This is a genomic window from Flavobacterium sp. LMO8 (assembly GCF_009495755.1).
In the GTDB taxonomy this organism is placed as follows: domain Bacteria; phylum Bacteroidota; class Bacteroidia; order Flavobacteriales; family Flavobacteriaceae; genus Flavobacterium.
On record NZ_WIBJ01000031.1, the window covers coordinates 349,440 to 407,110 of the forward strand.

Annotated in this window: 46 protein-coding genes (2 of these 46 cut by a window edge); 37 read left to right on the forward strand and 9 right to left on the reverse strand. The window is 32.1% G+C overall.

The features are described 5' to 3' along the window. Window positions 1–1,112 carry the 3' portion of a translation initiation factor IF-2 gene (gene infB, locus GFJ94_RS09555; protein WP_153201309.1) on the forward strand. 1,687 nt of this gene lie to the left of the window's left edge, so 1,112 of the gene's 2,799 nt are visible here — the last part of the coding sequence; its start codon lies beyond the left edge, outside the window; the stop codon is at window positions 1,110–1,112. Window positions 1,113–1,173: 61 nt separating this feature from the next. On the opposite strand, the gene GFJ94_RS09560 is transcribed toward infB, so the two are convergent. Beyond that, window positions 1,174–1,563, reverse strand: a complete 390-nt coding sequence (locus GFJ94_RS09560) for an SPOR domain-containing protein (RefSeq protein ID WP_153201310.1) — start codon at window positions 1,561–1,563, stop codon at window positions 1,174–1,176. A gap of 216 nt (window positions 1,564–1,779) precedes the next feature. On the opposite strand from GFJ94_RS09560, the gene GFJ94_RS09565 reads away from it, so the two are divergent. The 30 genes from GFJ94_RS09565 to GFJ94_RS09710 all read left to right on the forward strand — a co-directional run bounded on the left by GFJ94_RS09565 (window position 1,780) and on the right by GFJ94_RS09710 (window position 38,720). Beyond that, the gene (locus GFJ94_RS09565) at window positions 1,780–3,051 is read left to right on the forward strand and encodes a c-type cytochrome (protein WP_153201311.1); all 1,272 of its coding nucleotides are present in this window, start codon (window positions 1,780–1,782) and stop codon (window positions 3,049–3,051) included. 32 nt (window positions 3,052–3,083) lie between these two features. Beyond that, window positions 3,084–6,119, forward strand: coding sequence for a TAT-variant-translocated molybdopterin oxidoreductase (locus tag GFJ94_RS09570; RefSeq protein ID WP_153201312.1), 3,036 nt, complete (start codon window positions 3,084–3,086; stop codon window positions 6,117–6,119). A 30-nt stretch (window positions 6,120–6,149) separates the two neighbouring features. Then, a complete protein-coding gene (gene nrfD / locus GFJ94_RS09575; protein ID WP_153201313.1) occupies window positions 6,150–7,559 on the forward strand; it encodes an NrfD/PsrC family molybdoenzyme membrane anchor subunit in 1,410 nt (469 codons plus the stop codon). 4 nt (window positions 7,560–7,563) lie between these two features. Continuing rightward, on the forward strand, window positions 7,564–8,088 hold the full coding sequence (locus tag GFJ94_RS09580; RefSeq protein ID WP_153201314.1) for a DUF3341 domain-containing protein: 525 nt from the start codon (window positions 7,564–7,566) through the stop codon (window positions 8,086–8,088). Window positions 8,089–8,097: 9 nt separating this feature from the next. Continuing rightward, the gene (locus GFJ94_RS09585) at window positions 8,098–8,643 is read left to right on the forward strand and encodes a cytochrome c (RefSeq protein WP_153201315.1); all 546 of its coding nucleotides are present in this window, start codon (window positions 8,098–8,100) and stop codon (window positions 8,641–8,643) included. Between the two features lie 27 nt (window positions 8,644–8,670). Then, complete coding sequence (locus GFJ94_RS09590; protein WP_153201316.1) at window positions 8,671–10,179, forward strand: quinol:cytochrome C oxidoreductase; 1,509 nt, start codon at window positions 8,671–8,673, stop codon at window positions 10,177–10,179. A 19-nt stretch (window positions 10,180–10,198) separates the two neighbouring features. Then, window positions 10,199–11,356 carry a cytochrome c oxidase subunit II gene (locus GFJ94_RS09595; RefSeq protein ID WP_153201317.1) on the forward strand — a complete coding sequence of 386 codons (1,158 nt, stop codon included), beginning with the start codon at window positions 10,199–10,201 and terminating at the stop codon, window positions 11,354–11,356. Window positions 11,357–11,387: 31 nt separating this feature from the next. Continuing rightward, entirely contained in the window at window positions 11,388–13,154 is a 1,767-nt protein-coding gene (locus tag GFJ94_RS09600; protein ID WP_153201318.1) for a cbb3-type cytochrome c oxidase subunit I, read from the forward strand. A 74-nt stretch (window positions 13,155–13,228) separates the two neighbouring features. Beyond that, the gene (gene ruvB, locus GFJ94_RS09605) at window positions 13,229–14,251 is read left to right on the forward strand and encodes a Holliday junction branch migration DNA helicase RuvB (RefSeq protein ID WP_153201319.1); all 1,023 of its coding nucleotides are present in this window, start codon (window positions 13,229–13,231) and stop codon (window positions 14,249–14,251) included. A 1-nt stretch (window position 14,252) separates the two neighbouring features. Next, window positions 14,253–15,179 carry a tRNA epoxyqueuosine(34) reductase QueG gene (gene queG, locus GFJ94_RS09610; protein WP_153201320.1) on the forward strand — a complete coding sequence of 309 codons (927 nt, stop codon included), beginning with the start codon at window positions 14,253–14,255 and terminating at the stop codon, window positions 15,177–15,179. 93 nt (window positions 15,180–15,272) lie between these two features. Beyond that, window positions 15,273–16,154, forward strand: coding sequence for a DUF808 domain-containing protein (locus GFJ94_RS09615; protein WP_153201321.1), 882 nt, complete (start codon window positions 15,273–15,275; stop codon window positions 16,152–16,154). A 26-nt stretch (window positions 16,155–16,180) separates the two neighbouring features. Beyond that, a complete protein-coding gene (locus tag GFJ94_RS09620) occupies window positions 16,181–16,855 on the forward strand; it encodes a hypothetical protein (RefSeq protein WP_153201322.1) in 675 nt (224 codons plus the stop codon). A gap of 146 nt (window positions 16,856–17,001) precedes the next feature. Next, window positions 17,002–19,284, forward strand: a complete 2,283-nt coding sequence (locus tag GFJ94_RS09625) for an NADP-dependent malic enzyme (RefSeq protein ID WP_153201323.1) — start codon at window positions 17,002–17,004, stop codon at window positions 19,282–19,284. A 9-nt stretch (window positions 19,285–19,293) separates the two neighbouring features. Then, window positions 19,294–19,875: a Holliday junction branch migration protein RuvA gene (ruvA, locus tag GFJ94_RS09630; protein ID WP_153201324.1), complete on the forward strand. Its 582-nt coding sequence runs from the start codon at window positions 19,294–19,296 to the stop codon at window positions 19,873–19,875. 3 nt (window positions 19,876–19,878) lie between these two features. Further along, a complete protein-coding gene (sprA, locus tag GFJ94_RS09635) occupies window positions 19,879–27,132 on the forward strand; it encodes a cell surface protein SprA (protein ID WP_153201325.1) in 7,254 nt (2,417 codons plus the stop codon). A 140-nt stretch (window positions 27,133–27,272) separates the two neighbouring features. Then, on the forward strand, window positions 27,273–27,653 hold the full coding sequence (gene gcvH / locus GFJ94_RS09640) for a glycine cleavage system protein GcvH (RefSeq protein WP_153201326.1): 381 nt from the start codon (window positions 27,273–27,275) through the stop codon (window positions 27,651–27,653). After that, the gene (locus GFJ94_RS09645; protein ID WP_153201327.1) at window positions 27,607–28,014 is read left to right on the forward strand and encodes a VanZ family protein; all 408 of its coding nucleotides are present in this window, start codon (window positions 27,607–27,609) and stop codon (window positions 28,012–28,014) included. The genes gcvH and GFJ94_RS09645 overlap by 47 nt, the downstream gene beginning before the upstream one ends. Before the next feature lie 44 nt (window positions 28,015–28,058). Continuing rightward, a complete protein-coding gene (locus GFJ94_RS09650; protein ID WP_153201328.1) occupies window positions 28,059–28,793 on the forward strand; it encodes an energy transducer TonB in 735 nt (244 codons plus the stop codon). Window positions 28,794–28,882: 89 nt separating this feature from the next. Continuing rightward, complete coding sequence (locus GFJ94_RS09655) at window positions 28,883–29,635, forward strand: energy transducer TonB (RefSeq protein WP_153201329.1); 753 nt, start codon at window positions 28,883–28,885, stop codon at window positions 29,633–29,635. Between the two features lie 76 nt (window positions 29,636–29,711). Continuing rightward, entirely contained in the window at window positions 29,712–30,455 is a 744-nt protein-coding gene (gene deoC, locus GFJ94_RS09660; RefSeq protein WP_153201330.1) for a deoxyribose-phosphate aldolase, read from the forward strand. Between the two features lie 9 nt (window positions 30,456–30,464). Continuing rightward, window positions 30,465–32,567 (forward strand): gliding motility protein RemB, encoded by a 2,103-nt coding sequence (locus GFJ94_RS09665; protein ID WP_153201331.1) that lies wholly within the window; start codon window positions 30,465–30,467, stop codon window positions 32,565–32,567. Window positions 32,568–32,586: 19 nt separating this feature from the next. Further along, window positions 32,587–33,345 (forward strand): hypothetical protein, encoded by a 759-nt coding sequence (locus tag GFJ94_RS09670; protein WP_153201332.1) that lies wholly within the window; start codon window positions 32,587–32,589, stop codon window positions 33,343–33,345. 147 nt (window positions 33,346–33,492) lie between these two features. Next, a complete protein-coding gene (gene cyoE, locus GFJ94_RS09675) occupies window positions 33,493–34,395 on the forward strand; it encodes a heme o synthase (RefSeq protein ID WP_162523834.1) in 903 nt (300 codons plus the stop codon). Between the two features lie 2 nt (window positions 34,396–34,397). After that, a complete protein-coding gene (locus tag GFJ94_RS09680; RefSeq protein ID WP_133608397.1) occupies window positions 34,398–34,985 on the forward strand; it encodes a cytochrome c oxidase subunit 3 in 588 nt (195 codons plus the stop codon). A 45-nt stretch (window positions 34,986–35,030) separates the two neighbouring features. Then, window positions 35,031–36,011: a cytochrome c oxidase subunit 3 gene (locus GFJ94_RS09685; protein WP_153201333.1), complete on the forward strand. Its 981-nt coding sequence runs from the start codon at window positions 35,031–35,033 to the stop codon at window positions 36,009–36,011. A 20-nt stretch (window positions 36,012–36,031) separates the two neighbouring features. After that, the gene (locus GFJ94_RS09690; protein WP_153201334.1) at window positions 36,032–36,382 is read left to right on the forward strand and encodes a cytochrome C oxidase subunit IV family protein; all 351 of its coding nucleotides are present in this window, start codon (window positions 36,032–36,034) and stop codon (window positions 36,380–36,382) included. Window positions 36,383–36,459: 77 nt separating this feature from the next. Beyond that, a complete protein-coding gene (locus GFJ94_RS09695) occupies window positions 36,460–37,161 on the forward strand; it encodes a hypothetical protein (protein WP_153201335.1) in 702 nt (233 codons plus the stop codon). Between the two features lie 6 nt (window positions 37,162–37,167). Further along, on the forward strand, window positions 37,168–37,794 hold the full coding sequence (locus GFJ94_RS09700; RefSeq protein ID WP_153201336.1) for an SCO family protein: 627 nt from the start codon (window positions 37,168–37,170) through the stop codon (window positions 37,792–37,794). 124 nt (window positions 37,795–37,918) lie between these two features. Continuing rightward, the gene (locus GFJ94_RS09705) at window positions 37,919–38,458 is read left to right on the forward strand and encodes a DUF420 domain-containing protein (RefSeq protein ID WP_153201337.1); all 540 of its coding nucleotides are present in this window, start codon (window positions 37,919–37,921) and stop codon (window positions 38,456–38,458) included. Then, window positions 38,448–38,720 (forward strand): hypothetical protein, encoded by a 273-nt coding sequence (locus GFJ94_RS09710; protein WP_203228653.1) that lies wholly within the window; start codon window positions 38,448–38,450, stop codon window positions 38,718–38,720. The genes GFJ94_RS09705 and GFJ94_RS09710 overlap by 11 nt, the downstream gene beginning before the upstream one ends. Before the next feature lie 100 nt (window positions 38,721–38,820). On the opposite strand, the gene GFJ94_RS09715 is transcribed toward GFJ94_RS09710, so the two are convergent. Continuing rightward, on the reverse strand, window positions 38,821–40,212 hold the full coding sequence (locus tag GFJ94_RS09715) for a DUF4403 family protein (protein WP_153201338.1): 1,392 nt from the start codon (window positions 40,210–40,212) through the stop codon (window positions 38,821–38,823). Window positions 40,213–40,327: 115 nt separating this feature from the next. Between GFJ94_RS09715 and GFJ94_RS09720 the strand changes: the two genes are divergently transcribed. The 3 genes from GFJ94_RS09720 to tsaB all read left to right on the forward strand — a co-directional run bounded on the left by GFJ94_RS09720 (window position 40,328) and on the right by tsaB (window position 43,854). After that, window positions 40,328–41,761 (forward strand): TolC family protein, encoded by a 1,434-nt coding sequence (locus tag GFJ94_RS09720; RefSeq protein ID WP_153201339.1) that lies wholly within the window; start codon window positions 40,328–40,330, stop codon window positions 41,759–41,761. A 20-nt stretch (window positions 41,762–41,781) separates the two neighbouring features. Next, window positions 41,782–43,095, forward strand: coding sequence for an efflux RND transporter periplasmic adaptor subunit (locus GFJ94_RS09725; RefSeq protein WP_153201340.1), 1,314 nt, complete (start codon window positions 41,782–41,784; stop codon window positions 43,093–43,095). A 99-nt stretch (window positions 43,096–43,194) separates the two neighbouring features. Beyond that, window positions 43,195–43,854: a tRNA (adenosine(37)-N6)-threonylcarbamoyltransferase complex dimerization subunit type 1 TsaB gene (tsaB, locus tag GFJ94_RS09730; protein WP_153201341.1), complete on the forward strand. Its 660-nt coding sequence runs from the start codon at window positions 43,195–43,197 to the stop codon at window positions 43,852–43,854. A 3-nt stretch (window positions 43,855–43,857) separates the two neighbouring features. Here tsaB and GFJ94_RS09735 read toward each other — a convergent pair whose 3' ends face one another. Continuing rightward, window positions 43,858–44,676, reverse strand: a complete 819-nt coding sequence (locus GFJ94_RS09735) for a mechanosensitive ion channel family protein (protein ID WP_153201342.1) — start codon at window positions 44,674–44,676, stop codon at window positions 43,858–43,860. A 109-nt stretch (window positions 44,677–44,785) separates the two neighbouring features. Continuing rightward, window positions 44,786–44,986 (reverse strand): dodecin family protein, encoded by a 201-nt coding sequence (locus tag GFJ94_RS09740; protein WP_153201343.1) that lies wholly within the window; start codon window positions 44,984–44,986, stop codon window positions 44,786–44,788. A 138-nt stretch (window positions 44,987–45,124) separates the two neighbouring features. Here GFJ94_RS09740 and GFJ94_RS09745 point away from each other — a divergent pair, with 138 nt between their 5' ends. Next, a complete protein-coding gene (locus GFJ94_RS09745) occupies window positions 45,125–47,380 on the forward strand; it encodes an inorganic phosphate transporter (protein ID WP_153201344.1) in 2,256 nt (751 codons plus the stop codon). A gap of 434 nt (window positions 47,381–47,814) precedes the next feature. On the opposite strand, the gene GFJ94_RS09750 is transcribed toward GFJ94_RS09745, so the two are convergent. The 3 genes from GFJ94_RS09750 to GFJ94_RS09760 form a co-directional block, all read right to left on the reverse strand. Beyond that, complete coding sequence (locus GFJ94_RS09750; protein WP_153201345.1) at window positions 47,815–49,377, reverse strand: OmpA family protein; 1,563 nt, start codon at window positions 49,375–49,377, stop codon at window positions 47,815–47,817. A 196-nt stretch (window positions 49,378–49,573) separates the two neighbouring features. After that, on the reverse strand, window positions 49,574–49,741 hold the full coding sequence (locus GFJ94_RS09755) for a hypothetical protein (RefSeq protein WP_153201346.1): 168 nt from the start codon (window positions 49,739–49,741) through the stop codon (window positions 49,574–49,576). Window positions 49,742–49,748: 7 nt separating this feature from the next. Beyond that, a complete protein-coding gene (locus GFJ94_RS09760) occupies window positions 49,749–51,260 on the reverse strand; it encodes a GH3 auxin-responsive promoter family protein (RefSeq protein WP_153201347.1) in 1,512 nt (503 codons plus the stop codon). Window positions 51,261–51,361: 101 nt separating this feature from the next. Between GFJ94_RS09760 and GFJ94_RS09765 the strand changes: the two genes are divergently transcribed. Continuing rightward, a complete protein-coding gene (locus GFJ94_RS09765) occupies window positions 51,362–52,153 on the forward strand; it encodes a DUF2797 domain-containing protein (RefSeq protein ID WP_153201348.1) in 792 nt (263 codons plus the stop codon). Between the two features lie 61 nt (window positions 52,154–52,214). Here the strand turns inward: GFJ94_RS09765 and GFJ94_RS09770 are convergent, their stop codons facing one another. Together GFJ94_RS09770 and sppA are read right to left on the reverse strand one after the other, a co-directional pair. Continuing rightward, window positions 52,215–54,836: an AsmA-like C-terminal region-containing protein gene (locus tag GFJ94_RS09770; protein ID WP_153201349.1), complete on the reverse strand. Its 2,622-nt coding sequence runs from the start codon at window positions 54,834–54,836 to the stop codon at window positions 52,215–52,217. A gap of 142 nt (window positions 54,837–54,978) precedes the next feature. Then, on the reverse strand, window positions 54,979–56,745 hold the full coding sequence (gene sppA / locus GFJ94_RS09775) for a signal peptide peptidase SppA (RefSeq protein WP_153201350.1): 1,767 nt from the start codon (window positions 56,743–56,745) through the stop codon (window positions 54,979–54,981). Window positions 56,746–56,861: 116 nt separating this feature from the next. On the opposite strand from sppA, the gene folK reads away from it, so the two are divergent. After that, a protein-coding gene (folK, locus tag GFJ94_RS09780) for a 2-amino-4-hydroxy-6-hydroxymethyldihydropteridine diphosphokinase (protein ID WP_153201351.1) crosses the window boundary here: on the forward strand, window positions 56,862–57,671 show its 5' portion. It continues 333 nt past the right edge of the window; only the first 810 of its 1,143 coding nucleotides appear in the window; the start codon lies at window positions 56,862–56,864; its stop codon lies off the right edge, out of view.

A 57,671-nucleotide genomic window follows, 5' to 3' on the forward strand; every position in this document is an offset into this window, starting at 1 on the left:
TTGAAGATTGGGGTGGAAAATACCAATCGCATGATATTTCGGCTAAACAAGGAACAGGAGTTTCAGAATTATTAGAAAAAGTATTATTGGAAGCAGAAGTTTTAGAGCTTACTGCAAATCCAAAAAAACCTGCGCTAGGAACAGTTGTTGAGGCTCAGTTAGATAAAGGAAAAGGATATGTTTCTACTATTTTAGTACAAGCAGGAACACTTCGCATTGGAGATTATGTGTTAGCTGGAAAAAATCATGGTAAAATTAGAGCCATGTTTGACGAAAGAGGACATCAAATCAAAGAAGCGGGTCCATCAACTCCAGTATCTGTATTAGGTTTAGATGGCGCGCCAACAGCGGGTGATAAATTTAATGTTTACGAAGACGAAAGAGAAGCAAAACAAATTGCATCAAAACGTACACAATTACAACGTGAGCAATCGGTTCGTACGCAAAAACACATTACGCTTGCCGAAATAGGTCGTCGTATTGCATTAGGGCAATTTAAGGAATTGAATATTATTCTTAAAGGAGACGTGGATGGTTCTGTTGAAGCACTATCGGATTCATTCTCTAAATTATCTACCGAAGAAATTCAAATCAATATTATTCATAAAGGAGTTGGAGCAATTACTGAATCTGACGTATTGTTAGCTTCTGCTTCTGATGCGATTATTATCGGATTTAACGTTCGTCCACAAGGAAATGCAAAACAATTAGCAGAAAAAGAAGAAATTGATATCCGTAACTATTCAATTATTTACGACGCAATTGATGACTTAAAAGATGCAATGGAAGGAATGTTGTCTCCTGAAATGAAAGAAGAAATTACAGGTACAGCAGAAATTAGAGAAATTTTCAAAGTTTCTAAAGTGGGAACTATTGCTGGTTGTATGGTTACCGATGGTAAAGTGTTCAGAAACTCTAAAATACGTTTAATTAGAGAAGGAGTTGTAATTTACACAGGTGAATTAGCTACTTTAAAACGTTTCAAAGACGATGTTAAAGAAGTTTCTAAAGGATACGATTGTGGTATGCAGATTAAAAATTACAACGATATTCGTGAGTACGATTTAATTGAAGGATTCCACGAAGTTGAAGTGAAGAAAAAATTGAAATAATTCAATTATAAGCAATAAAAAAAGCCATTCATTTGAATGGCTTTTTTGTTCTTATCTATTTTTAATTAGTTGGTTTGATGATTAATGCAGTTGGATATTTTTTCTTAATATCTACCATTGCGCGTTCTACTTCTATTCTTGTTTTGAAGTTGCCAACCCATACTTTATAATTCGGACTGTTGAAAATTATCGTACCATCTAAGTCTTTAAATTCCCTTTTAAATTCTTGTAATTTCTTTTTCGATTCTTCGCTGTTGCCATAAAAAATTTGAATTTTATAGGCTTCATTTAAAAATAAACTGATGTTTAGTTTTCTTTTTTCTTTTAATAATTGGTCAATTTTTGGGTCTACCGAAACATTTGTTTTTCCGTCCTGAGCCCTTGACGATAAACATAAAAATGATGATAGAATAAAGAAGTACAATAAGTTATGTTTTGATAAGTTTTTCATATACAAATGATTTTAATACAAAAATACAATTTAAGATGATATTTGGAAGGTTGAAAATTATTTAGAACAAATATAAATTACATTTTAAGACAAAATTAAGGTTTTAATAATAGTTCGAATATTGTATTTTTGTCGGAGTTTTGAAAAAATAACGTGTTGTTTTTAGATAAGGTATATCTAAAAGTATACCAAATTAAGTCGATAATCATTTTAAATATGAAAAAGGTGGGTAACCATAAATCGTTTTCAAAGATTTTCTTCAGTTTAGCATTCGTGCTAGTGACTTCTTTATCTGCGTTCTCTCAGGATGCAGCAAAGGGTAAAGAATTATTTAATACCAATTGTGCCGCATGTCATAAATTAGATGGTAAAGCTACGGGGCCAGCGCTTCGTGACGTTGCTGCTAAATACGACAAAGAATGGTTGTACAAATGGATTAAGAATAGTGGAGAATTAATCAAGTCAGGAGATGCGCAAGCTGTCAAAGTTTTCAATGAGAACAACAAAGTTCCAATGACTGCATTTCCACAATTGTCAAATGAAGATGTTGACAATATTTTAGCGTATACTTCTGAGCCAGCTCCTGCTGCTCCTGCAGTTGTGCCCGGTGCTCCTGTAGCTGGGGAAGCAAATGCTGATTCTGGTGTTTCTAATAATGTAATATTAGGAGTGCTTTCGTTAGTGATGATAATGTTAGTTGTTATGTTGTTCTTAGTGAATAATATGCTAACTAAAATAGCTGACGCTAAAGGATTAGAAGTAGCTCAAAAAGATCGTTCAGTTATGAATATCTTTAAAGCTTATGCTAAAAATCAATTCTTAGTATTAGTTTCTGCAATCTTGTTATTGTTGGTTTCTGCTTATTTTGCATACGGATGGATGATGCAAATTGGTGTTGATCAAGGATATGAGCCAGTGCAACCGATTCATTATTCACACAGAATTCATGCTGGTGAAAACGGAATTGATTGTAAATACTGTCACTCTGCTGCAAGAGTTGGAAAACATTCTAACATTCCTTCTTTGAATGTTTGTATGAACTGTCACAAAAACATTAGTGAAGTAGCTGAAACTACTGCAACTGAAGAACATTCTAAGGCTTTTTACGATGAGCAAATTGCTAAATTGTATGATGCTGTGGGATGGGACAAGTCGTTGCAAAAATATACAGGAAAAACTAAACCAGTTAAATGGGTTAGAATTCATAATTTACCAGATCATGTTTATTTCAATCACTCTCAACACGTAACTGTTGCAGGAGTTGAGTGTCAAACTTGTCACGGTCCAGTTGAAGAAATGGAAATCATGAAACAACATGCTCCATTAACAATGGGATGGTGTATCAACTGTCACAGAGAAACAAATGTGAAAGTAGAAGATAACGCTTACTACAAAAAAATACATGAAGAACTTTCTAAAAAATACGGAGTGTCTCAGTTAACTGCGGCTCAAATGGGAGGTTTAGAATGTGGTAAATGTCACTATTAATAAAATAATTTAAGAAGCTAATATACTATACAATGGCATCAAACAAAAAATACTGGAAAAGTGTTGAAGAGCTAAACGAAAATAGCTCTATTGTTGAGACGCTAAGAAACAACGAGTTTGTGGAACCAATTCCGGTTGACCAATTTTTAGGAGATAAAGAATCTTTGTCTGCTTCGTCAACTACTCGTCGTGACTTTTTGAAATATGTTGGATTTAGCACGGCTGCAGCTTCATTAGCAGCTTGTGAAGGTCCTGTTGTAAAGTCAATTCCTTACGTAGTTCAACCAGAAGAAATTATTCCTGGTGTTGCTGATTATTATGCAACAACGATGGCTGATGGTTTTGATTTTGCTAATATTTTAATCAAAACTCGTGAGGGTCGTCCTATTAAAGTAGAGAACAATAATTTAGAAGGAGCAAAAACTGGAGCTAATGCAAGAGTTCATGCTTCTGTTCTTTCATTATATGATAGTTTACGTTTAAAACAACCTAAAATTGCTGGTAAAGATGCAACTTGGGCTGACGTAAATACTAAAGTTAAAGCTAGTTTAGAAGATGCTAAAGCAAAAGGTGGAAATGTAGTAGTGTTAACAAACACTATGGCAAGTCCTTCAACTGATGCTTTAATTGCTTCTTTAGTTGCTAAATATCCAACAACTAAACATGTTGTTTATGATGCGGTTTCTGAATCAAACGCTTTAGATGCTTTTCAAGCAGTTTATGGTGTTAGAGCTTTAGCTAATTACGATTTTTCAAAAGCAGATGTTATCGTTTCTGTTGGTGCAGATTTCTTAGGAGATTGGCAAGGAGGAGGTTTTGATGCAGGATATGCTCAAGGTCGTGTTCCTAAAAACGGAATGATGTCTAAACATATTCAAATTGAATCTAATATGTCTTTAGCTGGTGCTAATGCAGATGTTAGAATTCCAATGACAGTTGCGCAACAAAAACAAGCATTAGCAGATTTATATTATGCTGTTGTAAGTGGTGCTCAACCTAAAAATGCTCAAATTGCTAAAGCAGCTAAGCAACTTAAAGATGCTAAAAACAAAGGAGTTGTTGTAACTGGTTTAGATGATGTAAATGCTCAATTAGTGGTTTTAGCTATTAATAATGCATTACAGTCTGCAGCTTTCAATCCTTCTGACGCTATCCTTACAAGAAAAGGTGATGCAAAAGACGTTGCTCAATTAGTAGCAGATATGAAAGCTGGTAAAGTTCATACGTTAATTATGAACGGTGTTAATCCAGCGTATACTTTAGCAAATTCAAAAGAGTTTGTTGCAGCGTTAAAATCAGTTAAACTTTCAGTTTCTTTTTCTATGAAAGAAGATGAAACTTCAACTTTAACTACAATTGCTGCTGCGGTTCCACATTATTTAGAGTCTTGGGGAGATGTTGCAATTACTAGAGGTAATTACAGCATTATGCAACCAACGATTCGTCCATTATTCAATACAAAACAGTTCCAAGAAGCTTTGTTAACTTGGACAGACAATACAGTTGCTTATTATGATTTCTTAAAATCTTTCTCTGTTGCATCTTTAGCAGGTAAATCATGGAATCAAGCAGTTCATGATGGTTTTGTTGTTTCAGTAACAAGTCCATTAACTGCGGCTTCTGCTGATTATGCTTCGGCAGCTTCAGCTTTAGCACAAGCAAAATCTTCTAACTTCGATTTAGTTTTATATTCTAAAGTAGGAATGGGAGATGGTCAACAAGCAAATAACCCTTGGTTACAAGAATTCCCAGATCCTATTACAAGAGTATCTTGGGATAACTACGTAACTATTTCAAAAGCAGATGCTGAAGCAGCAGGTGTTAAAAACTGGAATGTAGCTAACGGAGGTTTAAACGGAAGTTATGTTACAATTAAAGTAGGAAATGCTACTTTAGAAAATGTTCCAGCAATTATTCAACCAGGTCAAGCAAAAGGAACTTTAGGTTTAGCTTTTGGATATGGTAAAAAATTAGGGTTAAAAGAAGAGATGCAAGTAGGTGTTAATGCTTATGCTTTATATGCTAACTTAAACTCGAATCAATCTGCTACTATTACTGTTGCTGACGGTGAGCATGAATTTGCTTGTGTTCAGTTACAAAAAACATTAATGGGTAGAGGTGATATTATTAAAGAAACTACATTAGAAGTTTTCAATACTAAAGATGCTAAAGTTTGGAATCCAGTTCCAATGGTATCATTAGATCACAAACCAACAGCTGCTACAGAAGTTGATTTATGGGATTCTTTTGATAGAAGTGTTGGTCACCATTTTAATTTATCTATCGATTTAAATGCTTGTACAGGATGTGGAGCTTGTGTTATCGCATGTCACGCTGAAAACAATGTACCAGTAGTAGGTAAATCAGAAATTAGAAGAAGTAGAGATATGCACTGGTTGCGTATCGATAGATATTATTCTTCTAAAGAAACTTTTGCTGGTGATATTGAATTAAAAGAATCTGCAGCTGGATTAATGAACTCTATCAGTACTTTCTCAAGTATGGAAGATCCTTCTGAAAATCCTCAAGTAGCTTTCCAACCTGTAATGTGCCAGCACTGTAACCACGCTCCTTGTGAGACAGTATGTCCAGTAGCTGCAACATCTCATGGTAGAGAAGGTCAAAACCACATGGCATACAACAGATGTGTTGGTACTCGTTACTGTGCTAACAACTGTCCATACAAAGTAAGACGTTTCAACTGGTTCTTATATAACAAAAACAGCGAATTTGATTATCACATGAATGATGATTTAGGTCGTATGGTTATCAATCCAGATGTAAATGTTCGTTCTCGTGGAGTTATGGAAAAATGTTCAATGTGTATCCAAATGACTCAAGCAGTTAAATTAAAAGCAAAACGTGAAGGTAGAGCAGTAGGTAAGGATGAATTCCAAACCGCTTGTTCTGCAGCTTGTTCAAGTGGCGCTATGAAATTTGGAGATATCAATGATTCAGCATCAGATGTTGCTAAATTAGTTGAATCTGACAGAATGTACCATTTATTAGAGCACATCGGAACAAAACCAAACGTGATGTACCACGTGAAAGTTAGAAACGATAAATAAGTATTAATTAAAGAAACAATATAAAGGATTATGTCGTCTCATTACGAAGCACCCATTAGAAAACCTTTAGTAGTAGGAAGTAAATCTTACCACGATGTAACGGTAGATGTGGCTAGACCTGTAGAAGGTAGAGCAAACAAACAATGGTGGACAGTATTTTCAATCGCATTAGCCGCTTTCCTATGGGGATTAGGTTGTATGATTTATACCGTAACCACTGGTATTGGAACATGGGGATTAAATAAAACAGTAGGTTGGGCTTGGGATATCACCAATTTCGTTTGGTGGGTAGGTATCGGTCACGCCGGAACTCTTATCTCTGCCGTATTATTATTATTCCGTCAAAAATGGAGAATGGCCATTAACCGTTCTGCAGAAGCAATGACGATTTTCTCGGTAATGCAAGCAGGTTTATTCCCAATTATCCACATGGGTCGTCCATGGTTAGGTTACTGGGTATTACCAATTCCAAATCAATTCGGATCATTATGGGTGAATTTTAACTCACCATTATTATGGGACGTATTCGCAATTTCTACGTATTTATCAGTATCATTAGTTTTCTGGTGGACTGGTTTATTACCTGACTTTGCTATGCTACGTGATAGAGCAGTAACTCCATTTACAAAAAGAGTTTATTCTACCTTATCTTTTGGATGGTCTGGTAGAGCAAAAGACTGGCAACGTTTTGAAGAGGTTTCTCTTGTATTAGCTGGTTTAGCAACGCCTCTTGTACTTTCTGTACACACTATTGTATCCTTTGACTTTGCTACTTCTGTAATTCCAGGATGGCATACCACAATCTTACCTCCATACTTCGTTGCTGGAGCAATTTTCTCTGGATTCGCAATGGTAAATACGCTTCTTATTATCATGAGAAAAGTATCTAACTTAGAAGATTATATTACAGTACAACATATCGAGTTAATGAACATTGTAATCATGATTACGGGTTCTATTGTAGGTTGTGCTTATATTACAGAGCTTTGGGTAGCTTGGTATTCTGGAGTTGAGTACGAACAATATGCATTCTTAAACAGAGCAACTGGTCCTTACTGGTGGTCATACTGGTTAATGATGACTTGTAACGTAATTTCTCCGCAAGTTATGTGGTCTAAGAAAATTAGAACGAATATTATGGCGTCTTTCATTATTTCTATCGTGGTAAACGTTGGGATGTGGTTTGAGCGTTTTGTAATTATCGTAACTTCATTACACAGAGATTATTTACCATCTTCATGGACAATGTTCCAACCAACTTTTGTTGATGCTGGTATTTATATTGGAACTATCGGATTCTTCTTCGTATTATTCTTATTATATTCTAGAAGTTTCCCTGTAATTGCTCAGGCAGAGGTTAAAACAATCTTGAAAGGTTCTGGAGATAATTACAAGGCAGAAAGAGTAAAACACGGTCATAATCATTCAGATAATCATTAATATCATGAGTAATAAAGTAATACACGCTATATATAATGATGATGATGTTTTAATGGATGCTGTTAAACAAACAAGAGCAGCTCATCATCATATTGAAGAAATTTATACCCCTTTTCCAGTTCACGGATTGGATAAAGCTATGGGGTTAGCACCTACTAGACTTGCAATCTGTGCATTCATCTATGGGTTGGTTGGACTTTCTATTTACACTGCCTTGATGAATTTTGTAATGATTAATGATTGGCCACAAGATATTGGAGGTAAGCCAAGTTTTAGTTATATTGATAATATGCCTGCATTTGTGCCTATTATGTTTGAAGGAACTGTTTTCTTTGCAGCTCACTTAATGGTTATTACCTTTTATATGAGAAGTAAATTATGGCCTTTTAAACAAGCTGAAAATCCAGATGTAAGAACTACAGATGACCATTTCTTAATGGAAGTTGGTATTCACGGTAATGAAGAAGAATTAGTTTCTTTCTTTACAAGCACTGGTGCAGTTGAAGTTAAAGTTGTAGAAAAGCATTAATAGATAGTTATGAAAAGTTTATATAAAATAGTAGCAGTAGTAGGTTTGTCTTTTTTGGCAACTTCGTGTTTCGATAAAGCAAAACCTAACTATCAGTTCATGCCAAATATGTATGAAGCGGTTTCTTATGAAACGTATTCAGAACATAATATATTTAAAGGTGGAGTTGAAGCTCAGGTACCTGCAAAGGGATCAATTAAAAGAGGTTTTGTTTCTTACGAAATTCCAAACACTCCAGAAGGATATGCTTTAGCTAAAGCAACTTTAAAATCCCCATTAGATTCTACAGCAATCAGTCCAGATAAAGCTAAAGAATTATATACTGTTTACTGTGCAATTTGCCACGGTGATAAAGGTGATGGAAAAGGAAATTTAGTAGTTAAAGAAAAATTCCTTGGAGTACCAAGTTATAAAGATAGAGAAATTACAGACGGAAGTATTTTTCACGTAGTTACTTATGGATTAAACGCTATGGGTTCTCATGCTAACCAGTTGTCTCAAGAAGAGCGTTGGGTAGTTGCAGACTACGTTTTAAAATTAAAAGCTGGATTATAATAGTAAAACTTTTTGAAAATAATAGATATGTACACGTTTTCAAGTAAATTAAAAACTTTTTCATTCGTCCTAATGATTTTAGGTGCAATTGGTATTGGAATTGGTTTCATGGCCGCTCCTAAAACAATTGAGGATGTAGAAAAATTATTAGCAGATAGTCATCATGGACATGAAGCTGCTCATGTAGAGAAAGTGGCTCCACATGCTGCAGATGCACATGTTGTTGCGGATACGGTTAAAGCTGCTGAGACTCATGTAGCAGATTCAACTCACGCTGAAGCTCATGTTGCTGTTGATACAGCGGCTCATGCTGTAGATACTACTGTTGCTGCAGTTGCAGAAGCTCCTGCTCATACAGACAATCACGATACTCATGCTAAAGCAGACGCTCACTCACATGATGATCATAAAGCACATTTAGAACATGTATTACACCAATTACAAAATAAGCCATGGGCTGCTTTGTATGTGGCTTGTATCTTCTTTATGTTAATTTCAGTTGGAGTTTTAGCTTTTTATGCTATTCAATACGCAGCTCAAGCAGGTTGGTCTCCAATCTTATTTAGAGTAATGGAAGGTATTACATCTTATTTGTTACCGGGTTCAATTATTTTCTTTATATTTTTAGTTGCAGCTGGAATGCATTGGGGACACAATCATCTTTTTGTATGGATGGATCCTGAAGTTGTTAACCCAGAATCAGTTAAATTCGACAAACTTATTTTCCTTAAAAAAGGTTGGTTAAGTGTTGGTAGATTTTTAGCTACTGCTGCAATTATTTTAGTAGTATGGAATTTTGTTCGTTTCAAATTTAGACAAAATTCATTAGCACAAGATAGCGCTGAAGATAATGCACCTTACAAGAAAAACTTTAAATTGGCGGCATTTTTCCTAGTATTCTTTATCGTTTCTGAGTCAATCATGTCTTGGGATTGGATTATGTCTGTTGACCCACACTGGTACAGTACATTATTTGGATGGTATGTATTCGCTAGTTTCTTTGTAAGCGGAATTACTGTAATTGCAATGATAACTTTATACTTAAAATCTAAAGGATATTTAGAGCATGTTAATACAAGTCACATTCACGATTTAGCTAAATTTATGTTTGGTATCAGTATTTTCTGGACATACTTATGGTTCTCTCAATTTATGTTGATTTGGTATTCAAATATCCCAGAAGAGGTTACGTATTTCGTAACTCGTATCGAACATTACAAATTACCTTTCTTCGGAATGTTAGCTTTAAACTTCATTTTTCCATTGTTAATCTTAATCAATACAGATTTCAAACGTTTAACTTGGATTGTAGTTATGGCAGGTATCGTAATATTATTTGGACATTATATTGATTTCTTCAATATGATTATGCCTGCAACAGTTGGTGATCAATGGTTTATTGGTATTCCTGAGATTGGAGCTTTAATGTTCTTCTTAGGTTTATTTATCTTCGTTGTATTTACAGCTTTAACTAAGGCTCCATTAGTCCCTAAAGGAAATCCTTTCATTGAGGAAAGTAAACATTTTCATTATTAATAGTTAAAAAGAAATAAAAATGACAAGTTTCTTGGTATTTATAATTTTAGTTCTAGTCGGTATTGCAGTTTGGCAATTAACTAAAATTTTTGATTTAACCCAAATTGGCGGTTCTTCAGATAATGATGAAATTGCTAATGACAAAGATAATAGTGTTAATGGTTACTTAATGTTTGCCTTTGTTGGTTTCATTTATGTGTTCACTATTTATTCATTATATGCTTGGGGTGATTTAGTATTAGGTACTCCTGGTTCTGAGCATGGTAAAGAGGTAGATAATTTGATGGCTATTTCGATGGCATTAATTTTCTTCGTACAAACTATTACTCAGTTCTTATTACACTATTTTGCTTTTAAATATAGAGGGAAAGAAGGTCAAAAAGCATTATATTTTGCAGATAACAACAAGTTAGAAGCTATTTGGACAATTATTCCAGTTATCGTTTTAGCAGGTTTAATCATGTACGGTTTATATACTTGGAATGATATTATGTTTGTTGATAAAGAAGACGAACAAGATGCTATTGTTATCGAGTTATATGCTAAACAATTTGGTTGGGAAGCACGTTATGCTGGTGATGATAAAACATTAGGAAAAGCAAACGTAAGATTAATCGAAGGTATTAATACTTTAGGAGTTGATTTAGCTGATCCAGCTGCTCAGGATGATAAAGTAGTTACTGAATTGCATTTACCAGTTGGAAAAAGAGTAATTTTTAAAATGCGTTCTCAAGACGTATTACACTCGGCTTATATGCCTCACTTTAGAGCACAAATGAACTGTGTTCCTGGTATGATTACTCAATTTTCATTTATTCCAACAGTTACTACAGTAGATATGAGATCTGATGAGGCTATAATGGCTAAAGTGGATAAAATCAACAAAATCAGAACAAAAAACAGCAAGAAAATTGTTGCTGAAGGTGGTGTAGCTTTAGACCCTTACACATTTGATTATTTATTATTATGTAATAAAATTTGTGGTGCATCTCACTACAATATGCAAATGAAAATTATTGTAGATACACCTGCTGATTTTAAAGCATGGTTAGCAGAAAAGCCTACATTAGCACAACAATGGAAAGAAGCTAACGCTCCTGCTCCTGCAGAATCTCCAGTTGCAACTCCCGTTGTAGCGGTTGATTCAACTAAAGTTGTAGCTCAAGTTATTAAATAAGTTATTTTATATTAAATATAATAGAATTAGTATGTCACACGATCACGGTCATCATAAAGAAACTTTCATAACTAAATATATTTTTAGTTTGGATCACAAAATGATAGCAAAGCAATACCTTATTTCAGGTTTATTGATGGGTATTGTTGGAGTTGTTTTATCTTTATTCTTCCGTATGCAAATTGCATGGCCTGAAGAATCTTTCGAAATTTTCAAAGTATTCTTAGGAGATAATTTCGCACCAGATGGAGTAATGCGTAACGATATTTACCTTGCTTTGGTAACTATTCACGGAACAATCATGGTATTCTTTGTACTTACCGCTGGTTTGAGTGGTACATTTAGTAACTTGTTAATTCCATTACAAATTGGAGCTCGTGATATGGCTTCAGGATTTATGAATATGCTTTCTTTCTGGATGTTCTTTATTTCTTGTGTTATTATGATAGCTTCTTTATTCGTAGAATCAGGACCAGCATCTGCAGGTTGGACAATTTATCCTCCTTTAAGTGCATTACCACAAGCTATTCCTGGATCTGGTTTAGGTATGACTTTATGGTTGTCATCTATGGCCATTTTCATTGCATCTTCATTAATGGGATCATTGAACTACGTAGTTACGGTTATCAACTTAAGAACTAAAGGAATGACGATGACAAGAATGCCTTTAACAGTTTGGGCTTTCTTCGTAACAGCTATTATTGGTATTGTATCTTTCCCAGTTTTATTCTCTGCGGCTTTATTATTAATTTTCGATAGAAGTTTTGGAACATCATTCTTCTTATCAGATATTTTTATTCAAGGTGAAGTTTTACATTACCAAGGTGGTTCTCCAGTATTATTCGAGCACTTATTCTGGTTTTTAGGTCACCCTGAAGTTTACATCGTATTATTACCAGCTTTAGGTATTACTTCTGAAATTATTGCTACCAACTCTAGAAAACCAATTTTTGGTTATCGTGCGATGATTGCTTCTATTTTAGCAATTGCATTCTTATCAACTATTGTTTGGGGTCACCACATGTTTATTTCAGGTATGAATCCTTTCTTAGGTTCAGTATTTACATTTACAACATTATTAATTGCAATTCCATCTGCTGTAAAAGCATTCAACTACATTACAACACTTTGGAAAGGTAATTTACAATTAAATCCTGCAATGTTATTCTCTATCGGATTAGTATCTACTTTCATCACTGGAGGTTTAACAGGTATTATTCTTGGAGATTCAACTTTAGACATTAACGTTCACGATACATATTTCGTAGTAGCTCACTTCCACTTAGTAATGGGTATCTCTGCATTGTACGGATTCTTTGCTGGTGTTTACCACTGGTTCCCAAAAATGTTTGGTAGAATGATGAACAAAAACTTAGGTTACGTTCACTTCTGGGTAACTGCTGTTTGTGCTTACGGAGTTTTCTTCCCAATGCACTTTATTGGAATGGCTGGTTTACCAAGACGTTATTACACAAACTCTGCTTTCCCATTATTTGATGAATTAGCTGATGTGAATGTTTTAATTACGATTTTTGCTATCGTTGGAGCTGCTTTTCAAATCGTTTTCTTCTGGAACTTCTTCTATAGTATTTTCTATGGTAAGAAAGCAACTCAAAACCCATGGAGATCAAATACTTTAGAATGGACTACACCAGTGGAACATATTCACGGTAACTGGCCTGGAGAAATTCCTGAAGTACATAGATGGCCTTATGATTACAGTAAACCAGGTCACGATGAAGACTTCGTTACGCAAATCACACCAATGAAAGAAGGAGAAGAAGTTTTACATCACTAAGATTTTTTCCACAATATACAAACCTCTCCAATCGGAGAGGTTTTTGTTTTATAACTTTACTTATCTTTGTTTTTATGAATGATAATTTGAATCCAAATAAAGAATCCTATTCTCCGCAAGATATTGATATCGAAAAGGCATTACGCCCGCTTAGTTTTGATGATTTTGCTGGACAAGACCAAGTGTTAGAAAATCTAATTGTTTTTGTACAAGCGGCTAATTTGCGAAAAGAAGCATTAGACCATACGTTGTTTCACGGACCTCCAGGTTTAGGGAAAACAACCTTGGCAAACATCTTGGCAAACGAATTAGGAGTAGGAATCAAAATCACTTCAGGACCAGTTTTAGATAAACCAGGTGATTTAGCTGGCTTATTGACTAATTTGGAAGAAAGAGATGTTTTGTTTATTGACGAAATTCACCGTTTAAGTCCTATTGTGGAAGAATATTTGTATTCGGCAATGGAAGATTTCAAGATTGATATCATGATTGAATCGGGTCCAAATGCAAGAACGGTTCAAATCAATTTGAATCCATTTACTTTAGTTGGAGCTACCACTCGTTCTGGATTATTAACTGCACCAATGCGTGCTCGTTTCGGAATTCAAAGCAGATTACAATATTACAACACCGAATTATTAACCACCATTGTCCAACGTAGTTCTTCTATTTTAAAGATGCCAATTACAATGGAAGCGGCTATTGAAATCGCAGGGAGAAGTAGAGGAACACCTCGTATCGCTAATGCTTTATTACGTCGTGTTAGAGATTTTGCTCAAATCAAAGGAAACGGAAAAATCGATATCGAAATTGCAAAGTTTGCATTAAAGGCACTTAATGTTGATGCTCACGGATTAGATGAAATGGACAATAAAATCTTATTAACCATAATTGAAAAATTCAAAGGTGGACCAGTTGGATTATCAACATTAGCTACAGCAGTTTCCGAAAGTGGTGAAACCATAGAAGAGGTATACGAACCTTTCTTAATTCAAGAAGGTTTTATTATGAGAACTCCAAGAGGAAGAGAAGTAACCGAAAAAGCGTACAAACATTTAGGAAAAATTAAAAATAATATTCAAGGAGGTTTATTTTAGTTTGATAAACAATAAAGAAAAATACACACAGTTGATAAAAGCCGAATCCAAAAGACTCGGCTTTTTGTCTTGCGGTATTTCCAAGGCTGGTTTTCTGGAAGATGAAGCGCCTCGTTTAGAAAATTGGCTTAATAATAACATGAACGGTCAAATGAGTTACATGGAAAATCATTTTGACAAACGTTTGAATCCAACTTTATTGGTAGATGATGCTAAAAGTGTGATTTCATTATTATTGAATTATTATCCTTCCGAACTTCAAAATGAAGATTCGTATAAGATTTCCAAATATGCTTACGGACAAGATTATCATCACGTCATAAAAGAAAAATTAAAGGAATTGTTACATTTTATTCAAGCCGAAATTGGTGAAGTTTCTGGAAGAGCGTTTGTAGATTCGGCACCGGTTTTAGACAAAGCTTGGGCGGCAAAAAGTGGCTTGGGTTGGGTTGGAAAAAACAGCAATCTCATCACCCAAAAAGTCGGATCATTCTATTTTATTGCCGAATTAATTATCGATTTGGAATTAGATTATGATACTCCAACAACCGACCATTGTGGAAGTTGTACCGCTTGTTTAGATGCTTGTCCTACAGAAGCTATTGTAGCGCCTTATGTGGTAGATGGAAGTAAGTGTATTTCGTATTTCACTATCGAATTGAAAGATAACTTGCCACAAGAAATGAAAGGCAAATTTGACGATTGGATGTTTGGTTGCGATGTTTGCCAAGATGTTTGTCCATGGAATCGCTTCTCAAAGCCGCATAATGAACCTCTTTTTCAAGCGAATCGAGATATTTTGAATTTCTCAAAATCCGATTGGGAAGAAATTACATTTGATACTTTTCAAAAGGTGTTTAAAAATTCAGCTGTTAAACGTACCAAATACGAAGGTTTACTTCGTAATATCAATTTTTTGAAGGATTAAAATGACATTTCGTTTTTCAGGCAAAAATTTTACAATCAAAATACTTTGACGTAGTTTTGAGAGTTATTAAAAAGGAAAATTAATTATACAATTATGGCATCAGGATTTTTCGCAATCTTAGACGATATCGCTGCATTGATGGACGATGTTGCAATGACTAGTAAATTAGCAACTAAAAAAACAGCAGGAATTTTAGGAGACGACTTAGCAGTTAATGCCGAAAAAGCAACAGGTTTTTTAGCTTCAAGAGAAATTCCAGTGTTGTGGGCAATTACAAAAGGTTCGTTTATTAATAAATTGATTATTCTTCCAGTTGTTTTTGTTTTGAATTGGTTGTATCCGCCAGCCATTAAAGCTGCTTTAATCATTGGAGGAGTTTACTTAGCCTACGAAGGTGTGGAAAAAATCATAGAATACTTTTTTCATCGCGCTAAAAAAAGCGAAGAAGTAATTGTGGAAAGTAAATTAGAAGAAGATGACGAAAATTCAGAAAAAGCAAAAGTAAGCTCAGCGATTAAAACCGATTTTATTCTTTCACTTGAAATTGTCATCATCGCTTTAGGAACAGCAATGGAAAAAGAACATCCTTTGATTACCCAAATTTTGAGTGTAACTTTTGTGGCAATTATTGCCACTATTGGAGTTTACGGAATCGTAGCTTTAATTGTAAGAATGGACGATGCTGGTTTTTATTTGATGAGAAAATCGGATAACAAAGGTTTTTTATCTTCTTTTGGTGGAATTTTAATCAAAGCTTTGCCATTAGTAATTAAAGGGCTTGCCGTATTAGGGACAATCGCACTTATCTTAGTTTCAGGAGGTATTTTCCTTCACAATATCGACTATTTACATCATTTAATTCCACACAGTATTCCATCAACAATTGCTGAATTTGGTATTGGAATTGTATTTGGATTAGTAGCCGTTTTGTTGATGATGGGGTTCAAGAAGCTGATAGTGCTGGTTAAAAAGTAATATTAAATAATTTAAACACCTTCTTTATGAAATTTATATATATCATTTCAATTCTCTTCTTTATTTCATGTAACAGTAACAAAAAAGAGAGTATTACTTTAAATGTCTTAAATGATACTTTAGTAACTTATCCAAAAAGTTCAATAAAAGACACAGCTAATGTAATTAAGTATTCTCTTGAAAATAATTCAGATAAAGCTATATATATTAATAATAATTTTGCTACAAAATTTGATCATAGTCAAAGTCTAATGTTAAATGATGAATTATTAGAGTTAAATATAACAAATGAAAATACTATTGTAAAGTATTATGTAACAATTACTGATTTTGTAAATCCCTTTGATTGTGATGACAGTAGAACATCAGCAAATCAAAGAATTGAATACGATTATATAAAGAAATCACCTTACGTAAGCACTGGTTTTATTCTGCATCCCAAAGAGAAAAAATATTTTATTGGGTATGTAAAAATAACTGACCAAAATAATGGTATTAAAAATACTAATAGTGTTAGTGCTGATATCAAAAAAAACAAAAAATATTATGCAGATTTTTTCATTGATGCAAAAACCTCTAGGGCAATAGAAATATTACCTTGGGATGTAAAAGAAAATATTAAAATAAACAATTGTAAAATCTTTGATGGGGTAATAAAATTTGATAAAAAAATACCTATAAAAATTTTGGATTCAAATTAATTTTTTGTGCTAAACAAAATATCCATTCGGGCATAACCTCAAATAATTAATTAAAATAAACAATTTATTTTTTCAAAAGAATGCCAAAATAATTTCTCATTTTATACGTATACCCTTATATTTGTAAGTTAGTAAAATAAAAAACCATGCATAAAGATAGTAAACGTAGAGAAGCCTTATTATATCACGCAAAACCTACACCTGGTAAAATTCAGGTAGTACCCACAAAAAAATATGCTACACAAAGAGATTTAGCTTTGGCTTATTCTCCAGGCGTAGCAGAACCTTGTTTAGAAATTGAAAAAGACGTTAACAACGTTTATAAATATACCGCAAAAGGAAATTTAGTAGCTGTAATATCAAACGGAACCGCAGTTTTAGGTTTAGGAGATATTGGTCCAGAAGCTTCAAAACCTGTAATGGAAGGAAAAGGGTTGTTGTTCAAAATCTTCGCTGATATTGATGTATTTGATATCGAAGTTGGAACAAAAGACATTGAAGAATTCATTGCAACGGTAAAAAATATTTCTCCAACTTTCGGAGGAATCAACCTAGAAGACATCAAAGCACCAGAATCTTTCGAAATTGAAAGACGTTTGGTAGAGGAATTAAATATTCCAGTAATGCACGATGACCAACACGGAACTGCTATTATTTCTTCAGCCGCTTTATTGAATGCAGTAGAGTTAGCAGGCAAGAAAATGGAAGAAGTGAAAATGGTCATTTCTGGAGCAGGTTCTGCTGCCATTGCTTGTGCTAATCTGTATGTTGCATTTGGTGTGAAACCTGAAAATGTTGTAATGTTTAACAGTAAAGGTGCCTTAAGAAAAGACGATCCAAGAGTTACCGATATGCAACGCAAATATGCAACGGACAAACAATATGACGATTTAGCTCATGCTATGAAAGGTGCTGATGTATTTATCGGATTATCTTCGGGAGATATTGTTACTCCAGAAATGTTATTGTCAATGGCGGATAATCCTATCGTTTTTGCAATGGCAAATCCAACACCAGAAATCAATTACAACTTAGCAATTGATACGCGTGAAGATATTATCATGGCAACGGGTCGTTCTGATCATCCTAATCAAGTGAATAATGTATTAGGTTTTCCATTTATTTTTAGAGGCGCTTTAGATGTTAGAGCTACGAAAATTAATGAGGAAATGAAGAAAGCAGCTGTTATCGCTTTAGCGGAATTAGCAAAAGAATCGGTTCCAGAGCAAGTAAATATTGCGTATGGCGAAACGAAATTAACGTTTGGTCGCGATTATATTATCCCAAAACCTTTTGATCCAAGATTAATTGCTGCAGTTCCGCCAGCCGTAGCCAAAGCTGCTATGGAATCAGGTGTAGCTACAGCGCCAATTACGGATTGGGATAAGTACAAAGACGAATTGTTAGAACGTATGGGTTCTGATAACAAAATGATTCGTTTGTTAACCAATAGAGCAAGAACCAATCCTAAGAGAATTATTTTCGCTGAAGCAGATCAAATTGATGTGTTGAAAGCGGCGCAAATTGTACATGAAGAAGGCATTGGTTTCCCAATTTTATTAGGGAATAAAGAAATAATTTTAGAGTTAAAAGAGGAAATTGGTTTTGATGTAGAAGTGCCAATTTTTGATCCAAAAACTAAGGAGTGTGATGCAAAACGTTTAGAATATGCTAACCATTTTTGGGAAACCAGAAAACGCAAAGGAGTTACTTTATATGAAGCAGAAAAATGGATGCGTGAGCGTAATTATTTTGGTTTGATGATGGTAAATACGGGCGAAGCTGATGCAATGGTAACTGGACATTCAAGAAGTTATCCCTCAACAATTAAGCCGGTAATGCAGTTAATTGACAAAGCGCCAGGCGTTTCTAAAATTGCAACAACGAATATGATGATGACGGCAAGAGGTCCTATTTTCTTGTCAGATACTGCTATCAATCCAAACCCAACTGCAGATGATTTAGCCAGAATTGCATTGATGACCGCTAAAACAGTTAGAATGTTTGGAATGGAACCAGTAATAGCAATGGTTTCATATTCAAACTTTGGATCTTCTCATAATGATGGGGCAACTAAAATAAGTCAAGCTGTTGCTTATCTTCATGAAAATTTCCCTGATTTAATTGTTGATGGAGAAATTCAAACTGACTTCGCATTAAATCCAGATTTACTAAAAAGTAAATTTCCATTCTCTAAACTAGTAAATAAAAAGGTCAATACACTTATTTTTCCTAATTTAGACGCATCAAATATTACATACAAATTGTTGAAAGAGTTGAACAAAGCAGAATCAATTGGTCCAATTATTTTAGGATTAGACAAGCCGGTTCACGTGTTCCAATTAGGTGCAAGTGTTGAGGAAATGGTGAATATGGCGGCAGTTGCAGTGGTAGATGCGCAAGAAAAAAATAGAAAACAAAACAGATAAAAATTTTATATGATAGCTCACATTCAAGGAAGATTAGTTGAAAAAACACCTACCGAAGTTGTAATTGATTGCAATGGAGTGGGTTATCATATTAATATTTCGTTGCATACTTTTTCTTTGATTCCAGATTCTGAGAATTTGAAATTATATACGTTTCTTCAAGTTAAGGAAGATTCTCATAGTTTGTTTGGTTTTGTAGAGAAACAAGAAAGAGAACTTTTTAAATTGTTGCTTTCGGTTTCAGGTGTTGGAGCAAGTACTGCACGAACGATGTTGTCTTCTTTAGCGCCTGCACAAATCATTCAAGCTATTGCGTCAAATGATGTGGCAGCTATTCAATCGATGAAAGGAATAGGAGCTAAAACTGCACAAAGAATTATTCTCGATTTGAAAGAGAAAGTGTTAAAAGTGTACAATTTGGATGAAGTTTCAGTTGTTGAAAGCAATACAAATAAAGATGAAGCGTTATCTGCTTTAGAAGTTTTAGGATTTGCCAGAAAAGCAGCCGAAAAAGTAATCGATAAAATTATAAGAGAAACCCCAAATGCCTCTGTAGAAAACTTAATAAAACAAGCTTTAAAAAATTTATAAAACTTGAAACAAAATAATATAAAAGCAGTAAATAAATTACAATATAGTCTTGCATTATTATGTGTGCTTTTTTCTTTTTCGCTACAAGCACAAGTAGACGAAGAAGTACAAGATACTGTTAAAACAGGTGTTGATTTAGGTAAATTATCTATGCCAAATCCTTCAAGTGTTTTGGAAAACTACACATATGATCCCGCTTCTGATCGTTACATATATACAAGCACAGTTGACGGATTTAATATAAATTATCCAATGATACTTACGCCAAAGCAGTATGAAGAGCTTGTTTTGCGTGAACAAATGAGGAAATATTATCAAGAAAAATCTGCCGCAATAGATGGGAAAAAAGCAGGTTCAGAAGATGCAAAGAAAGATTTATTGCCAAGATATTATGTTAATTCTAAATTTTTTGAAGCAATTTTTGGTAGTAATACAATTGATGTAAAACCTACAGGTTCAGTAGAACTAGACTTAGGTGTTAGATTTACTAAGCAGGATAACCCTTCATTCTCTCCAAGAAATAGAAAAACAACTAGTTTTGATTTTGATCAAAGAATTAGCGTGGGATTACAAGGTAAAGTAGGAACAAGATTAAATGTTAATGTTAATTATGATACGCAGTCTACTTTTGCTTTTCAAAATTTAATAAAGTTAGAGTATACACCTACTGAAGATGATATTATTCAAAAAATTGAAGTAGGTAATGTTAGTTTTCCATTATCAAATTCTTTAATAAGAGGAGCGCAGAGTTTATTTGGAGTAAAAGCACAATTACAATTCGGTAAAACCACATTTACAGGAGTTTTTTCTGAACAAAAATCTCAAACAAAGTCAGTAACATCTCAAGGAGGTGGAACAATACAAGATTTTGAAATGTTTGCCTTAGATTATGATGCAGATCGTCATTATTTTTTATCACAGTATTTTAGAGATAAATATGATAAAGCACTTGCAACTTTTCCATTTGTAAATTCACGTGTTCAAATTAATAGAATTGAAGTGTGGATTACAAATAAGCAAAATAGAGTTAATTCTACAGAGAATAACTTACGAAATATTGTTGCCTTGCAAGATATAGGTGAATCTCCACTAACAAATGTATTACCAGAAGAAACCGTACATATTAATTTAGGAGTTAATCCAACATTTTACAATGTTTCTGCCGATACTCCTTCAAATAATGCGAATAATAAATTTGACCCATCAAATATTGGGAGTAATTTTTTAAACAATTCAATAAGAGATGTTTCATTAGCGGGTAATGGCTTTAATGTAGCTGGTATGGCAGAAGGTATTGATTTTGCAAAATTAGAAAATGCTAGAAAATTAACTGCTTCAGAATATACATATCACCCTCAATTAGGATATATTTCATTAAACCAACGATTAGCTAATGACGAGGTCTTAGCAGTTGCATACCAGTATACAATTGGAGACCAAGTGTATCAAGTTGGTGAATTTGGTACAGATGGAGTTGATGCAACAAATGTGGATACTTCAGGTGTTCCAAGTTCACAAGCTTTGATATTAAAGTTGCTTAAAAGTAATTTAACTATTGATAAATATCAAGTTGGTGGAGTTGGGCCATATTTTACAATGCCAACTTGGAATATAATGATGAAAAATATTTATCAAATTCCTGGAGCATATCAATTGCAACAAGAAGATTTTAAATTAAATATTTTATATACAGACCCATCGCCGTTAAATTATATTACACAATCAGGGACTGATCTTTTACCTGCCGATGTGACTGATACTCCGTTATTAAAAGTGTTCGATTTAGATAAATTAAATTATACAAATGATCCGCAAGAAGGAGGTGATGGTTTTTTTGATTTTTATCAAGGACTAACTGTTGACGCGCAAAAAGGAAGGATTATATTCTTAAAAGTGGAGCCTTTTGGAAAACATTTGTTTAATAAATTAGACCTTACATCTCTGGCCGAAAACTATGATGATCCTTTAACTTATAACAGTAATCAAAGTAAATACGTTTTTAGAAACCTATATAAAACAACTCAAGCTGCAGCGCTACAAGAAAGTGCAAAAAACAAGTTTCAGCTTAAAGGACGTTTCAAGTCTTTAGGAAATGATGGTATTTCTATAGGAGCATTTAATGTGCCACAGGGTTCTGTTGTAGTTACTGCCGGCGGAAGGGTATTGGTTGAAGGGATTGATTATACTGTAAATTACCAAATGGGTAAGGTAAATATTTTAGATCCTTCATTAGCAAGTACTCCAATAGAAGTTTCGGTAGAAAATAACGCCGTTTTTGGTCAACAAACAAGAAGATTTTGGGGATTTAATGTCGAACATAAATTTAATGATAAATTTGTTGTTAATGCAACAATGTTGAATTTATCAGAAAGACCGTTTACCACAAAATCAAACTATGGCCAAGAATCTGTAAACAATACAATTTTTGGATTTAATGGGAATTTTTCTTCTGAAGTGCCTCTTTTAACTAGATTAGTTAATAAATTACCTAATATTGATACCGATGTACCATCTAATATCTCATTAAGAGGAGAGATTGCATATTTAAAACCAGGAGCTTCAAAAGCAGATCAGTTTAATGGCGAAGCTACTTCGTATATTGATGATTTTGAAGGTTCTCAATCTACTATTGATATGAGAAGTCCTTCTGCTTGGACATTATCTAGTGTTCCTCTAGAAGAATCATTTGATGGAGATCCAACCTCAAATGAATCGACAGTTGATGATTTAAGTGTTGGTTATAAAAGAGCTAAACTTTCTTGGTATACCATAGATCCTGTGTTTTATGTTCAACCTCCTTCGGGTATTTCAGATGCAGATTTATCTTTTAATAAAACAAGAAGGATATTTAGTAGAGAATTATATCCAGCAACCGATATAGCTCAGGGACAATCTTCAGTAATAAGTACCTTAGATTTAACATATTATCCAAAAGATAGAGGGCCTTATAATTTTAATCCAACTTTAGTTCCTACAAATCAATTTGGGGATATCGAAGCACCAGATAATTGGGGTGGAATTATGCGATCAATTAATTCTACCAATTTTGAACAGTCTAATGTAGAATACATTCAATTTTGGATGTTAGATCCATATTATGGAAACCCTGGTGATGTTGCAGATCCAACAAATACAGGTGAAATTGTATTTAATTTAGGCGAAATTTCTGAAGATGCCTTAAGAGATGGAAGAAAGCAATATGAGAATGGATTGCCTGAATCTAATTCTAGTCAGCCTGTTGTTTCAACCTCTTGGGGAGAAGTTCCTGCATCACAGTCTTTAATTTATGCTTTTGACACAAACAATACTAATAGAGCAGTACAAGATGCTGGGTTTGATGGATTAACAGATGTTGACGAAGCACTAAAATTCCCCGCGTTTGCTGGCCAAGTCGATCCATCTGCAGATAATTATCAGTTTTATTTAAATACATCTGGTGATATCGTTTCTCGTTACAAAAATTATAATGGTTTTGAAGGGAATTCTCCAGTTAATGTAACCGATACTAATAGAGGAAATACAACTTTTCCTGATGTAGAAGATGTTAATCGTGATAATACTATGAATACGATTAATGCTTATTTTAAGTTTAAAGTTGATATTTTAAAATACCCTGATACAGATAATGGTGTCCCTATTGGACAAAATTATATTGTAGATTCTAGAAAATTTACAGATGTTTTACCTAATGGGCAAACTGCAAATGCTAGATGGATATTATATAAAATACCTATACAAGAATTTACAGATGCAAATAAAGTTGGTCCAATAAATGATTTTAGATCAATCCGTTTTATGCGTATGTATATGACAGGGTTTAAAGACGAAATCACGATGCGTTTTGGTGCGTTAGATCTAGTTAGAGGTGAATGGAGAAGATACACTAGTTCATTAGATGCAACAGACCCATATGATCCAACTACAACCCCTAATCCAGATCCATTTACTGGTTTTGATGTTGTAGCTTTAAATATTCAAGAAAATGGGGACAGACAACCATTTAAATATGTAACACCTCCAGGGGTTGTTAGAGAACAATTGTATAATAATAATACCGTAATTAATCAGAATGAGCAATCGTTATCATTACGAGTTTATGATAATCAAGGTGGTTTAATAAATGGTTTAGAGCCAGGTGACTCAAGAGCTGTGTTTAAAAACGTAAATGTTGATATGCGTCAATATAAAAAATTACGTATGTTTTTACATGCAGAAGCTTTGCCTTTACCAGGGTCTAACCCTCCTGTTGCAGAATCAGATTTAGCCGATGATGAATTGGTAGCTTTTATTCGTTTTGGAAATGATTTTACAGATAATTTTTATCAGGTTGAGATGCCACTAAAATTATCTCAATATAGTGATCAATCTGCAGAGAATATATGGCAAGATCAGAATGAGATTGATTTATCTCTTAGTTTATTAACGGCATTAAAATCTAAAAAAATAGCAAATACACTTAGTCCTCCTGATGTAAATGGTATATATTTCTTAAATGAACAAGATTTAGGAAGTTCAAATGACAGATTAAATGTTGGTATTAAAGGAAATCCAAATTTTGGTTTGGTTAGAACTTTGATGATTGGTATAAAAAACAAGACAGGACAAATAAAAAGAGGAGAAGTTTGGTTTAATGAACTTCGAATGTCTGATATGGACAATAAAGGAGGGTATGCAGCAGTAGTAAATTTAGATTCTAATGTTGCGGATTTTGCAACTGTATCCGCTACAACACGTGTAAGCACAATAGGTTTTGGTTCTTTAGAACAAGGGCCAAACGAGAGAAGTAGAGAAGATGTGTTTCAATATGATGTCGTAACTAATATAAATTTGGGAAAATTGTTTCCAAAAAAATGGGGAGTTGTTTTGCCTTTTAACTATGGCGTTGGAGAAGAAACAATTACACCAAAATATGATCCGTTTTATCAAGATATTGAATTACAACAATTGTTGGATTTGACTCCAGATGCTAATGAAAGATCAAATATTGAAAACAGAGCTATAGATTATACTAAGCGAACTAGTATTAATTTTATAGGAGTTAAAAAAGAAAAGAATGCAGAAAAAAAACCTCATTTTTATGATATTGAAAATTTAACATTGTCATATTCGTTAAATGAAACACAACATCATGATTATGAAATTGAAAATCTAATAGATCAGCAAAATCGATCAACTGTTGATTATGCTTACACATTTAAACCGTTAACCGTAGAACCTTTCAAAAACACTAAGATTTTTAAGAAAAGCAATTATTATAAATTACTTTCTGAATTTAATTTTAATTTCTTACCAACAAATATTACCTTTAGTTCAACCATTCTAAGACAGTTTAATAAGCAAAGATTTAGACTAGTTGATGTTCAAGGAATAGGTCTTGGCGATTTATACAGAAGAAACTATTTCTTTAATTATCAATATGGGTTTAATTATAATATAACCAAATCATTACGAGTAAATTATACCGCTTCTTCTAATAATATTGTGCGTAATTATTTAGATGAAAATAATATTCCAGTTGATGGATTGGATATATGGGATGATTATTGGAATACTGGAGAAGCTAATCAACATAATCAACAATTTGTTGTAAATTATGACTTGCCAATAAATAAATTACCAATATTTAGTTTTATAAAATCTACATATACTTATACGGGCGATTACAATTGGCAACGTTCTTCTGATGCTTTTTCATCTATTGAGGCGGAAGATGGAACACGATATCAATTAGGAAACACAATTCAAAATGCAAGTTCTCATAGATTGAATACAGCTTTTAACATGGATACCTTTTATAAGTATGTTGGATTGACAAAGACAAAATCAAAAAAGAAAAAACCTAAGCTTAAACAAGAGGCACCTAAACCTGGACAAAAAGTCACTCCCGCTCCTACTAATACTAATGTTTCAAATGAGAGAAGTGTATTTATGTCTGGTTTAATAGGAGTCATTACAAGCGTAAAAAACATTCAAGTTAATTATACTGAAAATAAAGGTACAATATTACCAGGGTATTTGCCAGGGTTAGGATTTTTTGGTTCATCTAAGCCAACACTTGGTTTCGTGTTTGGAAGTCAGGCTGATGTTCGATATGAAGCAGCTAAAAATGGTTGGTTAACTTCGTATCCAGAATTTAATCAAAATTTCACACAAATTGAAAACAAAAAAATAAGCTTAACTGCGCAACTAGAAGTATTTCCTGATTTAAAAATTGATTTAAATGCAGATCGTTCTTATACATATAATTTCTCAGAACAATATGATGTAACTGGAAATGATTATAATTCGCGGGCGCCATATGATTTTGGAAATTTTAATATTTCAACAATTTTAATTAAAACCTCTTTTTCTAAAAGTGATGTGAATTTTTCTCAAGCATTTCAAGATTTAAGAGAAAACAGATTAATAGTGGCAAATCGATTAGCTTCAGATTATTATAATGGGAACTTATTCCCTCGGGATTCTGAAGGTTTTCCAATTGGTTTTGGAAAAAACAGTCAGCAAGTTTTATTGCCTTCATTTTTAGCGGCCTACTCAGGACAAAACGCTGATAAGGTTTCAACAGGAGTTTTTAGAAATACACCACTACCAAACTGGACAATAAAGTATACAGGATTGATGCGTTATAAATGGTTTAAAGATAATTTTAAACGGTTCTCTATGCAACATGGCTATAGAGCATCTTATAATGTGAATTCATTCAGATCTAACTTAAATACAGCTCCAGTTGATGCTAACGGAAATTTTTATGCAAATAAAATTGTTTCAAATGTAAATTTAGTTGAGCAGTTTAATCCATTAGTTCGATTAGATTTTGAAATGAAAAATTCAATTAAAATATTGGCTGAAATTAAAAAAGACAGAGCTTTTAATATGAGTTTTGATAATAATTTACTTACAGAAGTGACTGGGAATGAATATATTATAGGAATTGGATATCGAATTAAAGACGTAGTTTTTAGTTCTGCATTAGCTGATAACATTTCAGGGATTATAAAAAGTGATATAAACATTAAAGCTGATTTTGCACTTAGAAAGAGTAATACAATTGTTAGATATCTAGATTATGACAATAATCAATTAGGAGGTGGGCAAGACTTATGGTCTATAAAATTCACAGCAGATTATTCATTTAGTAAAAATTTAACGGCTATTTTCTTTTACGATCATCAGTTCTCACAAGCTGTAATTTCAACATCTTTCCCAACTACAAATATCAGGGGAGGTTTTACACTTCGATATAATTTCGGTAATTAAACAATATAAATTGAAAATGAAAAACAACCATTCAAAATCTAATATTGAATGGTTGTTTTTTTTATACAAAAAAATAACAAAAACCTTTTTTTCAATTCAATAAATACAATTACATTTGTACGTCAAAAAAATATAACCAAATGAATATACCAACTAATTTAAAATACACTAAAGACCACGAGTGGGTTTCAATTGAAGGCGATGTTGCAACTGTTGGAATTACAGATTTTGCTCAAAAAGAATTGGGAGATATCGTGTATGTAGAAGTAGAAACTTTAGATCAAACTTTAGATAAAGACGAAGTGTTTGGAACAGTTGAAGCTGTTAAAACAGTTTCAGATTTATTTTTACCATTATCAGGAGAAATTATTGAGTTTAACGATTCTTTAGAGTCAGATCCAGAAAAAGTAAATACAGATCCTTACGGAGATGGTTGGATGGTAAAAGTGAAAATTTCTGATGCTTCTGAAGTAGATGCACTTTTATCAAGTGAAGATTATAAAGCGCTTATCGGAGCTTAATTTTTTAAGTCTTGCTATTACTTGGACTGTTTTAATTACAATTGCAAGCTTGGTAAGCTTTAATACAGTTCCTAAAGTAAATTTACCAGGAAACGATAAATCAGTACACTTTTTATTTTACTTGATATTTGTTGTGTTTTGGGGCTTAGTGAAACGACAATCTTATTTTAAAATAAAATACGATTTGTTAATTGTTGCTTTTGCAATATTATATGGCATAATTATTGAGATTTTACAAGGAGTATTGACCAAAACCAGAGAAGCTGATTTTTACGATGCGTTAGCTAATTCGTTAGGAGCAATTGTAGGATTTATAACTTTATACTGGGTAAAAAATAAAATTTTTAGTAAATTTTTTTAAAACATTTCTAATATTAACTATATTAGCACCTCAAAATTAAAATTATGGAAGTAAAGAAAAACCCTAATGTTGATCCAAAAAGAAATAGTTCGCTATATTTTCTTGTAGGTCTTACGGCTATTTTATTGTTAACTTACGTTGGCATTGAGCTTAAATCAGAAGATCCAAGAGTAGAGGTTGAAAAATTAGATATAACAGATAATTTTATTGAAGACGAAGAGGCAATCTTAACAATGCCTCCAGTACAAAAATTGCCACCACCACCACCACCTGCTCCAGAAGTAATTCAAATTGTAGATAACAAAGAAATTATTGAAGATAAAAAAATTGAAACTACTGAAGTGGATGAAAATAAACCAGTTGTAGTAACTCAAGCATCTGACTATGGTGACGAGGGCGGAACAGCTGAAGAAATTGACGAAGAAGTTCCTTTTGCTGTTATCGAAGATGTTCCTGTTTTTCCAGGTTGTGAGGGAGTTGCAAAAAACAAACGTTTAGATTGTTTTATGGAAAAAATGGCAAAACACATTAAGAAAAATCAACAATATCCTGAAAGAGCTATGGAAGATGGTGTACAAGGTAGGGTTTCTGTTTTATTCGTAATTGATAAAGACGGAGGTATCTCAAATGTACAAGTTAGAGGTCCTAAAGGAGGAGAACTTTTAGAGAAAGAAGCAAAAAGAGTAATTGAAAAATTACCAAAATTTAAACCTGGTATGCAAAGAGGTAAACCTGTAAAAGTAAAATACAGTCAGCCAATTACTTTCAAATTACAATAATATAAAATCCCAACTTTTAAGTTGGGATTTTTTTGGCACATAAATTGCATAGATTAATTAACAAAGTGTTAACTATTAATTTATCTATTATGAAAGCAAATGTTGATTTCCCGAAGAGAGCCAAAAATAGTTTTATCTATTTTCAAGTTGGTTTAATTGCAACAATGGTTGTAGTGCTTTTTATTCTTGAATTTAGTTTTGAGAATAAAAATAAAGTAATTACAGATAACCATACAATCGAAATTTATCCAGAACCAACATTTGTGTACAATCCGGCTCCAGCAACTAAGCCAGTAGAAACTACTAAGCCAGTTGTGGTAAAAGTTCCTAAAGTAGCTCATGTTTTTAAAGCTACTAAAGACGAGCCAAAAAAAGAGGAAGATAAAACTCCTTTGGCAACTCAAGACAATCCAGCAGATAATCCTAAAACAGATACAACTCCTACAGATAATCCAAAAGATAATGGTGGAGAAATTACTGTAACTCCAACTGTTTTCTCAGTAGAGCAGTTACCAATGTTTGAAGCTTGCAAAGGGTTAAGTAGAGCAGCTCAAAAAGAATGTTTTGATGAGCAAATGGCAAAAGCAATTGCAAAACACTTGGTATATCCAGATAGCGATTTAGAAAATGGAAGACAAGGTGTTGCTTTAGTTGAATTTGTTATTGATGAAAGTGGTGCTATTACTAATGTAAAAGCTTTAGACAATAAAAGAGCAACTGTAACCATGCAAAGAGCAGCCGAAAAAGCAGTTAAAAGAATTCCAAAATTGAGTCCTGCAATGCACGGTAAAAAACCAGTAAAAATTAAATATAGCATTCCAGTTGGATTCAGAATGAAATAAAATAAATATAATCACTATAAAAAGTCCCATTTCGATGGGATTTTTTTATTTTTACACTTTCATAATTCAATGTAAAATGAACATTAAGCACTATTTAGACTCTACTTATCTTAAAACAGCAGCTCAGGCGAATCTTTCTGAAAAAGAGAATACTGAAGTTGTGGTGAATTGTATTCAAGAAGCTATCGACAACGATTTTAAACTAATCATGATTCGCCCAGACAAAGTAGCGTTGGCAAAAAAAATGATTCAAGAAGCGAGTTCAAAAGTAACCATTGGAACGGTTATCGATTTTCCTTTAGGAAACGGAACTCTTGAAGAAAAATTAGAGGAAGCAAGACAAGCAATTCAAGATGGCGCTGATGATTTAGATTTCGTGGTAGATTATGAAGCGTTTAAAAGAGGTGAAATTAGTGTTGTAAAAGAGCAAGTTATTCAAGGAACAAAATTAGGTTTAGCCCACAATAAAATTGTAAAATGGATAATTGAGGTAGCTGCATTGGATAATCATCAAATTGTGCAATTATCAGCATTGATTAAGAATGCAGTAATAGCTAATTTCAGCGAAAAAGAATACGATAAAGTATTTGTAAAATCATCAACAGGTTTTTATAAAACGCTAGATGGTGTTCCAAACGGAGCAACTGTCTCTACCATAAAATTAATGCTTGAAAACTCTTGTCCATTACCTGTTAAAGCAGCTGGCGGAGTTAGAACATATGAAGAAGCGGTTGAAATGGTACAATTGGGTGTAAAAAGAATTGGAACATCGGCTGCAAAAGCAATTGCAAATGGTGAAATTTCAAATAGCGATTATTAAAAATATCTTATGAGAAAAATATATAGTTTACTGTTGTTAGTTTTCGGATTTACAACTTTTGCTCAAAGTTCATCAAACGAACAATTTCCAAAATTTCCAGAATGCGAAAATGCTATCGGAAAACAACAAGAAACGTGTTTTTACAATACGATTCAGAATTATTTCTACACAAATTATAAAGTACCGCAAGAACTTCAAGAGCAAAATTTTAAAGGGACTGTAATTGCAGTTTTTGAGGTAGATACTATCGGAAATTTCAAAGTTATTTATACCGATGCTGCACACGAATCGTTAAAAAAAGAAGCAAATCGTGTTTTTGAATCATTACCAAAAATAAAACCAGCTACATATTCGGGAAAACCTACGTATGCTAAGTTTTCGATTAAAATCAATATTCCGTTAGTTGCACCAAATATGCAAAAAGATTTGGCAACCAAATATGCAAAAACGAATACGGTTTTAATCGAAAACAAAAAAGAATTGTCTGAATATGATGATTTAGTAATTAAACCTTTCGAAAATCCGCAATTCAAAAGTAAAGGAATTGTGCATTTTTCACATCAAAATTATGGTGTTTTCGATGCTTTGATGAATCAAGTCGGAAGTAATAATCACACAGCTTCAAAACCATATTCGTATGATGAAGTAGCTAAATATTATGATTTAGAAACAGCAAATCAATCATTTCTTAAGAAAAAAGAATCTTGGTGGGGTAGAAAATTGTGGAATGAAAATGTAGTAGCTATTCAAGGAGAAGATTATTGGTTTACATTAAATCCAATTTTCGATTTCAGATTAGGAAAAGATACAGAAAGCGAAGCTTCAAATACATTTGTTAATACAAGAGGTATAATTGTAAATGGAGGTTTGGGTTCGCAATTAACGTTTACGACTTCAATTTATGAAAGTCAAGGAAGATTTGCAGATTATTACAACGCTTATGCAGAAAGTATTCGCCCTTCAGGTGGAAATCCTGCAATTATTCCTGGAATTGGTATTGCAAAACGATTCAAAGAAGACGCTTACGATTTTCCTTTAGCAGAAGCCAATATTAAATTCACTCCTAGTCAATTCATTAATATGCAATTGGGTTACGGAAGAAATTTCTTAGGTGATGGTTATCGCTCACTATTACAAAGTGATGCGGCTAGTCCATATCCGTATTTTAAAATCAATACTAATTTTTGGAAAATCAAGTATACGAATACCTACATGTGGCTAAAAGATGTGCGTGATTTAGCAACAGTTGACGGAACTTACGCTACAAAATACATGGCAAGTCATTATTTAAGTTGGAATGTAACGAAAAGATGGAATTTAGGTTTCTTTGAAAACGTAGTTTGGACTGATACTAACGAAAGAGGATTTGATTTCAACTTTGTAAATCCAATAATTTTCTACAGAGCGGTTGAGTTTGGCTCGTCGTCAAAAACAGGAAATGCCTTGCTAAGTCTTACATCAAAATACAAATGGAATAATAGTATTAACTTCTACGGACAGTTTTTAATTGACGAATTTGCTATTGGAGATGTAAAAGAAAGCAATCAAAGTTGGAGAAATAAATTTGCTTACCAAATAGGAGCTAAGTATTACGATGCGTTCAAGGTGAAAAATTTATTACTTCAAGTAGAATACAATCAAGTGCGTCCTTATGTCTATTCGCATAGTGATCCTATTACCAATTATGGTCACAATAACCAAAGTATGGGGCATTTATGGGGAGCTAATTTCAGAGAATTCGTGGCAATTGCTCGTTATTATAGAGGAAGATATTTTGCAGATGCGAAATTAATCTACGGCCAACGCGGATTTGATTTCAACAACGGAACCGATAACTTCAACTACGGAGGAAATATCTATTTAGATTACGATGAAAATCGCCCTTACGACACCGGAGTTTCTATTGCACAAGGAAATAAAACAACGGTTATGATTGCAGATTTACAAGTGGGTTATGTAGTAAATCCAGCTTATAATCTAAAAGTTTTTGGAAATGTACTATTAAGAAACTTTGACCCAAATGCTGAAACTGCGGCAACTGTTAAATCGAATACCACTTGGTTTTCTATTGGACTAAGAAGCGATTTATTTAACTGGTATTTTGATTATTAGTGGATTAAAATTTATTAAAATGGAAAAAATAATAACACTTTTTATTTTACTTACTTGTTTTGGATTTTCATATTCTCAAAAATTAGAGGATAAGATTATTATCAATAAAACAGGCATAAATAAATTGGCTAAAGCAGAATTTGAAAAGTGTTATGAATATTATAAAAATAATCCTGACACTCTTAATAATTATCAAGAAACCATTTATACAGTTTCAAAAAAAGTAGATTTAGAATTATTGCCAATTCCTATTTTCAATACTAAAAAGAGTGATAATACTAAAAATTTTATAGAAAGTATAGATTTTGAGAATTATGATTCTCAAATTGTTTATGTTCTCAATAAAGAAAAATACATTATTACTGAGTTTTCAACGAATGATAATTGTTTTTTTGCATTTAGTTTGTTTAAAAACATGAGATATGATGTTTTAGGATCTATGAAATCAATTTTTTCAGTTTATGATTTTGATTTAAATAGTTTCTATTTTTTTACAGATAAATGTTCTAATGGAATGTTTGAAATTGTAAACAATAAGGTTTATTATATTACACCTATAATTGATGATCAAACTTTTAAAGAAGAAAATATTGATGCTGATTTAAAAGAAGTGAGAGATAAAAAAATAGTAAAGTTTGTAAAGATTGAATGTGATATATTTTCTAAAAAATTTACCAAATCTGATGCCTTTAGATATTTTTTTAAAAGTGAAAAAGAATTAAGAAAACAAATTACAACACCAAAAAAAGATATTAGATTAAATTTTCAATTTAATTAAAGATCGATGATTACTTAATATTTCAAAGTGTTTTTTGGTTAACTATTCAATAATTCCCACTTTTAACTAATTTTCTAAATTCTAAATTCTAAATTCTAATTTTCATATCGTATCTTTGCGCGCAATTTCACAGCGAAAAACACTAAAGTGGACACGAATACACAGCCTCAAGTCAAAAAATCTCTTTACAAAGACTTTGTAGAAATTACAAAGGCGCGTTTATCTATTAGTGTAGTGGTTTCTACCATTGCAGGATATTTGTTAGGATTTAATGAGGAACAACCTTTTCAATGGCTAGTTTTACTACTATTAATCGTTGGAGGTTATTGCATGGTTGGTGCTTCCAATGTTTTCAACCAAATCATCGAAATTGAATTAGATGCCAAAATGGACCGAACTAAAAATCGTCCATTGCCTTCTGGTCGTATTTCTAAACAAAATGCTTTTATTTTAGGTTGCGTTTTAACCATTTTAGGATTAGCTATTTTATACAATGTAAATCCTAAAACCGCTATGTTTGGTGCGATTTCGATTTTCATGTATGTGAGTTTGTACACGCCTTTAAAAACTTTAACTCCGCTTTCTGTTTTTGTTGGAGCTTTTCCAGGTGCTATTCCTTTCATGCTAGGTTGGGTAGCAGCAACAGGTCACTTCGGAATTGAAGCAGGAACTTTGTTTATTATTCAATTCTTTTGGCAATTTCCACACTTTTGGGCAATTGGCTGGTTTTTATACGACGATTACAAAAAAGCAGGTTTTTTCATGTTGCCAACAGGAGAGCGAGATAAGAAAACGGCTCTTCAAACTATACTGTACACCATTTGGATGATTTTAGCTTCGATAATTCCAGCTTTCGGATTTACCGGAAACTTAATTTTATCGAAAATAGCAGCTTTAATCGTGTTTTTATTAGGATTATGGATGTTGTTTTATGCGGTGCAATTACACAAACAAATGGATTCAAAAGCAGCAAGAAAGCTAATGATAGTAAGTGTGTCTTATATTTCTTTGTTGCAAATAATATATGTTATAGATAAATTTTTACGATAGTTATGGAAAATAGAATGACTTTGGAAGAAGAACAAGCTCGCAAAGGCAAAACCTACAAATTGTTGTTGTGGTTTGGAATGATAAGTATTTGTATGATTTTCGCTGGATTAACTAGTGCTTATGTAGTAAGTAAGTCAAGACCTGATTGGTTAAAAGATTTTGTTTTGCCTTCTGCATTTGTAATCAGTACAGTAGCTATGTTAGTAAGTAGTTTTACTTTTTATTTAGCATTACAAGCTACAAAAAAAGATAACAGAAGTATGGCTACAACCTTTTTATTGCTTACTTTAGCGCTTGGAATTGCGTTTATAGTATTACAATTTAAAGGATTTGGACAAGTAATCGAAAATGGTTATTTCTTTACAGGAAGTGAAAGTAATGTAACAACTTCATTCTTGTATATTGCTGTTTTGGTTCACATTGCTCACCTTTTAGGAGGTATTATTTCGCTTTTAGTAGTAATTTATAATCATTATAAACAAAAATACAATTCGGCTCAAACCCTTGGTATAGAGCTAAGTGCGATGTATTGGCACTTTATGGATTTTATTTGGGTTTATTTGTTTTTATTTTTCTATTTTTTCAAATAGAAAAAAAATAATAAATTTGGGAACTTTTTAACAATTAAAAAATTTATGGGAGCGACAGTTATTTCAGACGAACACGCTTTAGACGGAGGTCCAGGACCATTAGGAGCAACCTATGGTAAAATGATGATGTGGTTTTTCATCTTATCAGATGCATTAACTTTTTCTGGGTTCTTAGCCGCGTACGGTTTTTCAAGATTTAAATTTATTGAAACTTGGCCTATCGCCGATGAAGTTTTTAACCACTTTCCATTTTTACATGGTGTAAATGCACCAATGTATTATGTAGCGTTAATGACTTTTATCTTAATTTTCTCTTCAGTTACTATGGTTTTAGCTGTTGATGCTGGTCATCATATGAAAAAAACAAAAGTAGCGTTCTACATGTTTTTAACTATTATTGGTGGTTTTATCTTCTTGGGTTCTCAAGCTTGGGAATGGAAAAACTTCATCAAAGGAGAATATGGTGCAGTTGAAACTAAAGGTGGATCAATCTTACAGTTTGTTAAAAAACAAGAAGATGGAACTTTCAAAAGAGTTGCTCTTGCTGATTTTTCTGCTACATTACATGAAGAAAGAACACAACACGAAAGAAGTAACGGAGTTTGGTTCATGGACGAAGCTACTTTACCAACTTATTCTGTTAATGAAGTAGTAGAAGGTTTCAAAGCTGATGAGTCGATTTTAATTCGTTCTGAATTTTTGAATGCTGAAAAGCATAAAACTGTTTTATCAAGAGAAGAGTCTTTAAAAAGATTAGCAGACGCTAAATATGTAGTTGAAGGTGCTAACTTAGTTAGAAACGAATACGGTCATAAATTATTCGCTAATTTCTTCTTCTTCATTACAGGTTTCCACGGATTCCACGTATTTACAGGAGTATTAATTAATATCATCATTTTCTTTAATGTGTTATTGGGTACTTACGAGAAAAGAAAAAGCTACGAAATGGTTGAAAAAGTTGGATTATACTGGCACTTTGTCGATTTAGTGTGGGTATTCGTATTTACTTTCTTCTATTTAGTATAATTATATAATAAAAGTATATCATGGCACACGCACACGAATCAAATACAAAGAGAATTTGGATAGTTTTTGGAATTCTATCTGTAATTACTATCGTAGAGGTTTTATTCGGAATCTATAAACCTAAAGCATTATATTTCAATAATTTTTTAGGAATGAATTATCTAAACTGGTTATTCATTATCTTAACTATTGTTAAAGCATACTACATTACTTGGGCATTCATGCACATGGAAGGTGAAAAAAAATGGTTCAGAAGATCAATTGTTTGGACAGTTATATTCTTAATCCTTTACTTATGTTTTATTTTGTTAGTAGAAGGAGATTACGTTTATGAAGTTTTCAAAACAGGTCACTTAAAGTGGATATTTTAACACTTGTTTCTAATATTTAATCCCGATTTACATCGGGATTTTTTTTACTTTTGTATGAACAAAATTAGTTTCATCTAATGAAAAATAAATTAGTCCTTATTTCACTTTTTATATTGCCTATCGCTATTTATTTGGTGTTTTCTACGGCATCTCATAATTCTCTTTTTTTACCAACGATTTCTAAGAACAATCAAGAAATTCCTTCTTATTGGTCAAGTTTAGATGGAACAAAACAGGCAATGAAAGGAAAAATTACAGTTTTAGGTTTTGTAGGTACAGAAGTAATTACAAATCGTGGTAATTTCTTTAATCTGAATCAAAAAATTTACAACAAATACAAAGGTTTTAAAGATTTTCAAATGATTATGGTGGTTCCTTCAGGAAAGGAAAAAGAGTGCCAACAAATCATTGATGAATTAGCTCCAATCACAGGCGATATGACTGGATGGAAGTTTGTGTTTGCTTTGCCATATGAAATTCAATCGTTTTATGATAGCTTCAAATTGAACGGTCAGTTAGATGAAAATAAAGGAACACCAGCTGTTATCATAGTTGATAAAGAATTGAATCATCGTGGTAGAAAGGGTAAAAACAGAAAAGGCGAAAACGAATATAAAGAAAGCTACAATACAATTTCAGCTGCCGATTTACACAATGAAATGACAGATGATATAAAGATTATTTTACGCGAATATCGTTTGGCTTTAAAAAAGAATAAAAACGAAAGAAAAGATGCTTTTAGAGATAATATCAAAGAAAACATTGAAAAACAAAAGTAATTTGCCATGAAAAATAAATCATACATAGGTATTTCTTTTATTATATTGATTTTCGGAATTTGGGCAGTACCTAAAATTATTGCGAAATTTCAAAAATCAGATTTAGTAGAAATCGGCCCTGTTCCAGTATTCAAATTGACAAATCAGGATAATAAAACTATTTCGGACAAAGATTATTTAGGAAAAGTATATGTGGTGGAATTTTTCTTTTCAACTTGTCCTACGATTTGTCCAAAAATGAATCAAAGTATGCTGCAATTGCAAGAAGAGTTTTATGGGAATCCTAATTTCGGAATAGCTTCAATTACGATTGATCCTGCAAAAGATACTCCTCAAGTATTGAAAGAGCATGCTAATTTATTAGGGGTGAAACATTACAATTGGCATTTTTTAACAGGTGATAAAGAGTATATATATAGCTTGGCTAACAAAGGTTTTAACTTATACGCTGGCGAAAACAATAAAGTAGCTGGTGGATTTGAGCACTCAGGTTTATTTGCTTTAGTAGATAAAGATGGAAAAATCAGATGCAGAAAAGATGCACAAGGAAATCCAATTTTGTATTACGATGGGTTAGAAGCTTCAGGTGTTGAAGCCATTAAAGAAGATATTAAAAAATTATTAGCTGAATAGTTGTCAATATCAAGAGCAATTTCAATAACAATATTCAAAATTCATATGAGCTTAAACTCCTTAAAAGGTGAAAATAAAATTTCAAGTTTAGCTTATATGACTGATATGTTTAAAAACAAATAAAATGGAAACGAATAAAGAAACAAAATATAACAAACTAATTGTAGTATTATCAGTCGCTATACCAGCTGTTGTGGCATTGCTTTTAGTAGTTAACCTAAGAAAGTTAGGCTATGATGTACAACCATTATCTTTTTTACCGCCAATTTATGCAACAATCAACGGATTAACGGCTGTTGTTTTGGTTGCAGCGGTTATCGCCATCAAAAATGGAAATAGAAAGTTACACGAAAACTTAATGAAGACCGCAATTGCATGTTCAATTGCTTTTTTAGGAATGTATGTAGCGTATCACATGACTTCAGATTCTACAAAGTTTGGTGGAGAAGGAGCGATTAAATATGTGTACTATTTTATATTGATTACTCATATTCTATTATCAATCATTATTATTCCACTGGTTTTAACTACGTATGTAAAAGCTTGGTCACAACAATTTGATAAACATAAAAAAATAGCAAAAATTACATTTCCTATTTGGTTATATGTTGCCGTTACAGGAGTTGTGGTGTATTTAATGATTTCTCCGTATTATGCAAACTAAAGAATATAGAACAAAGAAAATAGATCAAAGAGGTGTTAAGATGAAGGTGTTTTTCTTTTTTCTTTTCTCTTTTTTCTTTTCTCTCTCAACTCAAGCTCAATGCGCGATGTGTCGTGCAGCTCTTGAAAGCGAAGAAGGTGGAGTAAAAGCAGAAGCGGTTAACGACGGAATTGTATATTTAATGGCAATTCCATATGTTTTAGTTGGTATTTTAGGTTATGCTATTTACCGATTGAAATATGGAAAGAAGAAATCAGAATAGACAGAGAATCTTGTCAAGCTGAACTCGTTTCAGCTTCTCAAAACCAAAAGTTTAAATCTTAAGATTCTGAAACGAGTTCAGAATTACAAAGTTTGATTTTTTATTCCATTCCGTCAATTCTAATATTCATTTTTCCAGAAGTGGTTATAAACGCAATAATAGCTTTATCGGTTAATTCTACTTTTTCAAATTCAAAATCGTTCAATGTTCCGTTTACAAAAACACCTTTCATAGGCGAATAATTTGATAAATACGGATTCATACTTTTCTTGCCTTCTTCTAAATTTCCTTTTATAGAGTAGCGACAGTTTTCTTGAATTTTTCTTAAAATAGTTCCTTGTAAAAGCCAATTTGCTGATTTAGTTAAAATCCCTTTTGTATTTAGCACATAATCCATTTGGTCAAAGTAAATTTCTTTCGAAATAGTATTGTAATTCGGAATTCCCGACAAATAAATGGTGCCGTTAATACTTCCTAAAATATCTAAAGCAATAATCATTTTTTCGTCTTTTTGCCATAAATCAACCTTTTGTACTGTAATTTTTCTACTTCCAGAGGCAAATTCTTGACCTTGGAAATTTTTAGTCACAATTTTACTCGCACTTTCATAAGTAGAAACCGCCACCACAGAAGCCGTAGTGTTTTCCGGAATTGAAGCTACAGGTTTTAATACAATTTTGGTAGCATCAAAACTGTTTTTAGGTTCTTGTCCCACCATAGTTTGCATGTTGCATTTTAAACCCATTTTCAAAGTGATTTTTGATTTTGATAGCTTGGCTTCGGTTACATATAATTCCATCGGAACCATTTTGAACCATGTTTCATATTGCTCGTTAGTTAAAAATGGGGTACTCAATTTTTCTAAAACAGACAATACTTGTGGTTTGAAATCGCAAGTTTCGTCAATAGCTTTATCAATTTTTTTTGCAATTTTCGATTTAAAAATACTCAGTGTTGGATTGATAATGTAAGTAATTGGAACATTTTTACCTGCAACTAAAATACTTGGACTTTCACTCCATTTAAAATCTTCAATTTTTGAAGAAGTTGTTAGTTTCCAATTGGTTAAATGAGTTTTACTGTTTAAAGTTATAAATCCGTTTAAATTAATTTCACGAGTATCATTTAAACCCATAAAATCGGTTCCGTATTTGAATTTTGCCCAAATTTTCATTGGGATAACCGAAACAATATTTCCGTCTTTTTCAGTTAATTTGATAGGAGCTGTTTTCCAAATTTTCATTTCTGTTTTGTCATCACTCAAAATCGAATCGTTATAAATTAATCCAGTTAAATTTTTATTCAACTGGCTTTCAATTTCTTTTAATGTAATTTCAACAGGCATGGCCACAAACGAAGTTTTGTTTTTATAAACCACAGGAGCATTGTTTGACGGTGCAGGTTTTAGCGCTTCTATTTTACTAGTGGTTCCGCAAGAAATCACCGCAAAAAATAAGCAAAACATAAGAGTAAAAGCAATAATTGTTTTCATTATGGCAAAATATAAGTTCGATTTTTTTCGATGTAAAAGTAAAATTTTAATCGATATGCTGTAACAAAATAATGAAATAGAGGTCTTATAGGAAATGAGAATTAAAGCACATAAAATGATAACAAAAAAAATACTTCTAATTCTATTGTTGGTTGGTTTTCAACTTTCAGCACAGGATAAGAAATGGACTTTAGAAGAGTGTGTAGATTATGCTATTAAAAATAATATTTCTGTTCAGCAGTCAGAGTTAGATTTGAAAAACGCAAGTATTAATAAAAAAGATGCTGTTGGTGCATTTTTGCCAAACATCAATGGTAATGCTTCCCACTCATGGAATATTGGTTTAAATCAAAATATAACTACGGGTTTGTTAGAAAATCAAACCACTCAGTTTACTTCTGCAGGATTAAATGTTGGAATCGACATATATAATGGTTTAAGAAATCAATTACAACTTCGAAAATCAAACTTACAAATTATTGCTTCTCAATATCAACTGACAAAAATGCAAGAGGATATTGCTTTGAATGTGGCGAATGCTTATTTGCAAATTTTGTTTAACAAGGAAAACTTAAAAGTTCAATTACAACAGAAAGAATACAATTTACAACAGTTGGAAAGAACTAAAGAATTGGTTGAAGCAGGAGTTGTTCCAAATGGAGATTTATTAGACATTAAAGCAACGGTTGCATCGGATACACAAAGAGTAATTGCAGCACAAAATGCTTTATTAATTTCTAAATTAAGCTTAGCACAATTATTACGATTAGAAGATTTTGAAAATTTTGATATTGATGAAAATCAGATTCCAGCTTTAAATTCAGAGATATTATTGCAATCGTCTCAAGATATCATGCAAAAAGCAAAAGAAACAAGAACCGAGTTAAAAATAGCACAATCAAATGTGGAATTAGCCGAAAAAGATGTTGCAATTGCAAGAGGAGCTTATCAACCAACAATTTCAGGTTTTTATAGTTTTAGTACCAGAGCAGCTTATAGTGATAGAGTTGTAGGAATTCAACCAAATGCTGATAATCCAACATCTGTTATTGGTTATGTTGATGGAACTGGGCAATCTGTACTTCAACCAAATTTTTCTCCTATTTTAGGAAAACCAGAGCCAGTTTTTGATCAGTTTAGTAATAATAAAGGACAAAATTTTGGTTTGCAAATATCGGTTCCTATTTTTAACGGATTTGCAACAAGAAACAATGTTCAAAGAAGTAAAATTGCATTAGAAAGAGCTAAATTAAATTTAGGACAACAAGAATTAGATATTGAGCGAACTGTTTTTACGGCTTATACAGATGCAAATTCAGCTAAAGAAAGTTATGAAGCAGCAGAAACAACTTTAGAAGCACGAAAGTTATCGTTTGAATATGCAAAAGCAAGATACGAAGTTGGATTAATCAATGTTTTTGATTTTAATCAGGCTCAAACATTGTATGTAAACGCACAATCAGAAGTTTTAAGAACCAAATACGATTATATTTTCAGAACCAAAATATTAGAATTCTATTTCGGAATTCCATTAATTAAAAAACAATAATAAAACATAAATACCTAGTCATGTCAAAGAAAACCATATTCATTTTATTAGGAAGTGCAATCGGATTAATCTTGTTATTAGTTGGACTTAAAAAAGGTGGCGTTATCGGAAATAATGATGATTCAAAAGTTGTTGAATTATCTAAAGTTGCTCAAACTACAATTGTAGAAACGGTTTCGGCAACAGGAAAAATTCAACCTGAAATTGAGGTTAAAATTTCATCTGAAGTTTCAGGAGAAGTTATCGCTTTACCTATTAAAGAAGGACAGCAAGTTAAAAAAGGCGATTTGTTAGTACGAATCAATCCTGATTTATATGAATCTGGAGTAAATCGTTCTGTGGCTTCTATGTCAACTACAAAAGCTGGATTAAGCCAAGCTGATGCTCAGGTTAAAGAAGCAAAAGCCAATTATGACCGAAATAAAAAATTGTTCGATAAAGGAATTATTTCAAAGTCTGAATGGGATAGAATTGTATCGGCTTATGAAGTGGCGGTTGCCAATAAACAATCGGCTTATTATCAAGTGCAAAGCGCTTCGGCAACAGTTACAGAAGCAAAAGATAACTTAGGTAGAACTACTATTTATGCACCAGCTGACGGGACTATTTCTTTGTTAAATATCGAATTAGGTGAGCGTGTTTTAGGAACGCAACAAATGGCGGGAACAGAAATTCTTAGAATTGCGAACCTAAACAATATGGAGGTTGAAGTTGATGTAAACGAAAATGATATTGTAAAAGTGAGCATTGGAGATTCTGCGAATATTGAAGTTGATGCGTATTTAAAAAGAGAATTTAAAGGAATTGTTACTAGTATTTCAAATTCGGCAAGTTCAACTTTAACAGCTGATCAGGTTACGAATTTCAAAGTAAAAGTTAGAATTTTAAAAGAATCATATCAAGATTTATTAGAAGGAAAGCCAGCTAATTTTTCACCATTCAGACCAGGAATGACTGCTACGGTTGATATTATTACGAAACGTAAAGAAAATATTGTAGCTGTGCCTATCAGTGCAGTAGTAATTAAAGACGATACTACTTCAGTTAAAAAAGATATTGTTGCTGAGTTAGAGAAAAAAGAACAAGAGCAAAAAGGAACAGCTCCAAAAAGTGATAAAAAATATGAGTGTGTTTTTGTAAAAGTTGGAGATAAAGCAAAATTGAGAGTTGTTAAAACAGGAATTCAAGATGATACCAATATTGAAATTATTTCAGGATTAAAATCAGGTGAAGAAATTATAATCGGGCCTTATACAACTGTTTCTAAAGATTTAGTTTCTAATGATAAAATTAGAGTGGAAACCGAAAAAGATAAAAAAGAAAGTAAGAAATAGATTTCTTATTAGTTAATTTGGGTAGATAAGGCGTAGGTAACTGCGCCTTATTTTTTTTACGGGTTTATCTTCTTAACTTTGCATTTCAAAAATCTGATTATGTCAATTATTCTAAACATAGAAACGGCAACAAAAAATTGTTCTGTAGCTTTAGCAAAAGAAGGAAAAACGATAGCATGTAAAGAAATTGCTGAGCAAAATTTTTCTCATGCCGAAAAATTACACGTTTTTATTGAAGAATTACTTGCTGAAAATCAATTGCAATTTTCTGACTTGAATGCTGTAGCGGTGAGTCAAGGTCCAGGTTCATATACAGGTTTACGAATAGGAGTTTCATCTGCAAAAGGATTTTGTTATGCACTGAATATTCCAATGATTGCTATTGACACACTTCAGCTTTTAGCAAAACAAATTCAAATTGAAGATGGGATTGTCATTCCAATGATTGACGCTCGTAGAATGGAAGTTTTTACGGCTTTTTACGACAAAAACCACAATCAAATTAGAAACACTCAAGCTGAAATAATTGATGAAACTTCATATCTAGAAATTTCAGAGAAAATTCATTTAGTTGGTGATGGAACTGAAAAATTCAAAAATACTCTAACCGATGATAAATTTGTATTTCATTCAGAAGTTATATTCCCATCTTCTAAAGAAATGAGTGAATTATCATTTGAAAAATTCAAAATAAGCAACTTTGTTGATGTCGCTTATTTTGAACCTTATTATTTGAAAGATTTCGTTTTGTCTAAATAAAATTTATTCTTTGTGAATTTCCACTTGATGTGGATAAGGAATTTCGATGCCTACTTGGTCAAAAGCAATTTTGGTTTTTTCTAAAACATCTGATTTTACTTTCCAGTAATTATCGGTAAGAGTAAATGGTCGTACAGCAAAATCAATAGAACTTGCAGCTAAATCATTTATAAAAATCATTGGTTCTGGATCGTTTAAAACTTCAGGTATTGATTTTATTACGTTTTCTATTGTTGATTTTGCTAATGATAAATCGGTTTTATAATCTACAGAAATAATTAAATCTACTCTTCTAATTCCATTTGCGGAATAATTGGTTATAACTCCATTTGATAAGGCTGCATTCGGAATTACAATTTGTTTATTGTCTGGAGATGTAATGACGGTTGAAAATATTTTAATGTCTTTCACTGTCCCTAAGACACCTTGAGCTTCAATAAAATCACCTAAGCGAAAGGGTTTAAATAAAATGATTAGAATTCCTCCTGCAAAATTGGAAAGAGAACCTTGTAATGATAAACCAATGGCTAAACCCGCAGCACCCAAAATAGTTACAAACGCAGAAGTTTCTATGCCTAATTTTGAAATTACGGTTACAAAAAGCAAAATGCGTAAAGTCCAGAAAACCAAATTTCCAATAAAATTAGAAAGTGTTAATTCTACATTGCGTTTTATCATTACTTTTTTGGCTGTTTTTGTGATAAAACTGGTTGCCCATAATCCAACAATTAGGATAATGATTGCCATTACAAATTTTGGAGAATATTCTAAGACCAATTTTTTTATGGTTTCAAAATAATTTTGAATTTCTATCGCCGTCATGCTTAATTTTTTTGCAAAGATATTCAGAGAATTCTGTTTGAGTTATAAAAAAAGCATAAAAAAAGCGCTCTTTTAAAGAACGCTTTTGAAAAAAATACCTGTTATTGAATTATTCTATTTCAAAAGTTAGTTTTAGATTTACTCTAAATTCGGTTACTTCATTGTCTTTTACCGAAGCACTTTGATCTTGTACATAAACAGAACGAATGTTCTTTAATGATTTTGCTGCATGAGCTACTGCTTTTCGTGTTGCATCTTCCCAACTTATAGTTGAGCTAGATAATACTTCAATTACTTTTAATACTGCCATGAGAGAATAGATTTAAATTAATAAATAAAGTTAACTTTTTTTATTTTAAAAAAGTACTTTTTCTTAAAATTGATAACGTTAAGTTAACATAAAAACAGATTTCTTGAAAGACTTTTGCATAAAATTAATTCTTACAGAATGGAACAGATTTATATTATAATGTTAATTGTTTTGGGTGTTTTAGCCATAATCGATTTAGTGGTTGGAGTTAGTAATGATGCCGTAAATTTTTTAAATTCTGCAATTGGTTCTAAAGCAATTTCTTTTAAAACCACTATGATTGTTGCTAGTTTAGGGGTATTAGTAGGGGCTTTGTTTTCTAGTGGGATGATGGAAATTGCTCGAAGCGGTATTTTTGTCCCTAGCATGTTTAGTTTTAATGATGTAATGATTATTTTCCTGGCTGTAATGATATCTGATATTTTGTTGTTAGATGTTTTTAATTCGATGGGATTACCTACTTCTACAACCGTTTCTATTATTTTTGAATTATTAGGTGCTGCAGTTTGCTTAGCTATTTATAAAATATACACTACAGACGAAACATTAGATCATTTAGGAGCTTATATTAATACGAAAAAAGCATCTGAAATTGTATACAGTATATTATTATCGGTAGTGCTGTCATTTAGTATTGGTAGTTTTGTACAATATATTTCAAGATTAATCTTCACCTTTCATTACGAAAAAAAATTAAAATATATTGGTTCTATTTTTGGGGGATTAGCCATCACTGCCATTACTTTTTTTATTTTAATTAAGGGGTTAAAAGGAGTGTCTTTTATATCAAAAGATCAATATTCTTGGATAAAAGATAACCAATTATTGATTTTAGGTTTCAATTTTGTATTTTTTACTATTTTATCCCAACTATTAACTAGGTTGTTTAAAGTTAACATTTTAAGAGTAATTATTGTTATTGGAACTTTTGCTCTTGCATTAGCTTTTGCTGGAAATGATTTAGTTAACTTTATTGGAGTACCTATTGCTGCTTTTAATTCATATGAAATTTTTAATGCTGCAGGAGTTTCAGGAGATACTTTTATGATGGGAGATTTAGCTAATGATAATATTGTAGCGCCATTTTACTTTCTTTTATTTGCTGGAATGGTCATGGTAATCACATTGTGGACATCTAAAAAAGCAAGAAGTGTTATTGAAACGGGTGTAAATCTTTCTAGACAAGGTGATGGTGTGGAAAAGTTTTCTCCAAATTCAGCTTCAAGATTTATTGTTAGAACTGGTGTATATTTAGGCGAAGGAATTAATTATTTTTTACCAAAAAGTATTCAAATTCATATTGATAAACGTTTTGAAAAAGCAGAAAAAAAATATAAAAATGCAGATGAAGAGCCTGCTTTTGATATGGTAAGGGCATCTGTTAATTTAATGGTAGCAAGTATTTTAATTTCTATAGGAACTTCTTTAAAACTTCCATTGTCTACTACTTATGTAACTTTTATGGTGGCAATGGGATCATCATTTGCAGATAGAGCATGGGATAGAGAAAGTGCTGTTTACAGAATTGCAGGAGTGTTTAATGTTATTGGAGGATGGTTTTTTACTGCAATTGTTGCTTTTATAATGTCTTTTGTAATTGCTTACATTTTAAAAATTGGAGAAGTATTTGCTTTTGTAGGTTTGATTCTTGTGTTAGCTATTTTGCTTTACAGAAGTGCAAGAAAACACAAATTAAAAGTACAGGAACAAGAAGAAATTAAAAGTCTTAGAAAAGAAGATGTAGGTACTATTAAAGAAATGATAGTAGAAAGTTCTTCTCAAATTTCTAAAGTGTTAAGAAAAACAAGTTCGCTCTATTCTAATGTTATAGATAATCTTGGACTTCAAGATTTAAATAATCTTAAAGAGAATAAAAATGCATTAAAAAAGTTAGAAAAAGAAATTGATGAACTTAAAAGTAATGTGTTTTATTTTATTAAAAATCTTGATGATAATTCAGTAGAAGCGAGTAAGTTTTATATTTTAATTTTAGGTTATTTACAGGATATGGTTCAATCTATTGAATTTATTACTTCTAATAGTTATTCTCACGTTAATAATAATCATAAAAAATTAAAGTTCAATCAAATTCGTGATCTTAAAACAGTAGATACCCAATTACAAGAATTATTTATTCGTTTAGAAGATAGTTTTAAGACAGAAGATTTTTCTAAGTTAGATGGTATTTTAAAGGAGAGAAGCGCTTTTTTAGAAACGGTATCTGAATTAATCACAAAACAGATTACGAGAATTAGAACTACTGAAACGAGTCCGAAAAATAGTAAATTGTATTTCTCTTTACTTCTTGAAACAAACGATCTAATAAAATCTATTATGAATTTGTTAGAATTGTTTAAAGAATTTAATCAGCAAAACAATAATAATAAGAAATAATAGCTTGTTAAATTAAACTGACCGAAAGTTTATAATAATTTAAATATAATGAGCTCGATAAATATCGAGCTCATTATATTTAAAATTTGATTTTTTTATTTAAGTAAATTGATTTGGTTTTTGCTGTTTAAAATAAAGTAGTCTTAAAGAATTTAAAAAATTGTAGCCTAAAATCTAAAACGGGTTTAACTTTTATAAAAGTTAAACCCGTTTTAGATTTTAGGCTACAATTTTTGTACGACAAATAATTGCTAAAATAATAACTTAAGCGTTTTTCTTTTGCTCGATTGTTTTGATTTCTTTTGCGTTACAGTATCTTTTTTGACAACTCCATCCACTTGAACATGAAGTTAATAATACTACTGTTGATAATGCTAATACTAGAGAGAGATTTTTCATTTTTTTATAGTTGTGTTTAATTGAGAGTGTGCTTTTTATTTAACGATTTTGAATTCAACTCTTCTATTGGTTTGGTCTTGAGAAGCTGAACATTTTTCGCATTTTTCTAATAGTTCACTTTCGCCAAAACCTTTGTAGGTTAACTGCGATGTAGGAACGCCTTTTTTAAGTAAGTATTGGTAAGCAGCTTTAGCTCTGCTTTCTGAAAGTTTTTGGTTGTAGATTTCAGAACCTTTGTTATCAGTATGAGCGTTAATTGTAATACTCAGGTTAGGATTGTTCGCTAAAACTTCAACAATTTTATTTAAAGATAATTCTGATTCTTTTTTAACACTAGATTTATTAAAATCAAAATAAATATTTTCAATTACAATAGCATCTTCAGTAACTACTGCTTTTTTCTGAGTTAAAGCAATGTTTTTATCTTTATCTCCAGTTGCAATGTTTGTTTTCTTAGTTTCGTAACCATCTTTCGTAACTTCTACATTGTAAAAAGTTAATGGTTCTATAGCTAATTTGATTTTACCATTGTTGTCAGATTGTGTTTCTGTTAATTTAGTTCCAAATTCGTCTGTTACTACTACTGTTGCATTTGGTAAAGCTGTTTTGGTAACTTCTTCTACAATTGTGTAATTGTAATGTAAATTTTCTTGTTTTCTAATTTCGAATTTTAAAATATCAAAATTACCAGATTGTTTTTTATCAGTTGAGATGTAACCTTTAGATGGAGAAGTCATTACAAAGGCAACATCATCTCTTCTAGAGTTTAAATCAGTTCCTAAATTCATTGCAGTTAAGAATGAATTGTCAACATAAGCCGATCTAAAAACATCGTAACCACCCAAGTTTGTATGTCCTTTTGAAGAAAAATATAAATATTTGTTATCAGAAGACATATATGGATATTTTTCATCATCAGTTGTATTTACATTTGGACCTAGATTAACTAATTTACCAACCGTTCCGTCTTCTGCAATTGTAGCTTCGTAAATATCAAATCCGCCATACCCACCAGGAATGTTTGAAGCTATATAAATCTTCTTTCCGTCAGGAGAAACACTTGGAGTTTCGGCTGAATATTGTTCTGGAACTACATTTAAATTAGTAATGTTTGTCCATTTTTTAGCATCTTTTTCGTTAAGAGTTGCTTTGTGTAAAGTAAATAACTGTTTGTTATTAGGGTTTTCTTGAGTATAAAAAATTGTTCTCTGATCAGAAGAAAACCCGATAGAACCTTCATCATTGTCAGAATCTAATGCCTGAGAGAAAAGTAAAGGGAAAGATAAATTTCCGTCTTCTTTTACATCCACACAATATAAGTTATTGTTTGGAGTATTAGTAATTGGATTAACAGTTACATCTGCATGTCTTCTTTTCTTGTTCGATAAAATGATGTATTTGTTTTTAAAAAATGTAGTGCCAATTTCATTTAACTCTGAATTAATTCCTGTATCACTAATAATGAAGCTAATTCCTTTTGTGTTTTTATTTATGGCATTTACAATTGCTTCTGCTCCTTCAGAACGTTTAGGTTCTTGTCCAAAAGATGCTAGGCTTCCTAAAAGTAAAAATAATGTAAGGATTTTAGTTAGTTTCATAAATTTAATTGCTTAAATAATAATTAGTTAATGATTAGTTAAATTGCGTGCAAAAATAGTAGTATTTTTTGTAAAAAAAATTATTCTTTACTTTATTTGTTAAATTGTATGAAAAAATTCGATATAATGCAAAAAAAAACGACTTACTACGTTTCGTGCAAATCGATTTTATTGTGAATTCAATAAAAAAATGAGTTTAACAATTATATGTTTTATCAAATTCTTTGTAATTATGGTGTTTTTCTGTTTTTTTAATAGAATTATCGCATCTTCTGTTAGGTCCGCATTTATAACGTCTTGGTCCGCACGAAAGAATCGTAAGAAGTAGAATTAATAGTGATAAAAGTAAGATTTTATTTTTCATACCATTTTTATTGTAAAGATAAAAGACTTTCTATATACAATCGTTCGTTTGAAAGCCTTGGGATTTTATGTTGTCCACCTAATTTGTCTTGTTGTTTCAACCAATCATAAAATAATTGTTCTCGAGCAACGTTTAATACTAACGGATTTAATGTCATGTTGTTGTATCGTTTTGCTTCGTAATCCGAATTTACATGCTGAAGATTTTCATCTAAAGCTTTTCTGAAATTTTCAATGTTGTCTGGTTTGGTCTTAAATTCGATAATCCATTCGTGAGCACCTTTCTTTTTGTCAGTCATAAAAATAGGAGCAACGGTATAATCAGTAATTTCGCAATTGAATTGTGCGCATGTTTTTGCAATGGCAGTATCGGTGTTTTCAACCATTAACTCTTCTCCAAAAACATTAATATGATGTTTGGTTCTTCCGGTAACTTTAATACGGTGAGGGCTTAATGAGGTAAAGCGAATGGTATCACCAATTAAATAGCGCCATAAACCCGAATTTGTCGTAATCACCAAAGCATAATTCTTGTTCAATTCTACTTGATTCAATCGAATAACACTTTGGTTTAGCGTTCCAAAAGTATCCATCGGAATAAATTCGTAGAAAATTCCGTAATCTAACATCAATAATAATTCGTTTGAATCATTTTGGTCTTGAATTGCAAAAAAACCTTCCGAAGCATTGTAAATTTCATAATACTTGAAACTCTCTTTTGGAAATAATTTCTTGTATTGTTCTCTATACGGGTCAAAATTGACACCGCCATGAAAATATACTTCTGCATTTGGCCAAAGCTCTAAAAAATTAGATTTTCCGGTGGTTTCCAATGCTTTTTGAAGTAAAACCAACATCCAACTTGGAACGCCAGCCAAACTCGTAACATTTTCGTTGATGGTTTCATTAATAATAGCTGGAAGCTTAGTTTCCCAATCACCCATTAATGATATTTTACTGCTTGGAGTTGAACTAAATTCGGCCCAAATAGGCATATTATCAATCAAAATTGCTGATAAATCTCCAAAAAATGTATTGTTATCTTCATACAATTGCTTACTTCCTCCTAATCGAAGACTTTTTCCTGTAAACAATTGAGATTCTTCATTATTATTCAAATACAAACACAACAAATCTTTACTCGCTTTGTAATGACAATTTTCTAAAGCTTCTGAACTTACAGGAATAAACTTACTTTTTGCATTGGTAGTTCCGCTTGATTTTGCAAACCATTTAATGTTTGAATGCCAAAAAACGTTTTGTTCACCTTGTCTTGTTTTTTCTATCAAAGGTTCTAAATCTTCGTAAGTAGAAACAGGAATTCGTTCTGAAAAAGTAGTATAACTTTTCATGGAAGAAAAATCATATTTCTTTCCAAGTTGCGTATTTTCAGAAGTTTTTATTAGATTAAAAAGTAATTCTTCTTGTACTTCGTGCGGATATTTTAAAAACAATTCCATTTGATGAATTCGTTTCTTCAAAATCCAAGTGGCAACAGAATTTATTATTTGTAATGGCATTTACCTATTTCTAATTTTGAATTGTTAAATGGGAATAATAACTTTACCAAAAATAGCATTTTTTTCAAATAATTGAACAAAAAAGAAAATCTTTACACGAAATGATATATCAAGGCACTCTTTCAAAAATGCAAACCGAATTTGGTAATCCTATTCAGTATTATTTGGTTTTTGAAAATAGTTTTTTAAACATAAACCAACTTTTAGGAAAAGAAATTGAAATTGAATTTCAAGGCTACCAATGTTTAAATTGCTATAAAGCTAAAAAGATTTTTCGCCAAGGATTTTGTTATGATTGTTTTATGAGTAGTCCAGCAGTAGGCGATTGGATTATGAAACCCGAATTAAGTACCGCCCATTTAGATATTGAAGATAGAGATTTAGCTTATGAAAAACGCGTACAATTGCAACCGCATGTGGTGTATTTAGCTTTATCAAGCGAGGTAAAAGTGGGAGTAACCAGAAAAACTCAAGTTCCAACGCGATGGATAGACCAAGGTGCTGTGCAGGCCATTCCTATTGTAGAAGTGCCCAATAGGTATTTAGCCGGAATTACAGAAGTAGCATTGAAAAACCATTTTGCTGATAAAACCAATTGGCGAAAAATGGTACAAAACGAATATTTAGAAGTCGATTTAAATAATGAACGCAATAAAGTATTTGATTGGTTACCCAATGAAGTGAAAGATTATTTCCCGAAAGAAGAAAAAATTATTCAATTAGATTTTCCTGTTTTGCAATATCCTAAAAAGGTAACGAGTTTAAATTTAGATAAAACACCAAATTTATCAGGGAAATTAACGGGAATAAAAGGGCAATACTTACTTTTTGAAGACGGAACGGTTTTTAACGTAAGAACTTATGAAGGTTATGTAGTGAAGATGAGTTTATAAAACAAAACCCTTTCAACTGAAAATTTGAAAGGGTTTTGTTTTTTGCTTTAATAAATTGAGTTTATTCTTTTTTCTTCTTTTTTCCGCCAAATAAATCTTTTATAGCTCCGTTAGCTTTGTCTTTAATTGTGTTTTTTATGTCTTCTTTTGGCGTAGTTGTAGTTTTTGTGGTATCTGTTGCATTGGTGGTTCCAGATGTATTGTTTTTTGTTCCGCCTAATAAATTTCCTAATGCAGTTGTTCCTTGATTGATGTATTTATCTTTTTGCATTTTAACCAATTGGGTTGCTAAATTAGTTGTGGCTTGCTTCATGTCGGTAGTAATTTTTGGCTGTTTGAAGTTTCCTCCAAGTGCTGCATTTACAGGAATATTTTGAATTTTATTTTGGTCAGCGGGCGTTAATTTAGCAATTAAATTAGTTACGTCTTTTCCTAAATATTTTGCAGGAACATCAAATTTTAAATTGTAATTCATATTTTGGTCAAAACCATGCGTTCCGCCAACATTTACTGTAATATCTTGGTATTTAATATCGAATGGTTTTACATTTACTTTTCCATCTTTAAAAGATAATGCCGCTTTTACATCGTTTAAGTTTACTTTACTCATATCGATGAATTTTACATTTGAACTTAACGAAGTTAAAAGTGCAGAATTTTTTTCGTTAACTGTAGTTGATAGTAACTGCCCAAATAAATCGCCCGAAATAGTTTTTAAATTTGGAGTCATATCTTGTTGTAAATCGCCCGAAAGTTTTATTGTTGAATTAATTTTACCATTAACAACACCAGCAATAGGAGCAATCGATTTCAGCATGTCTAATTGCGTGAATGATTCGGCAATATTAACGGCATTAAAGCCTAAATTCATATCAAATTTCGGAGTATTTCCTTTAGTAGAAACGGTTCCGGTTAAACCGATATTTCCCCCAAAAACACTCATTTTTAAATTATTTAAAGCTACCGCTTCATCACGAATTACCATATTGCCTGAAACATCTTGTAAATTCAAATTGTCGTAAACTACGGTTCTTGCTTTTGCAGTAACACTACAATCTAAGAAGGATGGAATTTTAACCGCTTCTGTAGTTTTTTTACCTTCTTCTGTAGTGGTTGTAGTTGGCGCCATAAAATCGGAAACGACTAATTTTGTCGAATTCATATTGAAATTTCCTTTCAGAATTTGGTTTTTGAATACAAATCCGTAAAAGTTATCCAACGTTCCTGTTACTTGTAAATCGGAAGTTCCTGTTTTTGCATCAAATTGATTCAAACGAATTTGACTCGGATTAAATGCAACTGCAGCTTGATTGATTTTGAATGGTTTTGCCATCTCTGGACCTTCGTAATTGAATCCGGTCAAGCTTACAATTCCAGAATTTTGAATGTTTTGATATTGAGAAGTTTCAACTGATTTCATATCAAACTTCGTTTTTACATCGGCTTTTAAAATTCCGGTTAACGGTTTGTCTAACTTTACAGGATACGCTTTGGTAACGTTTGCTAAGTTGATAACTCCTTTTAATTCAGCATCTACTAAAGCATTTGTTGCAATGTTTCTAATATTAGCTTTCGCATTAAACACATCTTGGTCAATTGAAAACGAAAGTTGGTTCAAATCCATATACGTGTCGTTCATTAAACCTGTCTCGTTGATAATTTGTGTATCAATTATAATATTTTTAACCGATTTTGGTAAATCTGGATATTGGAAAGACGCATTATTCGAAGCAATTTTTACATCAAAAGCAGGAATAGTAGTTTTAGTTAAATTACCTTTTACTTTTCCATCTACCGAAAATTGTCCAGTTGTTTTTACTTTGTTGATATCACCTGAATAAGCTGCTGGAATTAATCCCAAGAAGTTTTTAAAATCAGATGTTGGTGTTTTGAATGTCAAGTCATAGGTTTGACCTACTTCCACCATTTGAATAAATCCATTGAATTCTAATGGCAATTGATTGATTAATGCTTTGTTGTCTTTGAATTCGTATTTGCTTTTCTCTAAATCAATTCCTAAAATAGCATCTAATGAAATGGCTACGTTGTTCATGTAGTTCATTTTGTCCATATCAAAAGATAGTTTTGCAGTAGTTTTTGTATCTAAATCTAATTTTTGAGCTGCAAAATTTCCTTTTCCTTCGTGATTGATGCTATCTAAAACCATTTTCATTTTAGAACCTTCGTCTATGTAAGTAAATTTTAAATTTTCAACTTCATAATCTTGAATATTCAAAGCAAATGGTTTGCTGTCAGAAGGTTTTTTTTCTGTTTCATCTTTTAATGCAATATCAAAATTCCCTAAACCATCTTTATTAAAAATGATGTTTACAATTCCGTCAACTACACTAAAACTTTCTAAATTCATAGCTTCGCCATCACCTTTAAAAAGCTCTTTAACACTCATGGTTACATTGGTTTCACCAGCATATAAAAGAGTGTCTTTTTCAAAAGGAGCTTTTGTAATAATGCTCAATTTTTCTATCGTAACATTGGCTTGCGGAAAACTTTTGAATAAACTCAAATCTACATCTTCAAATGCAATGTTGGCATTTACATTTTCGTTCAAAGTTTTGGCAATCATTTCCTTGATTTTGTCTTTGAATAAGAATGGCGCTGCTGCCAATGCGATGATGGTTACCAATAGAAATATTCCAAGTCCTTTTAAAACTTTCTTTACCATAATTGTGTTTTTTGAAGTGAATGTGATTTAAGTTTAACAAAATTAATACCAATTGCTATAAGTTCTATTAATTTTATGTGAAACTTATAAAAAAAATCCCAAAAACAAATAGTCTTTGGGATTTTGATGTTTGTAGTATAGATTAATGAATTTCAATTTCATAAGGCATAATTGCTTGAATACCTTTTCTGCTTTTAACACGTTTGATTTGTTCCAACATTTGGAAACCTTCTTCACCTAATTGTTCTTTTAATAATTGTTCTTTGGTTTTAAACATTGCTATTCCAGTGAAATTAGCTAATAAATCTTCAAAGTTTTTCTCATATTCTGGATAATTTTCTGTTCTGTAAGAAGAAGTTTTCCCAAGTTTAGCTGCGTATTTGATAGCTGCATCTAAACCTCCAATTTCGTCAACTAAACCAAGTTTATGAGCGTCAATTCCTGTCCAAACTCTTCCCTGTGCAATAGCGTCAACTTGTTCTGTTGTCATTTTTCTTCCATCAGCTACACGTTTTAAGAAAGTAGCGTATGTTTTTTCGATGCTTTCTAAAACAAATCCTTTGAAGTTTTCGTCAATTGGTTCAAAAACACTGTATCCACTTGCGTTTTCATGTGTTTTAACTTGTTCAGCATTAATTCCAATGTTTTTGCCTAATTGGTTCATGTTGGGTAACATCCCAAAAACTCCGATGGAACCAGTAATTGTATTTGGTTCAGCGAAAATTCTATCTGCGTTAGCTGCAATATAATAACCGCCCGAAGCCGCATAATTCCCCATAGAAACTACAACTGGTTTGACTTTTTTAGTGATTTCTATTTCTCTCCAAATCAATTCAGAAGTTAAAGCACTTCCTCCTGGACTATTTACACGTAATACAATTGCTTTTACATCTTTATCATCGCGAGCTTCTTGTAAAGAACGTTTGATAGAACCTTCGCCAATTACATTAACATCGCCTTCACCACCAGTAATTTCGCCTTGAGCGTAAATTACGGCAATAATGTCATTTTTAGAGTAATCTTCAACAGTAGAAGCTGCTTTTTTAGCATAATCGGTAATACTAACAATATCGTATTTTTCTTTTTTGTCTACTTTTAATTTAGCTCTAATCATATCGTGATACTCATCTTCATAAGCTACTTTGTCGACTAATTTATTAGCTAAAGCTAACTCTGGAGTTCTTGCACCTAAAGTATTGGCAATAGCATTCAATTGGGCAACAGATAATTTTCTGCTTTTAGAAATATCGGCAACAATTGTATTCCAAACAGAGTTCAATAAAACCGTCATTTGTTCACGATTTTCTGGACTCATTTCTTGAGCTAAGAATGGTTCTACTGCACTTTTGTATTTTCCATGACGAATAACTTCCATTTTTACACCCGATTTCTCTTGTAAATCTTTCATGTATATAATTTCAGAAGATAATCCTTTGAAATCAACTTCTCCCATTGGATTCAAATACACTTGGTCGGCAACCGAATTTAAATAATATTCGCCTTGGGTGTAATAATTTGCATAAGCATAAACGAATTTGCCCGATTTTTTAAACTCTTCTAATTTATCACGAACGGCTTTGCTTTGCGCTAAACCTAACTGTGATTGATTATTTAAAATAGAAATTCCTTTTATTTTGTCATCGGTTTTAGCTGCTTCAATCGCATTTAAAATGTCCGTAACACCATCATGATGTGCTTCAAAGTAATTGAAGTCTTTATAATTCGTTTTTCCAGCGTAGTCTAAAGATACTTTTGATAAATCCAATTCAATAACCGAATTCTTTTTTACACTAACCGTGTCATCACCACTACCTGCAATGGCTCCAATGATTATAATTCCGAAGAAGAAAATCATGCAAAAAATAAATATACCTACAATTGTAGCTAATACATTTCCTAAAAATCTCATTTCAATTTATTTATTAATTACCTAATTAGTAGTTAAAAGCATAAAATTGTTACATGTTCATAAAAAAACAAGAAAGGTAAATTATAAGTCTAAAATTGTTTGTTATTTTGCCAAATATGAGTCAGCATCAAGTCATTTTATCATTAGGAAGCAATCAAGGCAATCGATTAGAAACGATTCAGTCTTGTATTAATTTGATTCATAACGAAGTAGCGACAGTTGTAAAGGTTTCTAAAATTTATGAAACGCCAGCTTGGGGTTTTGAAAGCGAACATTTTTATAACGCTGCGATTTTAATTCATACGTCAAAATCGGCTCAAAAAATTTTGAAGCAGGTTTTAAAAGTGGAAAAGAAATTAGGTCGAGTTCGTTCCAAAGATTCAGGTTATCAAGCCCGAATTATTGATGTTGATATCATTGCTTTTGATGAAGAAATTATTTCGACAGAAACCTTGCAAGTTCCACATCCATTAATGCAAAATCGAAAGTTTGTGTTGCAACCGATGTTGGATTTGGGATTAAATTGGGAACATCCAACGTTGAAAAAATCTATTGCGCAACTATTACTTCAAACCGAAGATAAAAGCGAAATAAAAGCAGTTCATTCTATAGTTTCACCTATCGAAAAACTCCAATTACAACAATTCAATTACATTGCTATTGAAGGAAATATTGGTGCAGGAAAAACCACTTTGTCAACCAAATTAGCAGAAGATTGCAATGCCAAATTAGTATTGGAACGCTTTGCAGATAATCCATTTTTACCAAAGTTTTACAAAGATCAAAGTCGCTACGCTTTCCCATTAGAAATGTCGTTTTTAGCCGATAGATACCAACAATTATCGGATGATTTAGCGCAATTTGATTTGTTTAAAGATTTTGTTGTGGCCGATTATCACATTTTTAAATCCTTGATTTTTGCCAAA

Coding starts and splice junctions, on each gene's coding strand:
- GFJ94_RS09670 (WP_153201332.1), top strand. CDS start 32,587: ATGGAAAAAATAATAACACTTTTTATTTTACTTACTTGTTTTGGATTT.
- GFJ94_RS09680 (WP_133608397.1), top strand. CDS start 34,398: ATGGAAAATAGAATGACTTTGGAAGAAGAACAAGCTCGCAAAGGCAAA.
- tsaB (WP_153201341.1), top strand. CDS start 43,195: ATGTCAATTATTCTAAACATAGAAACGGCAACAAAAAATTGTTCTGTA.
- GFJ94_RS09650 (WP_153201328.1), top strand. CDS start 28,059: ATGGAAGTAAAGAAAAACCCTAATGTTGATCCAAAAAGAAATAGTTCG.
- ruvA (WP_153201324.1), top strand. CDS start 19,294: ATGATAGCTCACATTCAAGGAAGATTAGTTGAAAAAACACCTACCGAA.
- GFJ94_RS09560 (WP_153201310.1), bottom strand. CDS start 1,563: ATGAAAAACTTATCAAAACATAACTTATTGTACTTCTTTATTCTATCA.
- GFJ94_RS09665 (WP_153201331.1), top strand. CDS start 30,465: ATGAGAAAAATATATAGTTTACTGTTGTTAGTTTTCGGATTTACAACT.
- GFJ94_RS09685 (WP_153201333.1), top strand. CDS start 35,031: ATGGGAGCGACAGTTATTTCAGACGAACACGCTTTAGACGGAGGTCCA.
- GFJ94_RS09655 (WP_153201329.1), top strand. CDS start 28,883: ATGAAAGCAAATGTTGATTTCCCGAAGAGAGCCAAAAATAGTTTTATC.
- GFJ94_RS09755 (WP_153201346.1), bottom strand. CDS start 49,741: ATGAAAAATAAAATCTTACTTTTATCACTATTAATTCTACTTCTTACG.
- GFJ94_RS09600 (WP_153201318.1), top strand. CDS start 11,388: ATGTCACACGATCACGGTCATCATAAAGAAACTTTCATAACTAAATAT.
- GFJ94_RS09595 (WP_153201317.1), top strand. CDS start 10,199: ATGACAAGTTTCTTGGTATTTATAATTTTAGTTCTAGTCGGTATTGCA.
- GFJ94_RS09720 (WP_153201339.1), top strand. CDS start 40,328: ATGATAACAAAAAAAATACTTCTAATTCTATTGTTGGTTGGTTTTCAA.
- GFJ94_RS09580 (WP_153201314.1), top strand. CDS start 7,564: ATGAGTAATAAAGTAATACACGCTATATATAATGATGATGATGTTTTA.
- GFJ94_RS09735 (WP_153201342.1), bottom strand. CDS start 44,676: ATGACGGCGATAGAAATTCAAAATTATTTTGAAACCATAAAAAAATTG.
- GFJ94_RS09700 (WP_153201336.1), top strand. CDS start 37,168: ATGAAAAATAAATCATACATAGGTATTTCTTTTATTATATTGATTTTC.
- GFJ94_RS09620 (WP_153201322.1), top strand. CDS start 16,181: ATGAAATTTATATATATCATTTCAATTCTCTTCTTTATTTCATGTAAC.
- GFJ94_RS09745 (WP_153201344.1), top strand. CDS start 45,125: ATGGAACAGATTTATATTATAATGTTAATTGTTTTGGGTGTTTTAGCC.
- GFJ94_RS09565 (WP_153201311.1), top strand. CDS start 1,780: ATGAAAAAGGTGGGTAACCATAAATCGTTTTCAAAGATTTTCTTCAGT.
- GFJ94_RS09725 (WP_153201340.1), top strand. CDS start 41,782: ATGTCAAAGAAAACCATATTCATTTTATTAGGAAGTGCAATCGGATTA.
- GFJ94_RS09760 (WP_153201347.1), bottom strand. CDS start 51,260: ATGCCATTACAAATAATAAATTCTGTTGCCACTTGGATTTTGAAGAAA.
- ruvB (WP_153201319.1), top strand. CDS start 13,229: ATGAATGATAATTTGAATCCAAATAAAGAATCCTATTCTCCGCAAGAT.
- GFJ94_RS09770 (WP_153201349.1), bottom strand. CDS start 54,836: ATGGTAAAGAAAGTTTTAAAAGGACTTGGAATATTTCTATTGGTAACC.
- GFJ94_RS09750 (WP_153201345.1), bottom strand. CDS start 49,377: ATGAAACTAACTAAAATCCTTACATTATTTTTACTTTTAGGAAGCCTA.
- GFJ94_RS09625 (WP_153201323.1), top strand. CDS start 17,002: ATGCATAAAGATAGTAAACGTAGAGAAGCCTTATTATATCACGCAAAA.
- GFJ94_RS09740 (WP_153201343.1), bottom strand. CDS start 44,986: ATGGCAGTATTAAAAGTAATTGAAGTATTATCTAGCTCAACTATAAGT.
- GFJ94_RS09585 (WP_153201315.1), top strand. CDS start 8,098: ATGAAAAGTTTATATAAAATAGTAGCAGTAGTAGGTTTGTCTTTTTTG.
- deoC (WP_153201330.1), top strand. CDS start 29,712: ATGAACATTAAGCACTATTTAGACTCTACTTATCTTAAAACAGCAGCT.
- sppA (WP_153201350.1), bottom strand. CDS start 56,745: ATGAGATTTTTAGGAAATGTATTAGCTACAATTGTAGGTATATTTATT.
- GFJ94_RS09615 (WP_153201321.1), top strand. CDS start 15,273: ATGGCATCAGGATTTTTCGCAATCTTAGACGATATCGCTGCATTGATG.
- GFJ94_RS09690 (WP_153201334.1), top strand. CDS start 36,032: ATGGCACACGCACACGAATCAAATACAAAGAGAATTTGGATAGTTTTT.
- gcvH (WP_153201326.1), top strand. CDS start 27,273: ATGAATATACCAACTAATTTAAAATACACTAAAGACCACGAGTGGGTT.
- GFJ94_RS09705 (WP_153201337.1), top strand. CDS start 37,919: ATGGAAACGAATAAAGAAACAAAATATAACAAACTAATTGTAGTATTA.
- GFJ94_RS09710 (WP_203228653.1), top strand. CDS start 38,448: ATGCAAACTAAAGAATATAGAACAAAGAAAATAGATCAAAGAGGTGTT.
- GFJ94_RS09765 (WP_153201348.1), top strand. CDS start 51,362: ATGATATATCAAGGCACTCTTTCAAAAATGCAAACCGAATTTGGTAAT.
- GFJ94_RS09570 (WP_153201312.1), top strand. CDS start 3,084: ATGGCATCAAACAAAAAATACTGGAAAAGTGTTGAAGAGCTAAACGAA.
- nrfD (WP_153201313.1), top strand. CDS start 6,150: ATGTCGTCTCATTACGAAGCACCCATTAGAAAACCTTTAGTAGTAGGA.
- GFJ94_RS09695 (WP_153201335.1), top strand. CDS start 36,460: ATGAAAAATAAATTAGTCCTTATTTCACTTTTTATATTGCCTATCGCT.
- GFJ94_RS09645 (WP_153201327.1), top strand. CDS start 27,607: ATGCACTTTTATCAAGTGAAGATTATAAAGCGCTTATCGGAGCTTAAT.
- GFJ94_RS09590 (WP_153201316.1), top strand. CDS start 8,671: ATGTACACGTTTTCAAGTAAATTAAAAACTTTTTCATTCGTCCTAATG.
- GFJ94_RS09715 (WP_153201338.1), bottom strand. CDS start 40,212: ATGAAAACAATTATTGCTTTTACTCTTATGTTTTGCTTATTTTTTGCG.